The organism is Sphingopyxis panaciterrae (assembly GCF_011762125.1).
Lineage (GTDB): Bacteria > Pseudomonadota > Alphaproteobacteria > Sphingomonadales > Sphingomonadaceae > Sphingopyxis > Sphingopyxis panaciterrae.
On the sequence record NZ_JAASQN010000003.1, the window covers coordinates 169,384 to 223,405 of the forward strand.

68 protein-coding genes and 1 tRNA gene (2 of these 69 running past the window's edge) are annotated in these 54,022 nt (G+C 64.9%); 49 read left to right on the plus strand and 20 right to left on the minus strand.

Annotated features, from left to right (window positions below; all coding sequences use genetic code 11):
• Window positions 1–330, plus strand: partial view of an NAD(+) diphosphatase gene (gene nudC / locus FHR22_RS12700; protein ID WP_166943190.1) — the 3' end only. It extends 540 nt beyond the left edge of the window; the window shows 330 of its 870 coding nt (coding positions 541–870); the start codon falls outside the window, past its left edge; it ends in the stop codon at window positions 328–330.
• A gap of 123 nt (window positions 331–453) precedes the next feature.
• On the opposite strand, the gene FHR22_RS12705 is transcribed toward nudC, so the two are convergent.
• The 3 genes from FHR22_RS12705 to FHR22_RS12715 all read right to left on the minus strand — a co-directional run bounded on the left by FHR22_RS12705 (window position 454) and on the right by FHR22_RS12715 (window position 3,124).
• Window positions 454–873: a DUF2497 domain-containing protein gene (locus tag FHR22_RS12705; RefSeq protein WP_166943192.1), complete on the minus strand. Its 420-nt coding sequence runs from the start codon at window positions 871–873 to the stop codon at window positions 454–456.
• 75 nt (window positions 874–948) lie between these two features.
• Window positions 949–2,427, minus strand: a complete 1,479-nt coding sequence (locus FHR22_RS12710; RefSeq protein WP_166943194.1) for a TolC family outer membrane protein — start codon at window positions 2,425–2,427, stop codon at window positions 949–951.
• A 34-nt stretch (window positions 2,428–2,461) separates the two neighbouring features.
• Window positions 2,462–3,124, minus strand: a complete 663-nt coding sequence (locus FHR22_RS12715; protein WP_166943197.1) for a protein-L-isoaspartate O-methyltransferase family protein — start codon at window positions 3,122–3,124, stop codon at window positions 2,462–2,464.
• 253 nt (window positions 3,125–3,377) lie between these two features.
• On the opposite strand from FHR22_RS12715, the gene FHR22_RS12720 reads away from it, so the two are divergent.
• Window positions 3,378–3,451, plus strand: a tRNA-Cys gene (locus tag FHR22_RS12720).
• 74 nt (window positions 3,452–3,525) lie between these two features.
• Here FHR22_RS12720 and FHR22_RS12725 read toward each other — a convergent pair.
• The 11 genes from FHR22_RS12725 to FHR22_RS12775 are packed head-to-tail and all read right to left on the minus strand — an operon-like array spanning window position 3,526 to window position 10,512.
• Window positions 3,526–4,704 carry a tyrosine-type recombinase/integrase gene (locus FHR22_RS12725; RefSeq protein ID WP_243853715.1) on the minus strand — a complete coding sequence of 393 codons (1,179 nt, stop codon included), beginning with the start codon at window positions 4,702–4,704 and terminating at the stop codon, window positions 3,526–3,528.
• On the minus strand, window positions 4,682–4,885 hold the full coding sequence (locus tag FHR22_RS12730; protein WP_166942759.1) for a hypothetical protein: 204 nt from the start codon (window positions 4,883–4,885) through the stop codon (window positions 4,682–4,684). Before FHR22_RS12730 ends, FHR22_RS12725 begins: the two co-directional genes overlap by 23 nt.
• Window positions 4,882–7,377 (minus strand): DNA cytosine methyltransferase, encoded by a 2,496-nt coding sequence (locus tag FHR22_RS12735; RefSeq protein WP_166943200.1) that lies wholly within the window; start codon window positions 7,375–7,377, stop codon window positions 4,882–4,884. Before FHR22_RS12735 ends, FHR22_RS12730 begins: the two co-directional genes overlap by 4 nt.
• The gene (locus FHR22_RS12740; protein WP_166943203.1) at window positions 7,374–7,799 is read right to left on the minus strand and encodes a hypothetical protein; all 426 of its coding nucleotides are present in this window, start codon (window positions 7,797–7,799) and stop codon (window positions 7,374–7,376) included. Before FHR22_RS12740 ends, FHR22_RS12735 begins: the two co-directional genes overlap by 4 nt.
• Entirely contained in the window at window positions 7,796–8,056 is a 261-nt protein-coding gene (locus tag FHR22_RS12745; RefSeq protein ID WP_166943206.1) for a hypothetical protein, read from the minus strand. Before FHR22_RS12745 ends, FHR22_RS12740 begins: the two co-directional genes overlap by 4 nt.
• Window positions 8,053–8,220 (minus strand): hypothetical protein, encoded by a 168-nt coding sequence (locus FHR22_RS12750; RefSeq protein WP_166943210.1) that lies wholly within the window; start codon window positions 8,218–8,220, stop codon window positions 8,053–8,055. Before FHR22_RS12750 ends, FHR22_RS12745 begins: the two co-directional genes overlap by 4 nt.
• Window positions 8,217–8,732 carry a hypothetical protein gene (locus tag FHR22_RS12755; RefSeq protein ID WP_166943213.1) on the minus strand — a complete coding sequence of 172 codons (516 nt, stop codon included), beginning with the start codon at window positions 8,730–8,732 and terminating at the stop codon, window positions 8,217–8,219. The genes FHR22_RS12750 and FHR22_RS12755 overlap by 4 nt, the downstream gene beginning before the upstream one ends.
• Entirely contained in the window at window positions 8,725–9,312 is a 588-nt protein-coding gene (locus FHR22_RS12760; protein ID WP_166943216.1) for a hypothetical protein, read from the minus strand. Before FHR22_RS12760 ends, FHR22_RS12755 begins: the two co-directional genes overlap by 8 nt.
• Complete coding sequence (locus FHR22_RS12765) at window positions 9,309–10,199, minus strand: hypothetical protein (RefSeq protein ID WP_166943219.1); 891 nt, start codon at window positions 10,197–10,199, stop codon at window positions 9,309–9,311. Before FHR22_RS12765 ends, FHR22_RS12760 begins: the two co-directional genes overlap by 4 nt.
• Window positions 10,196–10,333: a hypothetical protein gene (locus FHR22_RS12770; protein ID WP_166943222.1), complete on the minus strand. Its 138-nt coding sequence runs from the start codon at window positions 10,331–10,333 to the stop codon at window positions 10,196–10,198. Before FHR22_RS12770 ends, FHR22_RS12765 begins: the two co-directional genes overlap by 4 nt.
• Window positions 10,330–10,512, minus strand: a complete 183-nt coding sequence (locus tag FHR22_RS12775) for a hypothetical protein (protein WP_166943225.1) — start codon at window positions 10,510–10,512, stop codon at window positions 10,330–10,332. Before FHR22_RS12775 ends, FHR22_RS12770 begins: the two co-directional genes overlap by 4 nt.
• Before the next feature lie 139 nt (window positions 10,513–10,651).
• On the opposite strand from FHR22_RS12775, the gene FHR22_RS12780 reads away from it, so the two are divergent.
• A complete protein-coding gene (locus tag FHR22_RS12780) occupies window positions 10,652–11,011 on the plus strand; it encodes an HIRAN domain-containing protein (protein WP_166943228.1) in 360 nt (119 codons plus the stop codon).
• A 17-nt stretch (window positions 11,012–11,028) separates the two neighbouring features.
• Here the strand turns inward: FHR22_RS12780 and FHR22_RS12785 are convergent, their stop codons facing one another.
• The gene (locus tag FHR22_RS12785; protein WP_166943231.1) at window positions 11,029–11,808 is read right to left on the minus strand and encodes an XRE family transcriptional regulator; all 780 of its coding nucleotides are present in this window, start codon (window positions 11,806–11,808) and stop codon (window positions 11,029–11,031) included.
• Between the two features lie 109 nt (window positions 11,809–11,917).
• On the opposite strand from FHR22_RS12785, the gene FHR22_RS12790 reads away from it, so the two are divergent.
• From FHR22_RS12790 to FHR22_RS12925, 28 genes are all read left to right on the plus strand, one after another.
• Entirely contained in the window at window positions 11,918–12,229 is a 312-nt protein-coding gene (locus tag FHR22_RS12790) for a hypothetical protein (RefSeq protein ID WP_166943235.1), read from the plus strand.
• Window positions 12,226–12,699, plus strand: coding sequence for a phage regulatory CII family protein (locus FHR22_RS12795; RefSeq protein WP_166943238.1), 474 nt, complete (start codon window positions 12,226–12,228; stop codon window positions 12,697–12,699). The genes FHR22_RS12790 and FHR22_RS12795 overlap by 4 nt, the downstream gene beginning before the upstream one ends.
• Window positions 12,699–13,247, plus strand: a complete 549-nt coding sequence (locus tag FHR22_RS12800) for a hypothetical protein (protein ID WP_208417684.1) — start codon at window positions 12,699–12,701, stop codon at window positions 13,245–13,247. Before FHR22_RS12795 ends, FHR22_RS12800 begins: the two co-directional genes overlap by 1 nt.
• Window positions 13,244–13,765 carry a hypothetical protein gene (locus FHR22_RS12805; RefSeq protein ID WP_166943244.1) on the plus strand — a complete coding sequence of 174 codons (522 nt, stop codon included), beginning with the start codon at window positions 13,244–13,246 and terminating at the stop codon, window positions 13,763–13,765. The genes FHR22_RS12800 and FHR22_RS12805 overlap by 4 nt, the downstream gene beginning before the upstream one ends.
• Window positions 13,762–14,334, plus strand: a complete 573-nt coding sequence (locus FHR22_RS12810) for a hypothetical protein (protein ID WP_166943246.1) — start codon at window positions 13,762–13,764, stop codon at window positions 14,332–14,334. Before FHR22_RS12805 ends, FHR22_RS12810 begins: the two co-directional genes overlap by 4 nt.
• Window positions 14,331–14,873, plus strand: a complete 543-nt coding sequence (locus FHR22_RS12815) for a hypothetical protein (RefSeq protein ID WP_166943249.1) — start codon at window positions 14,331–14,333, stop codon at window positions 14,871–14,873. Before FHR22_RS12810 ends, FHR22_RS12815 begins: the two co-directional genes overlap by 4 nt.
• A gap of 182 nt (window positions 14,874–15,055) precedes the next feature.
• Window positions 15,056–16,246: a helicase-related protein gene (locus FHR22_RS12820; RefSeq protein ID WP_166943252.1), complete on the plus strand. Its 1,191-nt coding sequence runs from the start codon at window positions 15,056–15,058 to the stop codon at window positions 16,244–16,246.
• Entirely contained in the window at window positions 16,237–17,211 is a 975-nt protein-coding gene (locus FHR22_RS12825) for a DNA-methyltransferase (RefSeq protein WP_166943255.1), read from the plus strand. The genes FHR22_RS12820 and FHR22_RS12825 overlap by 10 nt, the downstream gene beginning before the upstream one ends.
• Complete coding sequence (locus FHR22_RS12830; protein WP_166943258.1) at window positions 17,208–17,414, plus strand: hypothetical protein; 207 nt, start codon at window positions 17,208–17,210, stop codon at window positions 17,412–17,414. Before FHR22_RS12825 ends, FHR22_RS12830 begins: the two co-directional genes overlap by 4 nt.
• A 2-nt stretch (window positions 17,415–17,416) precedes the next feature.
• Window positions 17,417–18,559, plus strand: coding sequence for a DNA polymerase III subunit beta (gene dnaN / locus FHR22_RS12835; protein ID WP_166943263.1), 1,143 nt, complete (start codon window positions 17,417–17,419; stop codon window positions 18,557–18,559).
• 13 nt (window positions 18,560–18,572) lie between these two features.
• Window positions 18,573–18,953: a hypothetical protein gene (locus FHR22_RS12840; protein WP_166943266.1), complete on the plus strand. Its 381-nt coding sequence runs from the start codon at window positions 18,573–18,575 to the stop codon at window positions 18,951–18,953.
• Between the two features lie 8 nt (window positions 18,954–18,961).
• Window positions 18,962–20,815, plus strand: coding sequence for a DNA primase (gene dnaG / locus FHR22_RS12845; protein ID WP_166943269.1), 1,854 nt, complete (start codon window positions 18,962–18,964; stop codon window positions 20,813–20,815).
• 392 nt (window positions 20,816–21,207) lie between these two features.
• Window positions 21,208–22,812, plus strand: a complete 1,605-nt coding sequence (locus FHR22_RS12850) for a DNA primase family protein (RefSeq protein ID WP_341786618.1) — start codon at window positions 21,208–21,210, stop codon at window positions 22,810–22,812.
• Window positions 22,813–23,161: 349 nt separating this feature from the next.
• The gene (locus FHR22_RS12855; RefSeq protein ID WP_166943272.1) at window positions 23,162–23,701 is read left to right on the plus strand and encodes a hypothetical protein; all 540 of its coding nucleotides are present in this window, start codon (window positions 23,162–23,164) and stop codon (window positions 23,699–23,701) included.
• Window positions 23,702–23,977: 276 nt separating this feature from the next.
• Complete coding sequence (locus FHR22_RS12860) at window positions 23,978–24,283, plus strand: HNH endonuclease (protein ID WP_166943275.1); 306 nt, start codon at window positions 23,978–23,980, stop codon at window positions 24,281–24,283.
• Window positions 24,284–24,403: 120 nt separating this feature from the next.
• A complete protein-coding gene (locus FHR22_RS12865) occupies window positions 24,404–24,880 on the plus strand; it encodes a hypothetical protein (RefSeq protein WP_166943278.1) in 477 nt (158 codons plus the stop codon).
• Between the two features lie 6 nt (window positions 24,881–24,886).
• Window positions 24,887–26,626: a terminase large subunit gene (locus FHR22_RS12870; RefSeq protein WP_166943281.1), complete on the plus strand. Its 1,740-nt coding sequence runs from the start codon at window positions 24,887–24,889 to the stop codon at window positions 26,624–26,626.
• Window positions 26,627–26,798: 172 nt separating this feature from the next.
• Complete coding sequence (locus tag FHR22_RS12875) at window positions 26,799–27,905, plus strand: phage portal protein (RefSeq protein ID WP_208417685.1); 1,107 nt, start codon at window positions 26,799–26,801, stop codon at window positions 27,903–27,905.
• Entirely contained in the window at window positions 27,892–28,743 is an 852-nt protein-coding gene (locus FHR22_RS12880) for a head maturation protease, ClpP-related (RefSeq protein ID WP_166943284.1), read from the plus strand. Before FHR22_RS12875 ends, FHR22_RS12880 begins: the two co-directional genes overlap by 14 nt.
• A 64-nt stretch (window positions 28,744–28,807) precedes the next feature.
• Window positions 28,808–30,043 (plus strand): phage major capsid protein, encoded by a 1,236-nt coding sequence (locus FHR22_RS12885; protein WP_208417686.1) that lies wholly within the window; start codon window positions 28,808–28,810, stop codon window positions 30,041–30,043.
• A gap of 62 nt (window positions 30,044–30,105) precedes the next feature.
• Window positions 30,106–30,546: a hypothetical protein gene (locus FHR22_RS12890; protein ID WP_166943927.1), complete on the plus strand. Its 441-nt coding sequence runs from the start codon at window positions 30,106–30,108 to the stop codon at window positions 30,544–30,546.
• A 76-nt stretch (window positions 30,547–30,622) separates the two neighbouring features.
• Window positions 30,623–31,204: a head-tail connector protein gene (locus tag FHR22_RS12895; protein ID WP_166943290.1), complete on the plus strand. Its 582-nt coding sequence runs from the start codon at window positions 30,623–30,625 to the stop codon at window positions 31,202–31,204.
• Entirely contained in the window at window positions 31,204–31,560 is a 357-nt protein-coding gene (locus FHR22_RS12900) for a phage head completion protein (protein WP_166943293.1), read from the plus strand. Before FHR22_RS12895 ends, FHR22_RS12900 begins: the two co-directional genes overlap by 1 nt.
• A gap of 13 nt (window positions 31,561–31,573) precedes the next feature.
• Window positions 31,574–32,080: a hypothetical protein gene (locus tag FHR22_RS12905; RefSeq protein WP_166943296.1), complete on the plus strand. Its 507-nt coding sequence runs from the start codon at window positions 31,574–31,576 to the stop codon at window positions 32,078–32,080.
• A gap of 1 nt (window position 32,081) precedes the next feature.
• Window positions 32,082–32,480: a hypothetical protein gene (locus FHR22_RS12910; RefSeq protein ID WP_166943299.1), complete on the plus strand. Its 399-nt coding sequence runs from the start codon at window positions 32,082–32,084 to the stop codon at window positions 32,478–32,480.
• 16 nt (window positions 32,481–32,496) lie between these two features.
• The gene (locus tag FHR22_RS12915) at window positions 32,497–32,949 is read left to right on the plus strand and encodes a hypothetical protein (protein WP_166943302.1); all 453 of its coding nucleotides are present in this window, start codon (window positions 32,497–32,499) and stop codon (window positions 32,947–32,949) included.
• 5 nt (window positions 32,950–32,954) lie between these two features.
• The gene (locus FHR22_RS12920) at window positions 32,955–33,359 is read left to right on the plus strand and encodes a hypothetical protein (protein WP_166943305.1); all 405 of its coding nucleotides are present in this window, start codon (window positions 32,955–32,957) and stop codon (window positions 33,357–33,359) included.
• A gap of 38 nt (window positions 33,360–33,397) precedes the next feature.
• On the plus strand, window positions 33,398–33,613 hold the full coding sequence (locus tag FHR22_RS12925; protein WP_166943309.1) for a hypothetical protein: 216 nt from the start codon (window positions 33,398–33,400) through the stop codon (window positions 33,611–33,613).
• Here FHR22_RS12925 and FHR22_RS12930 read toward each other — a convergent pair.
• Window positions 33,610–33,933 (minus strand): hypothetical protein, encoded by a 324-nt coding sequence (locus FHR22_RS12930; protein ID WP_166943312.1) that lies wholly within the window; start codon window positions 33,931–33,933, stop codon window positions 33,610–33,612. The genes FHR22_RS12925 and FHR22_RS12930 overlap by 4 nt on opposite strands.
• Window positions 33,934–34,041: 108 nt before the next feature.
• Here FHR22_RS12930 and FHR22_RS12935 point away from each other — a divergent pair, with 108 nt between their 5' ends.
• The 11 genes from FHR22_RS12935 to lysC are packed head-to-tail and all read left to right on the plus strand — an operon-like array spanning window position 34,042 to window position 43,603.
• Entirely contained in the window at window positions 34,042–36,141 is a 2,100-nt protein-coding gene (locus tag FHR22_RS12935) for a phage tail tape measure protein (RefSeq protein ID WP_166943315.1), read from the plus strand.
• A gap of 10 nt (window positions 36,142–36,151) precedes the next feature.
• Window positions 36,152–36,739 carry a hypothetical protein gene (locus tag FHR22_RS12940; protein ID WP_166943318.1) on the plus strand — a complete coding sequence of 196 codons (588 nt, stop codon included), beginning with the start codon at window positions 36,152–36,154 and terminating at the stop codon, window positions 36,737–36,739.
• Window positions 36,739–37,347, plus strand: coding sequence for a hypothetical protein (locus tag FHR22_RS12945; protein ID WP_166943321.1), 609 nt, complete (start codon window positions 36,739–36,741; stop codon window positions 37,345–37,347). Before FHR22_RS12940 ends, FHR22_RS12945 begins: the two co-directional genes overlap by 1 nt.
• Window positions 37,344–37,808, plus strand: coding sequence for a DUF6950 family protein (locus FHR22_RS12950; RefSeq protein ID WP_166943324.1), 465 nt, complete (start codon window positions 37,344–37,346; stop codon window positions 37,806–37,808). The genes FHR22_RS12945 and FHR22_RS12950 overlap by 4 nt, the downstream gene beginning before the upstream one ends.
• The gene (locus tag FHR22_RS12955) at window positions 37,805–39,712 is read left to right on the plus strand and encodes a phage tail protein (protein ID WP_166943327.1); all 1,908 of its coding nucleotides are present in this window, start codon (window positions 37,805–37,807) and stop codon (window positions 39,710–39,712) included. The genes FHR22_RS12950 and FHR22_RS12955 overlap by 4 nt, the downstream gene beginning before the upstream one ends.
• Before the next feature lie 14 nt (window positions 39,713–39,726).
• Window positions 39,727–40,116 carry a hypothetical protein gene (locus tag FHR22_RS12960; protein ID WP_166943330.1) on the plus strand — a complete coding sequence of 130 codons (390 nt, stop codon included), beginning with the start codon at window positions 39,727–39,729 and terminating at the stop codon, window positions 40,114–40,116.
• Window positions 40,113–42,005 carry a hypothetical protein gene (locus tag FHR22_RS12965; RefSeq protein ID WP_166943333.1) on the plus strand — a complete coding sequence of 631 codons (1,893 nt, stop codon included), beginning with the start codon at window positions 40,113–40,115 and terminating at the stop codon, window positions 42,003–42,005. Before FHR22_RS12960 ends, FHR22_RS12965 begins: the two co-directional genes overlap by 4 nt.
• 52 nt (window positions 42,006–42,057) lie before the next feature.
• Window positions 42,058–42,600 (plus strand): glycoside hydrolase family 108 protein, encoded by a 543-nt coding sequence (locus FHR22_RS12970; protein ID WP_166943336.1) that lies wholly within the window; start codon window positions 42,058–42,060, stop codon window positions 42,598–42,600.
• A 34-nt stretch (window positions 42,601–42,634) separates the two neighbouring features.
• The gene (locus tag FHR22_RS12975) at window positions 42,635–43,015 is read left to right on the plus strand and encodes a phage holin family protein (protein WP_166943339.1); all 381 of its coding nucleotides are present in this window, start codon (window positions 42,635–42,637) and stop codon (window positions 43,013–43,015) included.
• The gene (locus FHR22_RS12980; RefSeq protein WP_166943342.1) at window positions 43,012–43,404 is read left to right on the plus strand and encodes a hypothetical protein; all 393 of its coding nucleotides are present in this window, start codon (window positions 43,012–43,014) and stop codon (window positions 43,402–43,404) included. Before FHR22_RS12975 ends, FHR22_RS12980 begins: the two co-directional genes overlap by 4 nt.
• A gap of 4 nt (window positions 43,405–43,408) precedes the next feature.
• Complete coding sequence (gene lysC / locus FHR22_RS12985; RefSeq protein ID WP_166943345.1) at window positions 43,409–43,603, plus strand: Rz1-like lysis system protein LysC; 195 nt, start codon at window positions 43,409–43,411, stop codon at window positions 43,601–43,603.
• Here lysC and FHR22_RS12990 read toward each other — a convergent pair.
• The 4 genes from FHR22_RS12990 to FHR22_RS13005 are packed head-to-tail and all read right to left on the minus strand — an operon-like array spanning window position 43,596 to window position 45,330.
• Window positions 43,596–44,261 (minus strand): SOS response-associated peptidase, encoded by a 666-nt coding sequence (locus tag FHR22_RS12990; protein ID WP_166943348.1) that lies wholly within the window; start codon window positions 44,259–44,261, stop codon window positions 43,596–43,598. The genes lysC and FHR22_RS12990 overlap by 8 nt on opposite strands.
• 19 nt (window positions 44,262–44,280) lie before the next feature.
• Window positions 44,281–44,790: an SOS response-associated peptidase family protein gene (locus FHR22_RS12995; RefSeq protein WP_166943351.1), complete on the minus strand. Its 510-nt coding sequence runs from the start codon at window positions 44,788–44,790 to the stop codon at window positions 44,281–44,283.
• An 11-nt stretch (window positions 44,791–44,801) separates the two neighbouring features.
• Window positions 44,802–45,131 carry a hypothetical protein gene (locus FHR22_RS13000; RefSeq protein WP_166943354.1) on the minus strand — a complete coding sequence of 110 codons (330 nt, stop codon included), beginning with the start codon at window positions 45,129–45,131 and terminating at the stop codon, window positions 44,802–44,804.
• 1 nt (window position 45,132) lies between these two features.
• Entirely contained in the window at window positions 45,133–45,330 is a 198-nt protein-coding gene (locus tag FHR22_RS13005; RefSeq protein WP_243853717.1) for a DUF6771 family protein, read from the minus strand.
• Window positions 45,331–45,602: 272 nt separating this feature from the next.
• Between FHR22_RS13005 and FHR22_RS13010 the strand changes: the two genes are divergently transcribed.
• The 7 genes from FHR22_RS13010 to FHR22_RS13040 form a co-directional block, all read left to right on the plus strand.
• A complete protein-coding gene (locus tag FHR22_RS13010; protein WP_166943357.1) occupies window positions 45,603–46,571 on the plus strand; it encodes a cation diffusion facilitator family transporter in 969 nt (322 codons plus the stop codon).
• 181 nt (window positions 46,572–46,752) lie between these two features.
• The gene (locus tag FHR22_RS13015; protein WP_166943360.1) at window positions 46,753–47,508 is read left to right on the plus strand and encodes a helix-turn-helix domain-containing protein; all 756 of its coding nucleotides are present in this window, start codon (window positions 46,753–46,755) and stop codon (window positions 47,506–47,508) included.
• 24 nt (window positions 47,509–47,532) lie between these two features.
• A complete protein-coding gene (locus tag FHR22_RS13020) occupies window positions 47,533–47,913 on the plus strand; it encodes an OsmC family protein (RefSeq protein ID WP_166943363.1) in 381 nt (126 codons plus the stop codon).
• An 84-nt stretch (window positions 47,914–47,997) separates the two neighbouring features.
• Complete coding sequence (locus FHR22_RS13025; protein ID WP_166943366.1) at window positions 47,998–48,609, plus strand: TetR/AcrR family transcriptional regulator; 612 nt, start codon at window positions 47,998–48,000, stop codon at window positions 48,607–48,609.
• A gap of 406 nt (window positions 48,610–49,015) precedes the next feature.
• On the plus strand, window positions 49,016–50,284 hold the full coding sequence (locus FHR22_RS13030; RefSeq protein ID WP_166943369.1) for an efflux RND transporter periplasmic adaptor subunit: 1,269 nt from the start codon (window positions 49,016–49,018) through the stop codon (window positions 50,282–50,284).
• 117 nt (window positions 50,285–50,401) lie between these two features.
• Window positions 50,402–53,590, plus strand: a complete 3,189-nt coding sequence (locus tag FHR22_RS13035) for an efflux RND transporter permease subunit (protein WP_166943373.1) — start codon at window positions 50,402–50,404, stop codon at window positions 53,588–53,590.
• Window positions 53,591–53,725: 135 nt separating this feature from the next.
• Window positions 53,726–54,022 carry the beginning of an efflux transporter outer membrane subunit gene (locus FHR22_RS13040; protein WP_166943376.1) on the plus strand. Its footprint extends 1,113 nt past the window's final position, so only the first 297 of its 1,410 coding nucleotides appear in the window; its start codon is at window positions 53,726–53,728; its stop codon lies beyond the right edge, outside the window.

The window sequence follows — 54,022 nt, forward strand, 5'->3', positions numbered from 1 at the left end:
TTCTTCTCGGCGCTGGCGGGCTTCGTCGAACCGGGCGAATCGCTCGAGGAAGCGGTCGCGCGCGAATTGTTCGAGGAAGCGGGCATCCGCGTTTCCGGCGTGACCTATGTGGCGAGCCAGCCCTGGCCTTTCCCCTCGTCGCTGATGATCGGCTGCCGCGCGGTGGCAAAGGATCCCGCGCTGACGCTCGATACGACCGAGATCGAAGCGGCGATGTGGGTCGACCGCGCCGAAGTGCGCGCGGCGCTGGCCGGCGACATGGGCGCGCCGTTCATGGCGCCGCCGTCGCTGGCGATCGCGCGGCATTTGCTGGAGGATTGGGCGGGGTAATTTGGCCGCGTTGATAAGCTGTGTGCTCCCGCGAAGGCGGGAGCCCATCTCCGGTGGGTGCTAACTCCAACCGGCAGGAGATGGATCCCCGCCTTCGCGGGGATACGGGCCTTTTTCGTCGAGCTAAAGTTTGCGTCCGGTAATCCGGCTGATTTCCTTCGCCACCATCGCTTCGACGAGCGGCGGAAGATTGGTGTCGAGCCATTCCTTGAGCATCGGGCGCAGCGCGTCGAGGACGACATCTTCCATCGTGCGCGCGGCGGGTGCCGCGTCGGCGGGTGCCGCCGCGGCCGCCGGTGCCGGCGCGATCGCCGCGCTCAGCGCTTCGAGCGACTGGCGCGCGGCGTCGGCGCTCCTCGCCGATACCAGTTCATCGGGTACCGGCGTCGCGGTATCGCGCAAATCTTCGTCGTGGAGGTCGAGGATATCGTCATGCGGGACGGCCGAGTCGCGGGCATTGCCGGGCGCCTCGTCGCGTGCGATCACGCGCCGAATCGACGACAAAATATCCTCCATCGACGGCTCTCGCGACATGTCGCCCATCAAATCCCTCTTCGGTGCGCCCGGCAAGGGCGATTAACCACGTTTATACCGGGGAGCAGGCGGGCTTGCCAAGCCCTATTGTCCGGGCAGCGGATCGCCGGCGGGCACCGCGGCATTGGCCGCCGGAATGCTCCGCGTATCGGTCGCCTGCTGCTGCGGCTTCGGATCGTCGTCCCAGTCGAAGATCTTGCCGCGCACGCGTTCGTAATTGACCGCCGGATCGTAAAGCGGGCCGCCCTCGATGCCCAGATCGCGCGCCTCGGCCTTGCCCATCGCGGCGAGCACCGAAAAAGCGGCGACATAGGAGTTGCGCCGGGCCGAAACGAGCTGGACCTGGGTGTTCAGATATTCCTGTTCGGCGTTCAATATGTCGAGGATCGAACGCGTACCGACGCTGTTTTCGGCGCGCACGCCTTCGAGCGACAGCGCGTTGGCGCCGACCGCCTGCTGGGTTGCCGCGATGATGCGCTCGTTCGCCTGCCACGCGGCATAGGCGCCGCGCGTCTGCGCGATCACATTGCGTTCGGTCTCGACATAATTTTCGATGGCCTGGCTGGACCGTGACTGCGCCTGGCGCACCAGCGCGGCGGGGCGTCCGCCCTGGAAGAGCGGGATCGTCAACGACAGGGTCGCCGATGCGCTGTTCGTGATATTTTCGGACGTGGTGTCGGTCACCGAATTGAGATTATTATTGTAACCAGCGCTGGTCGTCGCCTTCAATTTGGGCAACCGGTCGGCGCGCGCGACGCCGATGTCGGCGCGGCTGGCGTTGACGAGCTGATTCGCGGCGTCGATGTCGGGATTGCTGTTCAGCGCGATCGCCACCGCTTCCTCGGCGGTCCCTGGCATGCCCGGAAGTTGCGGCGGCTGCTCCAGATCGGTCGGCACGTCGCCGACGAGCCGGATGTAGGATTCGCGGCTGGCAATCAGATTCGATTCGGCGGTGCGCAAATCGCCTTCGGCCAGCGCGAGCCGGGCTTCGGACTGGGCAACGTCGGTGCGCGTCAGGTCGCCGATCTCGAAACGGTCGCTCGTCGCCTGCAAATTGGTCCGCAGGACCGAGACATTCTTCTGGTTGAGCTGAACGATCGCCTGGTCGCGGATGACGTCCATATAGGCGCCGACGGTCTGCGAGAAAATGCTCGCCTCGGTCGCGCGCAGATCGGCCTGCCCCGCCTCGACGCGATATTTTGCGGCCTTCACCGCGTTGCGCACCGCGCCGCCCTGATAAATGGGTACCGACACCTGCCCGCCGACAGTCAGCGTGCGTTTCGGTGAGAAAAAGGCGTTGCCGGGAAGGACGAGATTTTCGGTATAATCGACCCCGGCGCCGGCGTTGGGCAAGCCTGCCGCTTTCTGGATCGGCACATTTTCGTCGTTCGCGCGCTGTCCGGCGCGCGCCGCGGTCAGCGTCGGATTATTCTCATACGCCTTGGCGAGTGCGCCCTGCAGCGTTTCGGCCTGCGCCTGCGATGCCAGGATCAGCGCACCGAGCGCCAACCCGCCGAACAGGCGCGCACGGCGGACGGGCAGTCTGGTCTGATTATCGTGCATCGTCATGTCAGCCTGAAACAAGAGGAAGGGTTTTTCAGAAGCGGAATCCCGCCGGCGCCGCAAAGCCCGGCAGCGGCGCGGCATCCATGTCGGCAAAGCTGCGCAGCGCGATCGTGCCGCCGGTCTTGACGCCCTGGACCAGCCGGGTCACCGCACCCTCGCGCCGCGCCGCGACCAGCCGCCCACCTTCGGCGAGCTGTACGACGAGGGCTTCGGGCAGCGCCTCGATCGCGCCTTCGATGATGATGCGATCGAACGGCGCGGCATCGGGGGCACCGGCGTTCAGCGGGCCTTCGACCCAGCGGATCGCGTCGTCGGTCGCGCGGGCGCGGGCCGTCGCCATCAGCTCGGCCTGTTCCTCGACCGCGTGAACTTCGGCATCCATCAGCGCGAGCAGGGCCGCGGTATATCCCGTCGCGCTGCCGATCAGCAGCACGCGCACGCCCGGGCGGATCGCCGCGGCGACGAGCAGGCGGCCGGTAACGAGCGGCGGATTGAGTGCGCGGCCGTGATCGAGCGCGATCGCGCGGTCCATATAGGCCACTCCGGCGAGCGCGGCGGGCACATAGGCCTCGCGCGGCGCTTCGGCCATCGCGCCGACCACGACGGGGTCGATGACGTCGTTGGTGCGCAACTGGCTGTCGATCATCGCTGCGCGCATATCCGCGGCGCTAATTTCGCTAAACTTGGTCGCCATCAGCCTGTTTCCGATTCCTAAGGGTCTGAACCTTTGCGGGGAAGCTCTAGCCGAAGCGATGCTGTATTGCAATGACAATACAGCTGCATCCCCGCGCTGTCGCCGCATAGCTGGCAATGGGGGTGCCGCCAAGTCCCATCGCCCTTCGCGCGCGTTGCTCCGGCGAATCCTTGACAAGGCGGTGAAACCCCCTCACTAGCACCGCCGTCCAACACCCGGCCGTCCGCATCAGCGGTTGCGGCTTTCGGCGCGAGGCCCGATGGCGGAGTGGTGACGCAGCGGACTGCAAATCCGCGCACGCCGGTTCGATTCCGGCTCGGGCCTCCAGCCGAACCATATTAACTAGTAAATTCAATGGATTGCGCTGGTTTTGTGTCTAACCTTGGGGCCAAGGTTAGACATTAGACGGCCTTTAATTGTCCGCGCTGCCGCGTTTTCTCTGCCGCAAGGAAGCGCTTTTCCCATGCCGAAAGGCGCTTAATCGCAGCCGTGGCCATGCGCTTCTGATTTGCCTCGGCAGTGTACAGCGCGACTTCGTTATCCTTTGTGTGACCGGACACCGACTTCATCGTCTGGTTGCCTAATTGCAGTTCGGCCATGCGGCGCATCGTGGCTTTACGCAGGCCGTGCGCCGTACAATGGTGCAACCCCGCGCCGTCGCATTTCTCCCTGAACCAGTTGCCGAATGCGGCATTGGTGAAGGGCATGCCGGCGTCGTTCAGCAGGAAACACATCGGGCTGGTCGCTTCGTCGCCCATCGCCTCGATTGCTTCGATCCATTGCACGGCGACCGGGAGCCAGAGAAGCTTGCCGCCCTTCGACTGGGTCACCTTGATGAAGCCGTCGACAATATGCTGACGGCCGAGGTGAATGGCGTCTCCGCGGCGCTGATCGGTCCACAGAATCTGTTCCAGCGCCAGGCGGGCGTTCGTGCCGAGGGGGTATTGGGCGCGGTATTGCGCAATCTCTTCTTCGGTCCATGTGTGAAAGCCCTTCGACCGCTCACCGGCGGGCACCTTGACCCGTTCTGAATCGTCGGCTGGATTGTCGGTGATCAGCTTCAGCTTTTTGGCAAAGGCGAAAAAGCGAACCAACTCCTTGCGCAGCTTTCGTGCGGCCTCGACGCCACCGACCACGCGGTTGCCCTGTTGCCGCTTGACCTGTTTCTTGGCGATGATCGCGTCGATATGGATAAATTCGATATCGGCGACCAAGCGATCCTCACGCCCGTCGCAGAAGTCGTTGATAATCCGCGCAACCTTTTTCTGAGTTGTCTCGCTAGGGCCCAGCCTGGTGATGGGTTTGAAATATTGGCTGCGCAGGTCGCCGATCGAGCCCTTAGCGTAAGGGGATGGCCGGGGCGGCGGTGTCTGGCTGCCGCCGCCGTTGGCAGCGATATATTCCGCGTCGAATTCTTTGGTGCCGTAGGGGTGCTGAAAACTGTGGGGCTCATAACCCTTGCGCCGAAATTTCAGGCGCAGCTTGCCGTGGCGGTCACGAAAGCTGGTGACATATTTGGGCAGCAGTTCGTTAGCGGCAATCCGACGTTTGGATTTCTTACTGGTGCGGTGCGTCGGCAAGTTCTTCGTCCCAAGGGTTTGCTGATTTCGGCGTGGCATCGTCGCGATTCTCGCCGAGGAAGATGTCAATCGTTTGGTGGGCGAGGTCAAGCCGGATGCGCGCGCGTTCGACACCTGCCTTTTGGCAGGCGCTGACAGCGCGGTCATAGTCGGCCTGACTGATGGCCGCGGGGCGGGTCACGCTGCCTCCTGTTCCCGCTCGGCGATCGCGGCGGGCAGGTTGGCGCGGACCAGTGCTTCGGCGAGCGGCGGGCAGACGCTGTTGCCGCATTTGGCGACCTGCGCGGTCTTGGTGATCGGTTTGCCGTCGGCGTCGCGATCGATGATGTAATCGGGCGGGAAGCCCTGGGCGTTGAACAGTTCGCGCGGAGTGAGCATGCGCATGCCGATATCGACGATGACAAATTCCTCGCCGTCGATGGTGACGGTGGCGAGGCCGAAGCGGGCCTGATGCGTGATCGTGTGCAGCGGTGCCGTCGCTTCCTGGCCGTGCTGCGCGGCGCTATAATATTTCAGCAGGAAGGCCCGGACCTCTGCCATGTGCAGCCCTTGCGCGCTGACGGTGTTCAGCGGCTGGTCGACCGGTTCGGCACTGGCGGCGATATGCGCCTCGCTGGTACCGCGGAGTTTCATCAGGTGCGACGTCACCGTCGCCTGCAGCGGTCCGCGCTGGACGATCGTCGACAGGGGATCGGCGAAGCTGTGGCCGGGGTTGAGCTTGCGGCCTTCGCGCGTCTCGCTGAACTGCGCAAGGTGCGCGGCGACAAGGGCATGACGCGGATCGCAAGTCTGCGTCCGCAGGGGCTCGTCGGCGGCGTTGCTGGCCCGAACCTTCCCGCCGGCCTTCTCGCCATAGAAGGGCGCGAGGAAGGCGTTGACGAGCGCGCTTTTGCCGCCTCCGCCCGCTGTCGTCGTCGGCAGGGGGTCGATTATCGCTGCACCCTCGCTCTTCCCGAACTGACGCTCGAGGAATGTCACGACGAGTTGCTGATGCGACCCGCTGGTGGTGATGGTGCTGACCGGCGCGTCGGCTGCGCGGCCCGGCTTAACCCCGGTCCGCTCCTTGTTCATTTGCGCGAGATGCGCGACCGCAATGCAGGCGTCGGCCTTTGCCGTCGTCGTGGGATAAGGCTGTTCGGGCCCGACCGGTGCCGACTGGCCACGCCTTCCGCCGCACCCGACGATGACAGGCGACAGCACGGCCGAGACGATGCAATTCTGATCCTTTTTGGAGGCGCAGATGGTGTGCAACGGATCCTCGGCCGCGCGGTTGGCGCCGCCCTGCTGCGCATAAGTGACGAAGGGGGCGAGGTGTGCGGTGGCGATGGCATATTCGGCCTGCGCGGTCTGGGTGCGCACGGGCTCGCCCGGCGCGAAGGCGCGGGCGGCGCGGGTATTCTTGAACGCTGTGCCGATGACGAACGGCGCCAGCGATGCCTGAACCAGTCCGAGCGGCGCGGAGCCGCCGGGGCGCTTGACGAAGCTGTTCGCGGTGACGGTGTGCAGCGGATCGCCCACGGCATGTCCGATCGTTCCGGCGCGGAACTTTGTGATGTGGGGCGATATCAGGGCCATTTCGCCGCGATTGGCGCCGGTGACGGTATGAAGCGGCGCCTCGAGGCCGTATGACCTGCTCGCGCTTCCCGCATGGGTCAGCGGCGCAACGAAGGGCTCTGCCAGCCACAGCCGGTTGCTGGCCGTGATGGTCGAAAGCGGGTCATCGACGGGCTTGGCGGTGTTGTTCGTCATCGCCGGCACGATGAACGGCGCCGGATTGTTGACGACGAACTTCATGATGCCGTGCGCGATGCGGCGCAGGGTCTTGTCGGCCAGCGGCTTTTTGCGGTCGAAGATCGACGGGCACGGAATCGACCAGTCGATAATCTCGGCGGCGGTGCGCCATGGCTTCAGCTTCGCGGGATCGATCTTGAACCCCGCCTTTTTCTGGCGCGCGATCCACAGCTTGCGTTCCTCGGGATCGGCGGGCGCATGGGTCGGGGTCGGCCAGGTGATCGGCGATCCGTCGAATTTGATGATGATGACGAGCCGCTTGCGGATTGTAGGCGTACCGTAATCGCAGGCGCGCAGCTCTTTCCATTCGATCCTGCCGCCCGCCTTGCGGATTTCGGCGCACCATTGGTCGAAGGTCGTCCCGGCCAGTTCCTTGATCGGGTAGCCGTGATCGTCGAGCGGGCCCCACGTCCGGAATTCCTCGACATTTTCGATGAAGATCGCCTTGATAATCTGGCGCCAATTCGGGTCGCCGCGGCGTTTCGCCTCGGCCTGCAGCCGCTTGATCCAGTGGACGACGACCCATGCCAGGTCGCGGATCGACTTTTCGCGCGGCTTGCCGCCCTTTGCCTTGCTGAAATGCTTGCAATCGGGGCTGAACCAGATGAGGCCGACGCGGCGGCCCTTGGTCACGTCGAGCGGATCGACGCGCCAGATATTGTTGCGGATATGCAGCGTGCCGGGGTGGTTGGCCGCGTGCATGCGGATCGCTTCGTCATCGTGATTGATCGCGGCATCGAGGGCGCGGCCCAGTGCCGCTTCGATCCCGGTCGACGCGCCGCCGCCGCCGGCGAAATTGTCGATGTTGAGATCGTCCAGATCGTCGGCGTGAACATAGCTGGGCAGGGTGCCGAAGTCGGCAAAATGGCTGGCTATGTTCATGCGGCGATCCTTTCGGGCTGGGAAAAGGGGAAGATGATGTTGCCGTCGGCATCGACGCTGGGGGTCGGGTGGCCGAGATAGGTGGCGAAGCGGACCGCGAGCTTGAGCAGCAGGAAGGCGCGCGCCTCAGCCTCGCCGGGCTGACGGCCTTCGGCATGCCATTTGCGGAGCGCGGCAGCGGCGGTGCGTAGCGTGACGGCGGCCAAATGCTCGCATTCGTCGAGGCCGGAGCCGGGCCAGGCGCCCTGACGGTCGCCGTCCCACCAGCGGCACCATTCGACGATCGCGGCCCATTCGGCGCGGTCGGACCGGCGTTGTTCGGCGGTGATGCCCTGCGCGGTGCGGGCGGCGTGCGCGCGGCGGTCGGCCTCTGCCAGTGCGATCAATGGGTAATTGTTCGGGGCGATGGCGGCGAAGGTCATTCTTCGATCCTCCGCCAACCGACGACGGGATCGCTCGCCAGCCCTTCGCTGTTGCTTTCCCAGCAGGCGCCACCGCACCAGTCGCGCGGATGCTTCTCGCCGTCTTCGGCCTGCCACTGATCGCACGGCTTTTCGTCCTCGGTCATCGAGGCGTCGCGCTTCAATTGAGCGCGAAAACGCTTGCCGCCGTAGACTCGGACTTCGACGGCCTCGTCATAGGGTGCGTGATCGGGGTGGTTCCAAGGACGCCGGCTCACAGCGTCCACTCCCGCCGATCGACAGGAAGCCGGTGATCGCGCCTACGAGAGGCCCGATAGTGCCGATCCCGCTTGTACGGGACATGCTGACCATCGCTGGTGACGAAGAACAGGTTGCCGCAGCCATCGAGTTCGACGGTGCCGGGCTTATGGGCGCGGCTCATTCCTCCCTCCCTATCTGAGATACAGGATGGTCGGGGTTGGGGTTGGTGAGGACGGCTAGGAATCGTTGCGCAATGTCGCGCACGTCCGCGCAGGCTCCTTCGTCGGAGACCTCGAAGAGCCGGTCTATCGCATAGGCCGTTTCCTGCGTGTCACTCGCGTCCGCGAAATCTACGTCTCGCCAGTAGGCAATCTCTTCATCGAGACCGTAATCTGTCAGCCAATAATGCAGCGTGCAGCCGCACCGGTCGCACCGCTTCGTGCCGTCCTCTATGGCGGAATACCAATCGCCGCCGTCAATGCCTGCGAAAAAGGCTTCCTGCCAATCGTTTCGGCTATACCATGGGCTGATCGTCAGCAGAGGGCCGAGTTCAAATTCGCGGCCTCGCGCGACGACGGCGCAATCCCAGCAATAGCTGGTGCCAGCATCGCTTTCGAGCCAATGCTGCGACGGCGGATTCCGTTCGAATGAGTGTCGGCAGACCGACCTGCGGAGATCGTGCATCTCACCCACGGTTCACCTCCCCCTCATCTTGGGGACGGTCGGACAGGGCTTCGCGGGCATCATCTGATCGGTCGAAGGTGCGCGAGCGTGTCTCGAAGAGGGAGACGAACTCGCTGCCCTCGATCCGGTTCCTGAAGAAGGTCAGCGCGACATCGAAGCTCTCGAAGGCTTGCCGACCAGTCATAGGCTTCGGATGGACACGCCTTCCGTCCGGCAGTTCTGCACTCGGCGGGGCGATCCACGTCAGATCGAAGCACTGCTTCTCGGAGCGCAGTCGGTCGGTTTCATCAACGGTCGGGGCGGGGGTGGCGCAACTCGCGCATCGGATCGCGCGCTTATCGCAGCTATCGACCACCTGCTGGCAGTCCACACACCGGATCGAGTAGTTGCCCGGCGCGTACCCGGCGCGGCGTGCAATGACGGCTTCGTGCGCCTCGATGATACGACAGGACAGCCACGAGAGCGAAGAATCGCCCATGTTCGCCTCAAGCCAGAGCGCGATATGGTCGGCGTTCGTTATGTCGAGTTCGCGTTGAAGGCGTTCCGTCTCTGCGGATGCGGCCGCTACCTGTTCGGGGCTAAACATCATCCCTCCTCCTGTGCGGGTGGGGTGGCGGAGAGGGCGGAGCGGGCGAACATCTCACAGGATCGGTTCAGGGCGGCAGCCAGCGCATATGCGTCGGCGCGATCATTGCCGGGGATGGTAACGCCCGCCGCTGGATCGCGCGCACTGAACCATTGCTTTTCGCCGTTGCTCGACCGCGAAACGTGAAATGGACCCTCCAGCGCATCCCCGTCATATTCCTGACCAAGAGGATGTAGATCGGAGAGGGTCGAAGGGGTGAGGGCGGCGAGGACGCCGGGAACTTCGCGCATAATCCTGTCGGCGGCTTCGTAAGCGCCCTGTTCTGTAAGCTCATCTTCCATGAAAGGGGGAACAGCGCCGTGGCTTTTCATGCAAGCTCGCAACTCCAGCGCATCTTTGGCCATGCTAAGCCAATTGCGCCGCGCGAAGATTGCGGCGATCTCTTTTGCCAGAGCCTCCCGCATCCCGTCTCCGGGCCATGGCGAAGAGGGTTCAGCCGTGGGGGTGGATAGAGAGGCGAGCAGGAGTTCGCAGGCGGTTACGACGTGGTCGACGTCAAACTTGTCGAAACGAGAATGCGTGACCGTGCCTTTCGTCCTCGGTTCGGCCCGGATGCTCGCGATCGCGTCTTCAACGCTGGCCCGCGTGAAAATCCGGCCTGCGAATGGGTCCACCCCCACCGAGGCAGCATTACTGCTCTGGCTGTGGCCTGATTGCGACGTGATGCGCTGCGTGATCGCCGTGCAACGCCGTGCTTCAGCGTCCCTGTGGCGGGCGAAGGCTTCTGGCAGTCGAAGATCGGGGAACAGGCGCATGTATTCTGCGGCCGCGTCCCGATCCGCCTGCGTGACTTCAACCGGCTCAAGCGCCTGCGTAGGGGTGGGGGTCATCGGTCGATCCCCGCCGCGACTTCGCGGGCCATGCCAAGCGAGGGGCAGACGCGGATCAGCGTTGCGCCGTGATATACGTAGAAATCGCTGCCGTAGAGTTCGGCGACTTCAACGATACGGATCGGGGCGCTCACAGTGCGGCCCTCACCGCGATGCAAGCGCCAGCGACAGCGCAGGCGAGCGTGACGACGCTGGCGGCGATGATGACCGCAGTCCAGCGTTGGTCCGGGTCCGCAAAATGCGAAACGATGGTCGCCGCGTGCCGGTCAAGGTCGGCGCGGTCGATGGGGAACAGGGCCAGCCAGTGGCGCATGAGGTTCACTCCCTGCCCGGGGATCGGGTGCGGGGCAAAATATATGGGCAATTGCCCATGTCAAGAGTGAATATGGGCAATTGCCCATAGCGTTGTCATAGCAAGGCGGCGCTGGCAATGTGCGCGGGGGTGAATTGCTATGGCTTTTCCAAAAATCTATCGCGCGGCGATCGTTGCTGAGCAGCATTATGACGGCGCGGAGCAATGCGTGATCGGCGAGCGCTTATGGCTTCGCTTCGAGCCCGACAATCCGCACGACCCGGACGCGATCGAAGTGATCAGGCGGAACGGCGCAAAGGTCGGCTATTTGCCCCGGGATAGCTGGTTGAGGCGCCCGATTTTGGAGGATGGCGACGGGGCGCTATGCACCGTCGTTCGGATCGAGGAAAATGAAGGTATCACGCATGTCGTGATGGCCGTTACGATTAGGCCACCCGATCATTTTGCCAATTGCGTGCTGGAAGCTGGGGAATGCCCGCCGCCGGCGCTGCCCGACTGAGTGGGCGCTGGGGCGTATCAGCGATCGAGCAGGTCGCCGGGATCCTCGACCAAGTGAATCGCCTTGATCATGTGGCGCGGCACCCGGAATTCGCGCGGCGGATTATGCTGGCGCAGAACGACAAAGTCGGCCGTGCGGCGGACCAGCGTCTTGATGAGCACCGCCACCACTTCCTCCCCATGATCGCCGTCGTCGATCGGGGCGCGGAGCTGCACAATCACGTCGTCCTCTATCTGCGGCGGCTTGCTGGGCTGGGCAAAACGCAGATTTCCCGGCTTGTGCGCGGGCCACATCGAATCGCCCTGGATGCGAAACGCATAGGCCGACTGATCACCGAAGAGCGCGGGCGGGCGCAGCGCGAAGCCGATGCGGTCGGTCGGTTCGAACAAAGTCACCTCGATATCGGCGGCGCCGTTCTCGTCGAACGACATATTGTGCCCGAACGCCGTGCCGTAGATCGGCAAATCCTGCGGGAAATGCCGGAACATGCGGCCGACGTCGCCGACATTGGCGGGGGCCGCATCGCGGGCCGACAGGATCGAGGGGGCCGGCGATGGATCATCGGTGCGACCCATCAGCCAGTCGATGCTCACGCCCAATAGCTCGGCCATCTTGCCGAGTTTGTCCGTCGACGGGATCGACCCGCGCCCGCGCAAGTCGCGCATGATGTAGCGATTGCCGCCAGCCACAGAAATCTCGTTGTCGGTGGCGCCGAGCAGTTCGCGGCGCTCATCGATACGCGCGATCAGCAACTGGCGCCGCGCCTCTTTTTCGTCTGAAATGCGTGCGTTAGGCATGTGGGCATATTCCCATATGCTGCCCGCGTCAGCAATTTGGGCATTTGCCCCTTGACGATGTGGGCAATTGCCCATTATCAGCGTGTCGACCATTTCGGGAGACGCGTTAGTGCGGCTGGAAGAATATCTGATCGGCATCGGCGAAATCTGGTGCACCGAAAGCGACCTGAAAGAGACAACGCTGGGCGCGCGGCTGGCCAATGACGGCAAACTGTTCGAACGGCTGCGCGGCGGCGGCGGCGTGACGACGGGGCGGTTGCAAGATTTTCTCCGTTTCTTTCGCGACGGCGCGAATTGGCCGACCGGGCAGGTGCCGCAGGGCGCCGCCGATCTGCTGAACAATTTCGGCACTATCGCGGTCGCTGTGTCAGCGTCCACGGGACAGAATGACGACGTGTCCCGTCAGGCGGTGCGGGTATGACGCGCGGGACCCCGATGCACGGGCGGATGAAGTTTGCCGCCGCGACGGCGGTCGAGCAGGCGGGCGGGGTCGATGGCGCGGCGGCGACGACGAGCCGTGGCCGGTCGACCGCGGGGCGCTGGCTGAACGTCAACGATCCCGACCTGCCGACGATCGATGCGGCGGTGGCGCTGGACAAGGCGGCGATCGCCGAGGGCAAGGCGCCCGCGATTGCGGCCGCGATGGCGCGCGACCTGGGGCGGGTGCTGATCACCCTGCCCGACGTGCGCGCCGAATGCGGCGACTGGCACGCCAAGGCGGTGACGCTGACGCAGGAGCATGGCGACCTGCTCACCGGCCTGCTGCGCGACCTGTCCGATCATAAAATCAGCAAGGCCGAGGCGACGAAGCGGCGGCGCGATGTCGCCGACCTGATCGCGATCGCGGTCGAAATCGACCTGGAACTGGCTGCAATCGAGGAGGGTGAGTGATGGTTGTCGCGAACGGTTTCGATCCGCAGGCCTTGCCGCAGTTTACGGCACATTGGTCGAACCAGAACGGCGGCGAATTGCTGCTCATCGCGGGTTCGCTGCGCGCGACGGTGTCGGCGGCGATGGCGCAGGCGGTGGTCGACACGCTGTCGAGGGCGCTGGAGGTTCCGCTCCGCGCGGCCGAGATGGCAGCCAGCGTGCCCGAGTATGAGCGGGTGGCGGACGCCGCGGCCTCGATCAACCTGTCGTTCACGATCCGGCGGGCCGCGCTGCGTAGTCGAGTGCAGCATCGAGAAACGCGCATGTCTGCCATCCGCGAGGCGAGCGGGGTGTGTGCGAATGAAGGCTGTGATGCGGCCCATATAACGGGCATCGCCTTTACAGCCGACGAGCTGGCGGACATGTGGCGCCGCGAAGCGGGCCTGCCTGATCCCATCGCCGCTGACGATGCGCCGATGACCAAGTGCATCGACGACGAAAGCGATCCCGGCAGTTGGGAACGCCACCTGCGCCATATGGCGCCGATGCGGAAGGCGCGCGGGTCGTGAGCGGATGCGGGGGGCCTTTGGCGAACGCGATCGCGGCGGATGCTGAGCTGTTGCAATTGAGCGAGCGGGCGGCGTGGACGGGTGTCCTTCATGCGGTGCGGATCGCGCGTTTCGCAACGGGTGGGACCGGCGATTTGTCCCCGCTCGAACTGGCGGCGGTCAGCGACTGTTTGCGGGCGCTGAAAATTTCCCATCCCAAGCCGGGCCGCGCCACATTTGCGCAGCGCGAGGCGTGCGGCGAATGCGGGCAGGTGCTGCCGATCGAACAGCAGCATGTATTGGGCGCAGACGGGTTGCCCGACCGCTTGTCGTCGCAGCGCAGCTATGGCTGGCCCGCCGGGCATTTGGGGCCGGGCTTTACTATTCGGGTCGATGGCGATCCGGTGACGCGGTGCATCGCCTATGATCGGACGCTGGGCTTTGTCGTGTTGCGGGACGACAGCGACGGGCAGGTGCGCGTCGATGGCGCTGTGACGATCGAGCGGACCGACCCGGTCGCCGATTGGAAGCGGCTGTGAACGCCGCCGAATCCTTTGTCCTGCCGCCGATGGCGCGGGTGGCCGAGCCGGGGGCGCTGGAGGCGTGGCTGGGCGATCCCGACGGCGAAGCGCGCATCCTGGTGGCCGAGGGGCGGGTGGCGCCGAAGACGGCGCTGGCGTGGGTGCTGGTGCATCAGTGGAAAGCGGCGGGGTTCGTCGATGTCGTCAGCGAGCCCGTCGGGGCAGGCGAATGGCGGTGGATCGCGGTGCGCCAGCTGTGCGCGATGCCCGCGGCGCCGGGCGCGCGCGGGGCGAAGGGCGGGCGCAGCGCCGAGCCGCTGGCGGCCGACGGCACGCCGGTCAGCGATCATATTTTCCGCGCGATCAAGCGGGCGGCGAACATGGGCCTGCCCGCGCCGTCGCTGGCGACGCTGGCAAAGGGCGCGGGGATGAAGGCGCCGGCGAACGCCAAATATTATGTCGACCGGTTGAAGGTCGCCGGCAAGATCGGGGTGGAGACGAAGGTATTCGCGGGCGGCGAGCGGCGGCGGTACCGGATACTCGACACCCATGGCGTGACGGTGAAGCAATCGGGGTGGAGCCGGTGACGGCGTCCCGCGCCTATGCCGACCGCTGGCATGCGCCGTTGTTGGCGGCGCTGACGGTGCTGGACGGGCAGGCGTGCCCGTCGAACCAGATATTGGCGGGGCTGCTGGGGATCACGGCGGGCCAGATGGATTTTGCGCTGGCGCGGGCGATCCGCGCCGGGCGGCTGCGGCGCGAGGAACGGCACCGGTCACGGCGGCTGATCGTCGTCGGCGAAGATGGCCGTGACCTGGCGGCGACGAGCTGGTCGCGGGCGGGCGGCAGCATGATCGAACATCGGATGCGCGATGCGGCGGTGGTCGCGGCGCTGGCGGCGGTCGACGACGGCGCATGGCCGCGCGCGGCGGTGATCGAGGATCGCGCGGCGGATGAAGCAGCGATCGAGGCGCGGCGCGTGGTGCGGACCCGGTGCCCCTTTTGCAACATGCCGCCGGCGCACGCCGATTGCCGCCATGGCTGGGATGGGTTGACGACGGCGGCGGCGCGGCGTGCGATTGCGGCAGAAGCGGGGATTGCCATCGCCGTCGGGGGTGCAGGCTGATGGGCATTACCCCGGACTACGGAAATTTTCTCGATGGCAAGCGTCAGCTCGACGGCAAGTTCGGTTTCGCGCCGCGGTATATGCCCGGTGACGCGTTCGATTTTCAGCGAGCGCTCATTGAGCACGCCGTCCAGCAGGGACGTTCCGCCATTTTCGCGGACTGTGGTCTTGGTAAGACGCTCATGGAGCTCGCGTGGGCCGAGAATGTCGCGCGCGAGACGGGCGGCAACGTCCTCATCCTGACCTGTCTCGCCGTCGCGCAGCAAATGGTCGAGGAAGCGGAGAAGTTCGGCATCGGTGCGACGCGATCCATCGACGGCACCGCGCACCGCATCACGATCACCAACTACGAACGGCTGCACCATTTCAACCCATCCGACTTTGCGGGCGTCGTCTGCGATGAAAGCTCGATCCTCAAGAATTTCGCCGGCGCTCGCAAAACCGAGATAACGGCCTTCCTGCGCAAGCGGCCGTATCGTCTGCTGGCGACCGCGACTGCGGCGCCGAACGACTTCATCGAACTCGGCACGTCCTCCGAAGCCCTCGGCCATCTCGGCTATATGGACATGCTCAACCGCTTCTTCAAAAACGACCTGAACAACAGCGCCTCGGGCCGGATGCGCGGCGAGGTCATTAAATGGCGGCTCAAGGGTCATGCCGAACGGCCATTCTGGCGCTGGGTCTGCTCGTGGGCTCGGGCCTGCCGGAAGCCGTCCGACCTTGGCTTTTCTAATGAGCGCTTCGAACTACCGCCGCTGATCGAGCGCGAGCATATCGTTGAGGCGCGCACGCTCGCCGATGGCGCATTGTTCGCGCTCCCGGCGCAGGGCCTCGCCGAACAGCGCGAAGAGCGCCGCCGCACGATCGCGGAACGGTGTGAGCAAGCGGCCTATATTGCGAACCAGACGACTGAGCCCGTCATGCTATGGTGCCACCTGAATGACGAAGGCGACCTGCTGGAAAGCATGATCCCCGACGCGGTTCAGGTGTCGGGCGGCGATAGCGACGAACGGAAAGAGGACAGGCTGCTCGGCTTTGCTAAGGGCAAGTATCGGGTCATCATCACGAAGCCGAAGATCGGTGCGTGGGGGCTGAACTACCAGCACTGCAGCCGGGTCGTATATTTCCCGTCACACAGCTTCGAGCAATATTACCAATCGATCCGCCGTTGCTGGCGTTTCGGGCAAAAGCGCGAGGTCGAAGTCGATGTTATCGCCTCCGAAGGCGAACTCGGCGTGCTCGCCAATCTTCAGCGCAAAGCCGCGCAGGCCGACGAGATGTTCGCAAACCTCGTCGCCGAAATGAACGACGCGCTCGCGATCGAGCGCGGCAAATTCTTCCCGCACAAAATGGAGCTCCCGGCATGGCTGTGAAGCATCAGGAAATTGGCGAGAGCTTCGCCCTGTATAACGGTGATTGCGTCGAAGTGATGCAGTCGATGCCGGACGCTTCGGTTCACCTGTCGGTCTATTCGCCGCCGTTCGGCGGGCTCTACCATTATTCGAGCGACGAGCGCGACCTTTCGAATTGCGACGATTACGACCAGTTCTTCGAGCACTATGCCTTCGTCGTACGCGAGATGGCACGCGTTACGATGCCGGGTCGTATGACCTGTGTTCACGCAATGGACGTGCCGAAATCGAATAGCGGCACCGACTGCTACCACGACTTCCCCGGCGACATTATTCGCCTGCATCAGCGCGAAGGCTGGCGATACGCCGGGCGCCATATGATATGGAAGGAGCCGTTGGAGGTCCGGCTGCGCACGATGCAGAAGAACCTCGCGCACGCCTCGCTCGTCGCCGACAGCCTCGACTGCGGCATTGCATCGGGCGACTATCTGCTCCTTTTTCGCCGCGACGGTGAAAATCCGATCCCGGTCAAGCATCCTGTCGGCTTGCTCGAATATTCAGGCGAACGGGCGATCCCGTCCGACGTGCTCGGCTATCGCGGCTGGACGGGCAAGCAGACTGAGAACCGCTACTCTCATTGGATATGGCGTCAATATGCCGACTGCATGTGGGACGATATCCGGTTTCAGCGCGTGCTGCCGTTCCAGTCGTGCCGCGAAGAGGACGATGAAAAGCACGTCCACCCGCTGCAACTCGACGTTATTGATCGCTGCGTCGTGCTTCGTAGCAATCCCGGCGAGACGGTTTTTACCCCGTTCATGGGCGTTGGCAGCGAGGTGTATAGCCCGATCCTGCTCGGCCGCCGCGGCATCGGCGCCGAACTCAAGGAAAGCTATTTCCGGCAGGCGGTGAAGAATGTTCAGGCGGCCGTTGACGGTCACCGCTTCGATCGAACCAGCTTCGAAATTCCTTTCGAAGTCGCATGAGCGCCTTGTCCGATCTTGGCCCCGTGCTGCCATCGGCCGGTGACCTGCGCTTTGCGGCGATCGAGGCGCGGCAGCTGGCGAATTTGATTGTCGAACTGACTGCCGACGGCCCGCACCGCGATGTGCCGCGCGCGGCGCGGGCGATGGAAAAATTGCGCGCGGTGGTCGGGCCGCCCGCCGAGGCATCCGAAAAGGGAGAATGACGATGGTGAAAGCGAAAGAAGCGCCAAACGGCGCGGCGATGTTGGTCGCCGATCGCGCGGAATTGCTGCGGGCGGCGACGGTGGCGAGCATCGTGCAGACGAAAGAAACGATACCGGTGCTGGCCAATATGGTGATCGAAGGCACGGCCGACGAGATTGCGATGTCGGCGACCGACCTGGACATATTGGTGCGGGTGACGGTGCCCGGGCGGTGCGCGGGGGCGCCGTTCGCGACGACGATCGCCGCGAAGCGGTTCGCCGCGCTGATCGGTTCGGCGGACGAGGGCTGTCAGGTCAGCCTGAAGATGGACGCCGGCGGGCGCGACGTGGAGCTGAACGCGCCGCGGATGCGGTGCAAGATGCCGATGCTGCCGGTCGAGGATTTTCCGATGATCGCGTTCAACGGCGGGCAGATGTCCTTTACCCTGCCCGCGAAATTGCTGGCGGCGGTGCTGGCGCGCACGGCAGATGCCGAAAGCAGCGAACAGACGCGATATTATTTGTGCGGGACATTGCTGGCGGTAGCCGACGGCCGACTGCTGGCGGTGGCGACCAATGGCCATATGGCGGCCGAAATCGACCTGGGCGAAGCACCCGGCGAATGGCCGAATTGCATCGTGCCGTCGAAGCTGACCGGGCTGTTGGCCCGGTTGCTGAAGGACGGAGACGGCGATGTTGACATCACGCTGGACGAGAAGGGCCAGCGCATCCGGTTCGAATGGGATGCTTGGACGATCACCGGCAAGCTGATCGAGGGAGCATTCCCCGATTGGCGGCGGGTGATCCCGCCGGCGAAACCCGAGCGGCGACTGGTGATCGACAGCGGCGGCCTGTCGCGGGCGATTGCGCGCGTATCGCAGATGTCGGGCGAAAAAACGCGGTCGGTGCTGGTCGAACTGGGCGCGGAGGGCGTGACGGTGAGTTGTTCATCGCCCGAATATGGGGCGGCAGAGGAAGATGTGCCCGCGAGCTGGAGCGGCGAGCCGTTCCGCATCCGGGTGAACGCCACCTATTTGCGCAGCATTGCGAACGCCGCCAGCGCCGACAGCGTGGCGTTCGATTTTGGCGGCGAGCGGGATCCGGTGCGGATCGAACCGCAGGCCGGCGCCGGTTTCGTCGGTGTCCTGATGCCGATGGCACTTTGACGGGAGAGAGACAATGAGCAAGTTCGAATCGACGATCGAGGATTTGCGCGACGCCGTAGATTGGGCTGACGAACTCAGCGCGGAAAACCGGCGACAGATCGGCGTCGAAATTGATGCGATCGAAGGGATTTATAACCGCATGGAAGCGGAGCGCGACGAGGCTTGGGATGCTGTCGATGCGCGGCCGAGCGAGGATGAGGTCAACGCGGTTGTCCGACGTGATCTTGCGGACGATCTGGAGCCGATTTTCGGCGCAGTCTTTCGGGGTGACATCGACGATGCGGCACGGCGGGTACGGCAGCTGTCGGACATGTTGAGTGGGACCGATCCGATCCTTGTCGCGATCCAGCGCGCCAAGGCGCGACCGCACCTTTTCCTCGCGCCGGCGGCCTGAGCTGACGGATGCGCTTCACACCCGCCTGGCTGGACGAATTGCGTGCGCGGGTGACGCTGTCGACGCTGATCGGCGCCGATATCAAGCTGGACCGGGCGGGGCGCGAATATAAGGCGTGCTGCCCGTTCCACGGCGAGAAGACGCCGAGCTTTACGGTCAACGACGACAAGGGCTTTGCCCATTGTTTCGGTTGTGCGTGGCATGGCGATGCCATCCGGTGGATGACCGACCATCGCGGACTTGGCTTTGTCGAGGCGGTCGAGGCGCTGGCGGCAGAGGCTGGGATGGCGGTTCCGGCGCCATCGGCCGAGGCGCGGCGGCATGCCGAGCGGATCGAGGGGCAGCGGCCTACTCTGGAGGAAGCGGAGCGCATTTTTCGCGATCTGTTGCGCGATGATGGCCCGGGGCGCGCGTGGATGGTCGATCGCGGCATCGACCTGACGACCGAGGTCGAGTTCGGGCTGGGCTTTGCGCCCGAAAATGGCGCGCTGCGCGATCGCGGGTTCATCCGGGCCGACCTGATCGCCGTCGGGCTGGTCGGGGCGAGCGAGGGGCGCGACGGCGGCACATTCTATTACCCGCGGTTCCGGTCGCGCATCATGATCCCGATCCACGATGCGCGCGGGCGCATCGTCGGGTTCGGCGGGCGGACGTTGCCGGGCGCGAAGGAAGGCGCCGCCAAATATATCAATTCACCCGACAGCGCGATCTTCGACAAGGGCGGGTTGCTGTTCAACCTGCACCGGGCGCGCCCTCGACTGCGCTCGGGCCAATCGGGGGGTGGTTTTAGCGGTGCGCGGCGGTTGATCATCGTCGAGGGATATTTCGACGTGGTCGCGCTGCACCGGCTGGGCGCGGCCGCGGTGGCGCCGATGGGGACGGCATTGACCGAGCGGCAGCTGGAACGCGCGTGGCGGGTCGATCATTGCCCGCTGCTGCTGTTCGACGGCGACGCGGCGGGGATGAAGGCGGCGGTGCGCGCGGCGGAAACGGCGTTGCCGATGATCGGCCCGGGGCGGTCGTTGACGATCGGGGCGCTGCCGCCCGGCCTGGACCCCGATGACCTGGTGCGCGCCAGCATCGCCGCCGGCGAGGATCCGGCGCAGACGCTGGCGGCGTGGCTGATGTTCAACCGACCCATGTCGGCGCAGGAATGCCTGCTGAACCATGCGCTCGAACAAGTCGACAGCGATAGCCCCGAGGCTTGGTCGGCGGCGTGGAAGCGGCTGCAGGACTGGGCGGCGACGATCGTCGACGACGATACGCGAGCGCTGACGGTGATGCACTGGCGGCGGCGGTGGGAGGTCGCGGCCGAGCTGATCGCCGATATACCGGTGACGGTGCGCCTGTCGGCCGATCCCGTCGACGACGACTGGGCTTGCGACGAATGCGGGCTGGCGACCGATCCCCAGTCCGGGTGTCTGAAAGCCGGATATTGCCCGCATCGCGACGGGATCGACGCGACTATCTATGGCGGCATGCTCGCCGATGGGGACGATGCCCGGGTGCAGGCGATGGTGATGTGGCTGGTCGGCACGTACGACGACATCGCCGACATTCAGGCCGACCAGAAGTTTCGCCTAAGCATGGCCAAGGAAATGGGGTTCGACCCGCCGATGCTGCGCAAGATGGCGAAGGCAGTGATCCAGGACCGCGACAAGCCGGACACCCGCGTCCTGAAGGAGGCGCGCGAGGTGGCCTATCGCCGCGCCATCGGCCTGAAAGGGCCGCTCAACGAAGAATTTCTGCCACCGCCGTTCGCCACGGGCGCCGCGGCGGTCGAGGGGAAGCGCGCGCCGGCGCTACCGCCGCCGACAAGGCGGATCGAGGCGATGATGGATATGATCGAGGGGAGAGGGTGATGGGGCTTCCGAAGAGGGAATTTTCGCGGGCGGAAGCGCTGATCCTTGGCGAGATTGGCGATCCCGCCGACTGTAAATGCCTGAGTTTTCGTCACCTAGCCGAGCGAACAGGCTTACCCCGCGATGAGGTCATAGATGCGTGCAGGACGTTAAAGGCCGACGGCTTCGCGGATTGCTACACTGGTTTGTGGACTGATGACGGCGAGCCCTATGGTTCGGGGTACGGATTGAGCCGTGCATATCTCGCGGAAATGCAGAGCGAATAGCCCGTGGCGTCCGCAGCAAATGACCCCCCGCCCCCCGATGTGGGGCAGGCTTTGCCTCCTTCCGCCATGGAAGGGGCGGCTGCGTCATTCCCCGGGGGTGCGGGGGGTGCGTCGGCGCGCATACGCGTGCTGCCCGATCCCGAGCGCGATCGACTGTGCGCGACGTTCCCGCAGACCGATCTTGGCAATGCCGAGCGGTTTCGCGCCCGGTTCGGCCACCTGTTCCGATTTTGCCCCGATATCGGCTGGCTGAAGTGGGACGGCCGGCGCTGGGCGCTGTTGACGCAGGAAAAAGACGAACTGCCCGGCGAGGTCATGCAGGCGATCTATGTCACCGTGCGCGCGATCGGCAACGAGGCGGCGGCGGTCGCGGAATCGGGGCGCATCGACGAGGTCGAGCCCGAGCTGGCGCGCGAGGAAAGCCGGATGGACTTCGTCGTCCGTTACAAGTCGAATATCGCGATCCTGTTCAGCGACACGCTGCGCGACCATGCCAAGGCGAGCGAGAGCCAGGCGCGGCTGGGCGCTATCCCCTCGCTGGCCCGCAATTTCGCGACGACGCTGGTCCGCGCCGCCGATCTGGACGTCGACCGGATGGCGATCAACGTGCTCAACGGCACGCTGCGGCTGGAAAACAACGGCAATATGCTGTGTGTCCGGTTGCACGACCATAATCCCGACGACCTGATCACCAAGGTCGCGAACGTCGTTTACGACCCCGACGCGACCTGCGCCGATTATGACGGGTTCTTTGAACGGGTGATGCCCGATCCCGACGACAGGCGTTTTCTGCACCAATGGGCAGGCCTGTCGGCGACCGGCGACGTGTCGTATCACAAGATGGCGTTTTTCTGGGGCAAGGGGCGCAACGGCAAATCAACCTGGGTCGAAGCCGTCGCCTCGCTGCTCGGCGAATATGCGCAGGTGATCAAGTTCGACACCTTCCTCGAGCAGGCAGCCAAGCGCAAGGGGGCCGATGCGACGCCCGACCTTGCCCGCCTGCCCGGCATCCGATTTCTGCGCACAAGCGAGCCCGAAAAGGGCGCGAAGCTTGCCGAGGCGCTGATCAAGGAAGTGACTGGCGGCGAACCGATGTCGGCGCGGCACCTGAACAAGGGCTTTTTCGATTTCCTGCCGTCGTTCAAGCTGACGGCGCAGGGCAATTATCGGCCGAAAATCACCGGCCATGACGACGGTATCTGGGGGCGCGTGCGCCTGGTGCCGTGGACGGTGCGCATCCCCGACAAGGAGATCGACACCGAGTTGCCCGCCAAGCTGAAGCGCGAGGCATCGGGCATATTGAACCGGATGCTCGACGGGCTGCTCGACCTGAAGATGAACGGGCTGGCCGAGAGCGACAATATCCGCGCGGCGACGGCCAAGTATCGCGACCAGAGCGACCAGCTCGGCCGCTTCCTCCACGATTGCACAGCCGACAAGGCGGGCGAGAAGGTCCGATCCGGCGCGCTGTTCGACCTGTTCAAGGCATGGGCGGCGGTGACCGGCGCCGGCGAGTGGCAGCCGCAGGGCTTCGCCAAGGCGATGGAGGATCGCGGCTATGAGCGCAAGACGTCGAACGGCGTCTGGTGGCTCGACCTGATCACGACGGTCACCGAAGAGGACGTCAAGGACGGTCGGTTCGGCAGCGTAGCGGGCGGTGACGACGCGGCGCCCGCGACCTATGCGCCGCCGCCGTTGGACGATGATGACGCTTATGATCCATTCGGATGAGCGCGCGCCTGATCCCCCTGCACCCCCGTTTCAGCGGGGTCGAATGGAAGGAGAAGTCCTTCCACGGAAGGAGCCCGTTCGGCCAGTGGAAGGAGGCGCGGCGCCAGCATTTCTGCGGGTTTGGAGGGAGTGGAGGGAGGTTTCGCCCCGGTCCCCATATGCGGGCGCGGGCGCGCGGGCATGCGCGAACAGGTCTATATGTCCTTCCACTCCTTCCATTTCATCCAATCAGGGTGATCAGGGGTTTGAATTTCATGGGGAAATTAATGCCGTCAGCGACGGCTCACCGTCCTTCCATCGTGGTTGTGACGGAAGGAGGCGGGGTTCCGCCGCAAATGGGAGTATGGAAATGGTGAGTATCAGGCGTTCGGGCATGGCGGCGCTGGCGGTGCGGATCGATGCGGCGCCGGTCGCGCTCGACGTGCCGCGCGGGCGCGAGGCGTTGGAGGCGGCGATGGCCGAGGCGGTGCGGCTGTCGTGGTTGTTGACCGATCGTACGGGATCGTCGCCGTTCGCCAGCGACGGGCCCTGGCATCTGATGACGCGCGACCTGCGCGCGGGCGACTATGATGCGCGTGGCGGTGACATGGACGACGCGCCGGCACCGCGCGAGACGCTGGGCGTCGTGGACATGGCGTTGATCGAACGACTTGGCGGATGGCTGACGCTGCTGGCGCGGCGGCACCGGCGCGGGAGCGAGCGGGCGGGTGCGGTGTCCGATGGCGCGGTGGTCGCCGCGGTGATGCGGCAATATGCGACGGGGCGGTCGCAGGTGGACTGGGGCCGGGTGATGAAGGCGGTCGGGCTGGATCGCGGCAAGGGTGCGCTGCGTCATCGCTATGACAGAGCAATGGACTGGTTGGCCGCCGAGGTAGCGAAGGGGCGCTGACGCGTCTTGCCGCTGCATGCGTCGATGTACGACGAAATGACTAAGCCAATGATATCCAGCCTTAAACATCGTCAAGGCCTAAAGATGTTTAGCCCCTGCAAATATCTTACGAGCGGATATGGGCATCAAATGCTACATCGGTCAGGCATCGTGGTGACGGTGCGCCCGGGCGACGGGGCGCTCTTCGATCGGCGATGCATCCTCTCCCTGACTGGCGGGCGCGGTGGCAGCAATGCTTCCGCGCCCGTCTGTTTATCGGGGAGCGTGAGGGACATCATGGGAAAGCTGACGGCATTGGGATCGAGGGTGGCGACGCTGCCGCCGCGCGTCGCAGTGCCAGCGAAGCGCGCCGATACGCTGTACACCTCGCCCGAATGGAGGGCGCTGGTCAGGGCGATCAAGGCGGCGCGCGGCCCATACTGCGAGCGCTGCGGGTCGAGCCATCGGGTGGCGGGCGATCACATCGTCGAGGTGAAGGATGGCGGGGCGCCGCTCGACGCTGCGAACGTCGAGCTGCTTTGTCAGTCCTGCCACAACCGCAAGACCGCGGCAGCACGGGCGAAGCGCGCCGGGCTGGCCTGACGCGCAGCGGCGGGGCGGTGAGAGGGGCGGGGTCGAAAGTTCGGAAGCCTCTAGGCCCCGGAAACCCCATGCCTCGCATCGACAGATTTTTTTTCGGATTGGTGATTTTTGGAGGGCGAATTGAGCGAGGACGGGGTCGATCTGTTCGGGAACCCTGTCTTGTTCGCGAAGCCGCGCGGGCGCGGGCGTCCGCAGCACGTTCCAACTATCGAAAATCACAACAGAATTTTGCTGTTGGCCGCGACTGGTCGCAGTGAAGAAGAATGCGCGGCGGCGATTGGCGTCAGTCCGCCGACGTTGCGGAAGCATTATTTTTCGGCCGTGCAGTCGTTCGACCGCGCCAAGCTGGTGCTGCAGGGTGAGCGCCTGTCGCTGCTTGCGGCCGAAGGCGCGAAGGGCAACGTCGCGGCGATCAAGGAGCTGGGCAAGGAGATCGAGCGGGGCGAGTTGCGCGCGCTGGGCGAGCGGGTCAAGGATCGCGGCAAGAGCGAACAGCTCACGAAAGCCAAGGGGTTGAAGGAGCAGCGGAAAGAGGCCGCGCAGGGCGTCAAGGGGCTGTTCGAGCCCCGCAAGCCGCCGTCGTCGCTGGCGCACTGATGTCATATGGCGGTGCCGCGATGGACGACGGCGTGCCCGGACTGGGCCGACCGGATCGTCGCGCGCGATTCGCTGGTGCCGGTCGGGGCGCTGTTCCCCGAGGTCGCGGCGCACGCGCTGGGCGTATTCAAGAGTCTGCAGGTCACCGACCTGCCGCAGAAAGGAGACGGTACTTACCCGACGCTGGGTGAGATTTGCGACGAGTTCGTTTTCGACCTGGTCGCGGCGCTGTTCGGAGCCGAAGATGGCGAAACCGGCGAACGGTTGATCAAGGAAGTCTTGCTGTTGATCAGCAAGAAGAACGGCAAATCGCTGATCGCGGCGGGCATCATGGTCACCGCGCTGATCATCAACTGGCGCCACCATAACGAACTGCTGATCCTCGCGCCGACGATCGAGGTCGCGGGGAACAGTTTCAATCCGGCGGCGGGCATGGTCCGCGCGGATCCGGAACTGGACGCGCTGATGCACGTCGTCGAGAATACACGGACGATCAAGCATCGCGTCACCGGCGCCGAGCTGAAAATCGTGGCGGCGGACAGCGGCGTCGTCGGCGGCAAGAAGGCCGGTTTCGTGCTGGTTGAGGAATTGTGGCTGTTCGGCAAGAACAGCAAGGCGGCGGCAATGCTGGCCGAGGCCACGGGCGGCCTTGCCACCAAGCCCGAAGGTTTCGTCGTGTTCATCACGACGCACAGCGACGAGCCGCCGGCAGGCGTGTTCAAGGAAAAGCTGGCCTATGCCCGCGACGTTCGCGACGGCAATATCGACGATCCGGCGTTTCTGCCGATCTTGTACGAGTGGCCGGAGGATATGCTGGAGGACGAGTCCTATTTGGACCCGGACTTCTTCTATGTGACCAACCCCAGCCTGGGGCGGTCGGTGACGATGGCGTTCCTTAAGCGCGAGCTGGGGAAAGCGCAATCGGGTGACGGCGACGAGACGATACAGGTCTTCCTTGCGAAGCATCTGAACGTCGAGATCGGCTTGCGGCTGCGGCGCGACCGCTGGTCGGCGGCGACGGTGTGGGAGGATGCGGCAGACGACGGCCTTGACCTCGACGCGCTACTGGCCCGGTGCGAGGTCGCGATCGTCGGGATTGACGGTGGCGGCAGTGATGACCTGTTCGGCCTGGCAGTTGTCGGTCGCGAGCGCGACACGGGAATTTGGCTGGCGTGGGCGCATGCATGGGTTCAGCGCATCGCGTTGACGCGCCGTCAGTCCATTGTGTCGCTACTGCACGGGTTCGAGGCCGATGGGGATTTGACGATCTGCGATAGCGGGATCGTCTTGCTCGACCAGATGGCGACGGTCGCGGCCAAGGTTCGGGCGACTGGCCTGATGCCAAAGGAAGGTGGGATTGCAATCGACCCGTGGAGCATGGGGCCGATTGTCGATGCGCTGGTCGAGGCCGGGTTCGACCCCGGCGACGAATCGGCAAAGCGCGCCGGGCATATGTTCGGGATCAAGCAGGGGGTCGCGCTGTCGAGCGCGATCCACACGGTTGAGTTCAAGCTGAACAACGACTTGCTGCGCCATGACGGGTCGGAAATGATGAACTGGTGCGTATCGAACGCGCTGGTCCAGCTGCGCGGGTCGAACCGATTCGTCAGCAAGGAATTGTCGGGGGCGGGCAAGATCGACCCGCTGATCGCCGTGCTGAACGCGGTGAAGGTCATGGAAACGGGCCCGGTGGCGGGCGGGTTGGATATTTCGCCGTACCGGAAGCGCGGGCTTTTGGTGGTTTGAAGGGATCGACGTGGGCTGGTTTCGGGATTTCGTATCGGCGGTGATGGCCTCCGATGCGCCGCAACCGGTGCGCCCGCGCGCGTCGTCGGACGGCGGCGTGATCATTTCGACCGCCGCCGATCTGGACGCCTGGGTGCGATCGCAGGATGGCGGCGGGTCGGTCAACGATGCGATGAAGGTCGCCGCGATTTTCGCGTGCGTCCGGATTATTTGCGGATCGGTCAGCACCTTGCCGTTTCAGGTCAAGCGACGGATCGACGAGAGGACCCGCGCGGATGCGGGCGACCACGGACTGAACGCGGTGATCAACCGCCGCCCCAATCGGTGGCAGAAGCCGGCGCAGTTCAAATCCATGATGCAGGCGCATGTCCTGCTCCGCGGCAATGCCTATGCGGCGATTACGCGCGGCGTCGGCGGTCGGGTCATCGCGCTGACGCCGCTTCACCCTGACCGGGTGCAGGTCAAACAACGCGAAGATTTGACGGTCGAGTATATCTGGACCCGCAAGAATGGCGGGCAGGTCACCTTCGCGCAGAGCGAGGTCATGCACCTGTTCGGGCTTACCCTCGACGGCGTCAAAGGCGTCTCGACGATCACATACGCGCGCGAGACGATCGAAGAAGCGCGCGCCATGGCTGGTCACGGCCGCGCGATGTTCAAAAACGGGGCCAGTGTCTCGGGGGCACTGCAGATGCCCAAAGGTTCGTCGCTTACCGAAGAGCAAGTCGAGCGGTTGCGCGCCAACATGGACGAATACCGTCAGGGCGGCGCACGCGAGGGCCGGGTCATCATTCTGGAGGATGGCCTAGAGTTCAAGCAGATGGCCCTGTCGTCCGAGGATGCGCAGTGGATCGACGGGCGAAAGTTCAGCCGCAGCGACATCGCGATGTTTTTCGGGATGCCGCCGCACATGATCGGTGACACCGAAAAGTCGACGAGCTGGGGCACAGGCATTGTCGAGCAAACGCAAGGTTATCGGGCGTTCACGCTCGAGCCGCATCTGGTGATGTGGGAAGAAGGGGTCAACGGCGATTGCCTCGATCCCGACCGCCGCCGCGACGATGTCGGCATTTACGTCCGGTTTAATCGCAATGCCATCGTGCGGAGTGACATCAACAAACGATGGGAAGCCTATCAGAAGGGCCTGCAGTGGGGTGTCTACAGCCCGAACAAGGTGCTGGAAATGGAAGACGAAAACCCGCGTCCCGATGGCGATATCTATTATCCGCCGCCGAACATGACGGCGGACAGCGAAGGGAAGAAAGATGTCTCTGCGTAAGCCGCCGCAGGCGAAGGCGCCCGCGCGCCCCAAGGGGTTTCAGTGGGACCCGCCGAGCGATGCGCTGTCGAAGTGGGCCGAGCGCCCCGTTGCGGTCGCGGGCGACGACGACACGGTGATCAACATCCTCGAACTGATCGGCGAGGATTGGTGGACCGGCGGCGGTTTCACGGCGCAGGATATGGCGGCGGCGCTGAAGCGCGCAAACGGGCGCGCGGTGACGGTCAACATCAATTCGCCGGGCGGCGATATGTTCGAAGGGATCGCGATCTATAACCAGCTCGCGCAATATTCGGGCGAGGTCACGGTGAACGTGCTTGCGCTGGCGGCGTCGGCGGCGTCGTTCATCGCGATGGCGGGCGACACGGTGCGGATGGCGCTGGGGTCGTTCCTGATGATACATAATTGCTGGGGGCTGGTGATCGGCAACCAAAAGGATCTGCGCGACGCGGCCGAGCTGTTCGCGACCTTCGACGGAGCGCTCGCCGAAATCTATGAGGGGCGCGCGAAAATCGACATCGCCGCGATCGCGGCGATGATGGACGCCGAAACATTCCTGTCGCCAACGAAGGCGATCGAGGCGGGCTTCGCCGACGAAACGATGGCCGACGAACCTAAGACGCAGGCGCGTGCGGATGCGAAGCCCGACAGCGCCCTGATCGCACGCCGCCAGATAGAGGCGGCGCTGGCAAAGAATGGAATTTCGCGCAGCGACCGGCGCCATCTGGTCGAGGCGCTGGGGACCCCGCGCGATGCAAGTCCCCGAACCGGCGCCCTGCGGGATGCAAGCGTCAGCGACGGGCTGAAAAGCCTGATTTCGACGATGTCGGGCAAGTGAGCCCGCAAACGGAGTAGCGACAATGAAGAATTTCAATCCCACCCGCGCTCGCGGGATCGCCCGCGTGCGGGCACAAGACGACGTCGCCGCGCTGATCGCGCAGGTGAAGACGTCGTTCGAAGCGTTCAAGGCCGAACAGACGGCGGCGATCTCCGATCTGAAAAAGGGTCAGGAGGATGTTGTGCGCGCCGAGAAGATCGGCCGCATCGAGACGTCGATCACTGACCTGACGACGGCGGTTGAAGATGCCAAGGCCGCGGTCGATGCGATGAAGATCGGCGGCGGTGCGGGCGATGCGCCGACCGCCGCGGTGCGCGAATATGCGAAGGCGTTCGACGCCTATGCCCGCCGCGGCAAGCGCGAGGACGAGTTGCCCGAACTGGCAGTGAGGGCGGCGTTGACGACCGACAGCGATCCCGACGGCGGCTATTTCGTGCCCGAGAATGTCGACAGCACCGTCACGCGCGTGCTGGGCGTCAATTCGGCAGTGCGATCGGTCGCGCGGGTCGTTTCGGTCGGCAGTGACAGCTTCAAGATGCTGGTCGGCCAGGGCGGCGCGGACGCGGGCTGGGTCGCCGAAAAGGACGCGCGTCCCGAAACCGGCACGCCGCGCATGGCGCAGCTCGATCTGGTGTTCGGCGAGCTTTATGCCAATCCGGCGGCGAGCCAGCGAACGCTCGATGATGCGATGTTCAAAGTCGAAAGCTGGCTGGCGGGCGAGATCGCGATTGCGTTCGCCGAGGCCGAGGGTGCGGCCTACATCAATGGTGACGGCAACAAGAAGCCGCGCGGACTGCTCTCCTATGATATGGTCGCGAATGCGAGCTACGCCTGGGGCAAGATCGGCTATATCGCGTCGGGCAAGGCAGACGGCTTCCTCGCCCCGACGACCTCGGCATCCCCCGCCGATGCGCTGGTCGATCTGTTCTATGCGCTGAAGGCCGGTTACCGGAACGGTGCATCGTTCCTGATGGGCGACGCGACGGTCGGCACGATCCGGAAGTTCAAGGACGGCGACGGCACCTGGCTGTGGCAACCGCCGACGGCCGAAGGGCCGGCGACGATCCTGGGCAAGCCGGTGATCACCGACGACAATATGCCGGGGGTTGCCGCCGGCGAATTCCCCATCCTGTTCGGGGATTTCGCGCGTGGCTATACCATCGCCGACGTCGTCGGGACGCGCGTGCTGCGCGATCCCTTCACCAACAAGCCCTTCGTCCATTTCTATACGACGAAGCGTGTTGGCGGCGGCGTGTCGAACTATGAGGCCGTCAAGGCGCTCAAGATCGCCACGAGCTGATCGGGCCGGGCGGGGCCGCTGGTCCCGCCCTTTGCTTATCCGTTTTTCGAAAGGATCGAATGATGAAAGACCTTCACAGCAATGTGGCGGCGCTGACGATGATCGGCGCCGCCGCCCTGTCCGCCGACAACACGCCGCTGGCGATCCATCTTCAGGGTTTCAACGCCGCCGAAATCCTGCTTGCCATCGGCACAGGCGGGATCACGTTCAGCGGCACGAACAAGATCGAGTTCAAGCTGACGCACAGCGATGACGGTTCGACCTATGAAGCCGTGACGATCGACGATGTGCTTGGCGTCGACGCGGTCGGGACTGGTGGAATCATCAAGGCTCTGATCGCTGCACACGCCGATCCGGCGACCTATCGTTTCGGCTATGTCGGCGGTCGCGCCTATCTCAAGTTGCTCGCCGACTTCAGCGGCACGCACGGGTCGGGCACACCGATCGCGGCGATCGCCCTGCTCGGCCATCCGCAACTCGCCCCGGTCGCGAACGCGGCCTGAGGCGGCGGGCGCGCGGCGGTTTCAACCCTTGCCCCCGCGCGCCCGTTTTCCTGTCTGATCGAAGCGAGGCCCGGCGATGATCTTCACGCTCGACCTTTCCGCGATGCCGGAAGACTATGGCGACGCGGTGGTGTCGCTCGAGGCGGCGAAGGCGCATTTGCGGGTGCTGGAGGATGACGAGGACGATCTGATCGCGGCGCTGCGCGATGCGGCGGTGCAGATGGTCGAGAATTATACGGGGCTGGTGTTGCAGCCGCGCGAGGGCGCGGCGGCGATGGTGTGGCGGGCCGAGGGTCTGCCGATCGGCGGCGGGCCGGTGTCGATGGGGTGCCGCCCGGTCCGTGAGGTGCTGTCGGTGACCTATCTGGATTTCGCCGGCGCCGAGCAGACGGTCGATGTCGATACGCTGCGGATCGTCGATCAGGGCAGCATTGCGGCGCCGCCGGGCGCGAACTGGCCTGCCGGGGTCGCGGGCGGTGTCGTGGTGACCTTTGCCGCCGGGCTGGACGATGTGCCGCCGGCGCTGGTCACGGCGGTGAAGATGTTCCTGGCGACGCTGTACGCCCAGCGCGAGACGATCGTGCTGCGCGGGGCGGGGGGCCAAGTCACGGCGGGTTTCAAGATGCTCTGCCACCCCTACCGGCGGTTGCGCGTCTGATGCTGGGCGCGGGCGATTATGACCGCAAGGTGTCGTTCCATGCATCTGCGGGCGCGGAGGATGGCATGGGGACGGTCGGCAACGGCTTTGCCGAGGCGGTGCATTGCCAGGCGTGGGCGAATGTCCGCTTCGGATCGTCGGCCGACCGGCGGGCGAGCGCCGAGGCGCGAGTGGCGGATGGCGTGGTGCCGTCGCAATCGGCGACGTTCCGGGTGCGGTCGACGGCGAAGCTGCGCGCGGTGACGCAGGGCTTTGCCGTCGCCTATGCCGGGTCGCTGTGGGGCATCGCCTCGATCGCCGAGATTGGGGGGGGCGCCGACGAGATCGAATTTACCGCGACGCGGGTCGGGGCGTGAGATGAAGTTCAAGATGGAAATGCAGGGCGGCGCCGATCTGTTGCGCGGGCTGAAAGCGATGGCGCGCGATGACGAGTTGGACATCGTGAAGATGGTCGCGCTGGAGGATGCAGGCGCGCCGATCCGAGACGCCGTGAAGCTGGAGGCGCCGTTCGACGAGGGTCGCCTGTTCACGGCGGTCGAGATGGAAAGCGATTTCAGTGCGCCGAAGAAGGTGAAAACGCGGACGGGTCTGGCGATCTGGGTCCGGCATACGAATGATTATCGTCCGCTGAAACGAGTGCCTGAGGGTAAGGCCAAGCGGAGCCGGTACGGTTACGTCAAGCGTGACTATCAGAAAGGGTCGGTGCCCGCCGTGTATGGTGCTTTCCTGAACTTCCTCGCCCGCTTTGGTGGTGCGGTCGGATGGATGGATCGCGGCTGGGACGCGGAGGGCGGCCAGCCCGCCATCGATCGCGCGAAACGCTCGCTGGCAAGCTCGCTCGTCATACTCGTCAAGCGGCGGTTTTCGGGCCGCTGAGATGGTGTGGACGTCGGACCTGCTGACGCGGGCGCGGGCGGCGCTGCCCGGAGCGGCGAACCGCATCGCCTGGTACGAGCGGCAGCGCGGGTGGGGTGATAAGCTGTCGGTTCTGTTGAACCTTGACGACGACGGGCGGCTTTACTCGCACGACGGGCCTAGTGGGCTGGACGACAAGGATATCACGGTCGACGTGTTCGGCGCGACAGGCGAACCGGTGGAGGTCGCGGTCGAGACGCTGCGGACGATGTTCGAGACGCGCGACGTGACGGTCGGCGGGACGATTTTCGGAATGGGTTTCGTGCGCACCGGACGCACGCTGGGGCCCGAGGATATGCCGGACGGGGCGCGGGTGTTCCGTCGCCGGATGCTGGTGCGATTTTCTGTAGAAGCTGCCTGATGAAAGGATTTGAGCCATGACGGCTAGCGCAAAGAAGACGTTTGGGGGCGAGCTGTGGGCCGCCGAAGTGGGCGACCCGTTGGTGAAGGTCGCGGAATCGCTGTCGATTGCCTTGCCGGTGATGACGCGCGCCGCGACGAACGTCACGACGCATGATGGCGGGCAGGCGCAGGAATTTTCGCCCGAGGGCACCTATGATCCCGGCGAACTGAACCTGACTGGCCATTATATCGCCGGGTCGACCGACGATGATCTTTTCATGCTGTCGGTGACGACCGGCGCGCTGCTGGAGTTCAAAGGCGTCGCCAAGGCCGCATCGGGGACCGAAGACCTGGAGGGTGTGGCCTTTGTCACCAGCTATGGTCCGAACGCGTTCGAAGTGAACGGGGTGCAGATGTTCAGCGTGACGCTGAAGGTCACCGGCGAAGTCGACCAGTCGCCGACCCCGACGCCCACGCCCACCCCGTAATCGCGATGGTGGAAACTGTCAGCGGCGAGGTCGCGGTGCCGTTCGGCGGCGCGACCTATCGCCTGATCTTTGATTTCGGCGCGATCGAACATTTCGAGATCGCGACCGACGTGTCGTTTGCCGAATTCCTGATCCAGATGACGCTGGCGCAGGCGGGCGCGGCGGCGTTGCCGAAGCTGTCGATGCTGGCGCGGTTCGTCCATGCGGGCCTGCAGCGCCATCATGACGACGTGCCGCTGGAGCAGGCGTTCGTCATGTGGAACGACGCGAAGGTGCAGGCTGCGCTGGGACAGGCATCGAACAAGGCGCTGCCGAAGGGGGAGCGGGGGCCCGCGGCGAAAAGCCGGTCGACGCGGGCGAAGCCAGGCGCGCCATCGCGGCGGCGTGGATCGAGGCCGGCGAAAGCCTGAGCGATTTCTGGCGCGCGACGCCGCGCCAGGTCGAATTGGTGATCGTGGCGGCGGCCGAGCGGCGCGACCATCTGGCGTGGCAAATCGCGCGCGGGGTGCGGGGGACGAATATCCGTACCTATGAAGAATTTTCCGGACGGTCGACCGAGGCCACCGGAAGCGTGTTGCCGAAGGAGCAAAGCGCCGATGAGGTGGCGCGGCGGTTCCGGCTGTGGCGGCAGGCGTTGAAGGCGAAGTTTCGGAAGAAGGATTAGAGGCAGGCCTTGACCTTATCCGAACCCGATCCGACGGGGAGGCTGGACCTCAGTTCCAGGCGGCTGCCGGTGTCAGTGCCGATGATGTCCCAGCGTATAACCGGTGCGCCGAACCCGTTCTTGCGTACGACCACATAGTGATTTTCGTCAGCGCGAATGGCGGGGTTGTCGCCTTGGAGGCTCAGGGCAATGCAGCCCGCCACGACGTCGGGCTTTTTCGGGCTGACCAAGGTCATGTCGATTTCGTCCTTGCCGAGGCCGGCGGGACTTGCGGCGCAACCGGTCAGGGCGAGAGCGGCGATTGCAACAGTTAAACGCATAGTTTCCCCCTCCGAATAGGCGGGCAACAATAGGCCGGATACATGTCCGGCGCGAGCTTTTTCAACATTCCGGCATCCAATTGGCCGGTTCAACGATGGGAGTAGACCGTGGCCGATAATGTCGTCGCGCGGCTGCGCATCCTGTTGGGGATGGACAGCGCGGAGGTGAATGCCAGCGCGCGGCAGACCGACAAGGAAGTGACGAAGATGTCGAAAGGCATCGCGTCGGCAGCCAAGATCGCGACGACGGCGCTGGGCGCGTTAGGGGCGGCGTTCACCGTCGATGCGGTGGTCCGGGTCACCAAGGAAGCGATCAAATATACGACGGCGATCAAGGACCAGGCGCGCGAAGCGGGCGTGACGACGAAGTCGCTGCAGGAATATCGCTATGCGGCGCTGATGGCCGGGGTGTCGAACGATCAGCTTGCCGACGGACTGAAGGAGCTGACGCTGAAAATCGGTGAGGCGGCAGACGGGAGCAAGTCGGCCGCGGCGATGTTCGGCGATTATGGCGTCAGCATCCGCGATGCCAATGGCCAGGTGCGCAACGCGGCCGATATCCTGCCCGAGCTGGCCGATGCCTATATGAGCCTGCAATCGCCCGCCGAACGGGCAACCTTCGCGGCGAAGCTGTTCGGCGAGGAAGCCGGGCCGAAGATGCAGGCGCTGCTGGAGCAGGGCAAGGCGGGGATGAACAATTATCGCGCGGCGGCCGAAGAGCTGGGCATGGTCATCAGCGACGTCAACATCAAGAAGGCCGAGGATGCCGAAAAGAAGATGGCGGCGCTCAGCCGGGTGTTGTCGGTCAATATCGCCACGTTCGTTGCCGAAAATGCCGATGCGATCGCCAATCTGACCGACAAGCTGCTGGAGCTGGCCGGAGCGGCGGTGCGGGCCATGAATGCGTGGAACAAGTGGCAGGGCGGTCCCGGCAGTCCGTCGGCGCAGGCCGAAAATCTGCGCATCATTCGTCAGAACCGGGGCGACGTGCAGACGGGGTCGTCGATGATCGGCGACACCTATGCGGTTGGCGATCGAGGCACGACACGGCGCACGGGCTACATCGATGCGTTCGGTAATCCCTACAAAAAGGATCGGCGCATCCGGTTGCCCAAGGGCGGGCGTGGCGGCGGCGGTGGTGCCAATGCCATCGGATCCTCGCTGTTCGGTGGCACAGACTTTGCGCAGTTCATGCCGGGGACAGCGGGGCCGGACTGGATCAAGGCGGCGGCGAACGATTATGTCGATATCGCCGCGTCGGCCGCCGAAATGGCACGGGAGAATGACAAGGCGCGGGCGACGCTGGCCGAAATGGCGAACGAGCATTCGCCGCGCCTGCTGAGCAACGTCAAGGCGCTGGTGCCCGAGATGGCCCGGCTGGACGCCGACCTGCAGCGAATATTGGATCGTCTGTATCCCGAAGAGGCACGGGCGCGCGAATATCGGGACGAGGTGGCGTTGCTCAACGAAGGGCTGAAGGCCGGGCGGATCAGTGCCGAGGATCATCGCCGCGCGATCGCCGACCTGCGCAACGAATATACGGGTCTGACCGAAGCGTTGCGCGAAACGCAGATTGCCGTCGTCGATGGCGGCAAGTCGCTGGACGATATTTCAGACGATATTTCCGACCGGCTGCCGAAGGCGCTGCGCAGTGTCGACGACGCCGCCGACGAGCTGCGCGTGCGGTTTGTCGGCAGCTTTGCGCAGATGACCGACGGGGCGCTGCGCGAGGTCAACCGGTTCGTGAACGGCATCAAATCGGGCAATTTCCTGGACATCATCGGCGGGCTGCTGGGTGCGATCGACGGGATCGCGGGTATCGTGACGGGCGGCAAGGGAACGAAGATTTTCGGCATGTCGTTCGGGGGTGGCGGACGCGTGCCAGGTGCGGCGACGGGGATCGATGGGACGCTGGGCGGATATTCGGGGATCGACCGCAATTTGTTGTCGATGAACGGCGAACCGATGTTGCGGGTGTCGCGCGGCGAAAAGCTGACGATCACGCCGGCGAACGACCGTGACGGCATGGGCGGCGGCGGCCAGGATGGCACCCTGACGGTGCGGTTGGAGAAGGACGGGTCGATGTCGGCGTATCTGGCGGGCATCGCCGGTCAGGTGGTCGACGCACGCACCCCGGCGATCGCCAAGGGGGCGGCGTCGGCGGCGGTGGCGAAGGTCGGCCGCATGCAGCAGAAAATGATTAGCTGAGCCAGACGAGATGATCGACCTTCCCGACACGCCGGGTCCGGCGGATTCCGAATGGCATCCGCTCGACTTTGGCTCGACGCGCGTCCCGCCGCTGGGCGGGGCGGTGCAGCGGATCAATCGCAACGGCAATCGTTATGCCATCCAGGTGCAGCTGCCGTCGCTATCATTGTCGGATGCCCTAAGGTGGCGGGCGCGGCTGACCAGTGCAGTTCGCGAGGGTGCGCGCTGGAAAATCCGGCAAGTGGGGCTACCGATTGCGTCATTCGGGGATGTGCGCGTCGCAGGCGCCGAGCAGACGGGAATGTTCCTGACCGTCGATGGCGGCACCGCAGGGGCGCCGTGGGCGCTTGGTCAATTCGTGAATCTGATCGTCGGCGGGCAGCGGTATTTGCATCAAATGGCCGAGCCTGGTGCGTTCGCCGCTGACGGAACCGCGACGTTGCCGTTGGTCGAGCCGCTGCGCGTGGTGCCCGGCGATAATGATGTCATCGACTGGGCGCCACGGATCGAAGGATTTGTGCCCCAAGAATCCGCGGTGATGCGGATTGGCAGCGATCGGCGCGGCTATGGCGGATTTTACATCGAGGAAATGGGCTGATGGCGCTGGGCGATCGCTTCATCGCGCTGGTCGGGCTGGCGCAGTTCGACTTTCCGGGGCGAACGGTGCGGCTGGCCGACGGCGGTGTCGCGAAAATGGACGGGGAGTTGTTTCACGCCAAAGATGAGGTGTTCGGCGCCTTGGCTGAGGCCGACCCGATCGACGAAGCGATGGGCGATGCACTGCCAGATGGCGGCATCACCCTGTTCATACCCCAGGAAACGGCGCTGTCGGTTGTCATGAACCCGGCACTGCAAGGTTGCCGCGTCCGGTTCTGGCACGGCGAACTGGACATGGCGACGGGGGTAGCGACGGGGGAGATGCTGCGCGACACGCTGGTCGACCAGGTGATGTGGGATCCGATCGAGCGAAAGCTGTCGCTGACGCTGATGGGGCGGACCGAGCGGCTGGCGGTGATCAACCGCGGCAATTACGCCTGCGCGGCGTTTCACAAGTCGGTGTATCCGGGCGAGCGCGGGTTCGACAATTGTACCGACGCGCAGTTTCAGAAGGCGTGGGGCACGGCGGGGGCGCCGCGCGGCGTGACGTCGGGGTCGGGTGGCGGCGGGGCGCGCAACGCAGCGGACCTGATGCGGGGGCTGCGATGAAGCGCCGCGCACGGGACCGCCAGACGGGGCGGTATGTGAAATCGCTGGCGGCGCGGGTCGAGCGGACCGAACGGACGCTGCGCGATTGGCGCGAGCGGCCGTTTCAGTGGTGCTGCGTCCATCTGGCGCGCGCGCATGCGCGTAACATGGGGCATCGCAAGTTGCCCGTCGTGCCCGATGTGGCGAGCGCGGCCGATGCGGTGCGGGCTCTGAAAGCGATGGGGTATCGGTCGATCGCCGAGATGATGGACGCGCATTTCGAGCGGCTGCAGGCGCCCGCCTTTGCACTGGTCGGCGATCTGTTGCTGTTGCCCGGCGAGGATGGCCGCGCGGACGTGCTGGGGGCAATCGGCATTGCCGACGGCGCGGGTAATATCTGGGCCTGGCACGATGCAGGTACGGGCAAGCTAGACGTGATCAAGCAGGCGCAGGCGGCGGCGGTAGCGGGGTGGCGGCTGTGAGCAAGGTTTTTCGCGCCGTCGGCGTAGTCGCGGGCGTGGTGTCTTCGGTCGCGGCCTTTGTCCCGGGCGGGCAGTTGGTGGCGGCTATTGCGGGCGCTGTGTCGGTTGCAGCCAGTATCGGTGCGCAGTTGACCGTGAAAAAGCCGCGCGTGACGGGGGCGATCAATAACCGGATGATCGGTGGCAGCAACCCGATGCCCTATCTGATGGGGCTGGCCTTTTCCGCCGGGGCGCAGGTGGTCGATGAGGGGTATGGCGGGCGGGTCGACAAGGTCGATAATCCGTACAGCTTTACCGGCGTCGTCCATAGCTGTTGCGGGCCGTGCGACGGGATCGACAGTTATCTGGTCGATTGGAACACCGTGTCGATCAGTGGCGGCGCGGCGAGCGGATATTATGCCGGGTTCCTGTTCGTCGGTAGCCAGTTGGGGCAGCGGCCCGAGCCGGGGGTATTGACGCCGCAATGGGGTGGATGCCCGAACTGGGGCAGCGCATACAAGCTGTCGTCGATGTTCGCGACCGGATGGTCGATGAAGTTCGACAAGAAGGGCAAGGTTTACGCGGGCGGACAGCCGCCGTTCGGGATCGTCGGGCGTGGGGTGCGGGTTTACGATCCGCGACTGGACAGCACGTTCCCAGGCGGGTCGGGCCCGCAGCGCGTCACCGACGAATCGACCTGGGCCTATTCGCGCAACCCGGCGCTGCACGCCGGCACCTATGCCTATGGCCGCTGGGTCAATGGCAAGCTGGTGTTCGGGATCGACCAGGGCGACGCGGTCGATTTCGGGGCGGTCGCGGCGTGGGCGAATGTGTGCGACGCGAACGGGTGGACGGTCAACGGGACGATTTACGAACCGGTCGAAAGCCGGTGGAACAATCTGAAGAAAATATGCCAGGCTGGCGGCGGCGAGCCCATCCCAGGGCCGGTAATTGGGTTTTCGTGGCGGGCGCCGCGCGTTGCGCTGGACACGATCCGCGCCGCCGATCTGGCGCCGGGGCCGTTGGGCACGACGGCGATGCAGGGGTGGGCGACACGGATCAACACGATGCGGCCGAAGTTCCGCAGCCCGGCGCATCAGTGGTCGGACACGCCCGCCGATGCGGTGAAGGTCGCGGCGTTCGTCACCGCCGACGGAGAGGAAAAGAGCGAAGAGAATGTGCTGGAGCTGGTCACCGACGTCGACCAGGGGGCCGAGCTGACGCTGTACGAGATATACGAGCGGCGCGAAGCGGGGCCTTTCACGGTGACGGTCGGGCCGCGGCTGCAGGCCTATGGCGTCGGCGACAGCCTGACGATCGCCGAGGATTGCGAGTTGTGGCCGGTGGAGATCGTCGGGACGGTCAAGAGCCGGTCTATCGACCCGGCGACGGGATATTCGACGCTGGAACTGATCGGGGAGACGCCGTCGAAGCATGCGGCGGTGCTGGGCGCAACGGGCGGCGTTTCCGACGCGCCGACCCCGCCGGCGCCGGGGACGTCCGACGGGGTGCTGGGGAACAACAGCGATCCGTTTGGCTATGTTTCGAACTTGATCGGGACCAGCTACGCCGTCGGGCTGACGGTGACGGCGACCGACAGCAGCATCACGATCAGCGACCATGACCGGTCTTATAGCGACCGCGAGGCGCTGACCCCGGTCGACGGCGTCGTGATATCGTCCGGCATCGATCCCGCAACGAATTATTACGGATATTATGACGACGGCGACCGGCTGGGCGGCGCGGTGTCGTGGCAGGTGACCGAGGATTATTTCGAGGCGCAGAACAGCGTCACGCACCCCGACCGGCATTTCGGATTCTACATCACGACCGATGTCGTTGGCGGCAGCGGCTCTTCGGGCGGCGGTTCGCTGCCGCCGGCGGGCGGTGGGTACAATCCGTATCGCCCGGTCGACGATTCATAACGAAGGAGGGCCGAGTGGCGGCGCAAAATAACTATCCGGCGCGGGTGCGAGCGGGCGGGGCGGCTTATATCCCGCTGACCGCCTTCAACAACCGTGATTATCCGTTGCTGATCGTCTTTCGCGGCGTCGACCTGACCACCGCGACTTTTCGCGGGCAGGTGCGGTCACGGCCCGACGCCGACGGCGCCCCGCAGGCAGAATTCAGCTTCACGTCGGAACTGGTCGACGGATCGACGGTGGTTACGGGGTCGATCGCCAAGGCCGACATCGTGGCGTTGCCAGTGGCGGCCGAGCCAGGCGCGGCGTCGCTGTCTTACTACGACATCAGCATCGAGATGGTCGGCGGCATCGAGGAAACCAAATTCGCGGGAGAATTTTACCGGGCAGGGAGTATCACGAAATGAGCACGCCGATCACGTTGGGCGGTACACCGATTGTCGTCGAATTCGGCGACAGCACGCTTTTGGCGCAGAAGGCGGCGGAGAATGCCGCAGCCGAGGTCGGCCTGGCGCAGGCAGAGAGGGTGCTGGCCGAAGCCGCGCGGGACAAGGCACGCGATTGGTCGCAGGGCACCACTCCCGACGGACCTGGTACGAAGAGCGCGAAAGAATGGTCCGAGGCCGCTTCCTCGATCGTCTCGGGCGTCGATGTTAAAGCGACCGACTCGCTCAAAGACACCTACAGTTCTGACCGTAATGCAGCCGCTCAACGCCAGATGTATTGGCCGGTAAAAGCGGTGTTCGAACAGGGCTATTTCAACGGCAGCGGCGTTGAGACGGCGAACACGACCTATCTGCGCACGGTCGATCGGATCCCGGTCAAGGCTGGCGATGTGTTCACGACATCGACCACGGGTCTTTGGGTGATGGCGGCGTATATTTTTGACGCTGCAGGCACTTTCATAGCCGCGACGACGGTGCAGGCCACCAAGGGCGGTGTGACGCTGATCCCGAACGACGGTTTTGCGCGGCTGATCATTCGGAAAAATCCAGCCGTCAACGTGACCCCTGCCGATGTGCTGAACCATGATCCTGGCATACGCATGGTGCCGAACCTGAAGCTTGCCCGCCCGCTCAATCCCGGATTGGGGCCGGAAAGCGTCCCCCGCGGCGCCCTCGCTTCGGCAACGAAAACGGTCACCAATTTGCCCATTCTGCTTGGCGGCTTTCTGGGTGATAACAGCCCTGCTGCCAACGCAACACGGGCATCGACGACCTTCCTGCATCTCGGCAAGGGCAGCGTCATCACCACGACGGACGGCTTCGAGTTTGCGCGATATATCTACAATTCCGCGCGCGAAAACATCGGCGGCGATTCGACGTGGAACACCAGCATCACGGTCGCCAACGACATGCTGGTTCGCCTGCACCTCCATAAGAGCGACAACAGCTCGCTTGTCGGCATCGACACGGCGCCATGGCTGACGATTGATTGGGTTCAGCCCGCCCTTGTGACCAAGGCCGGCGATATCGCGGACGGCGTTATCACTATCGATCATCTGTCATTCGACATTCCCGGAGCGCAGCCAGCGCCGGACTCCTTTCATCTGGTTTGGCTCTTGGGCGAAAGTCATGTTGCCGGGCGCGCGCCGACCATGCCTGATCCCGTCATAGCGGGAAGCGGGTATAAATATATCCGCTCTAGCACTTCGCTTGGCCAGCTTGCGGACCCCACCGGCAATGATTCGACAGCCTTGCTCGGCCGCGGCTCCTATGGCCCCGCAATCGGCAAATCCATGCTGTCGGCATCAGGCGGATCGACCGGCGCCATCATCGTCAACAGTGCGATGGGCGGATCCAAAATTAGCGAATGGGCCTCGGGACAGCCCAACTGGACTCAAGCCCTCGCCGACATCGCGGGGGCTATAGCTGCAATCAAGGCCGCTAAAATCGCGATATCGGGGTGCTCGATCGTGATCGGCCTCGGCAGCAATGATGCCGGGGTGCCTACACCCAAAGCGGACTTCAAGGCCGGCGAGCTAGACCTGATCGGGCGAGCGCGCACTGCGCTGAATGCGGGTGAAGTGCCTGCCGGGATCGTGCTGACCGCGCCGTTCGCGAATGGCACCTCTTATGCCGCCGCTGTCGCCTACATTCAGGAGGCTGAAGTCGAACTTGCCAATGAGGAGTCAGGCGTCTTCCTTCTGACCGACGTGACGCGCTACGCCATTTCGCGAGGCTGGTACATCGACACCGTCCATATGAACCAGACGGCCAATGACAACATCGGTCGGGCGGGTGGCCCCGCACTTTTCGTGCACGGCGCTGGCCGAGCACCGGCGGGCTTGGCGTGATGCCGGACAGCCACGGCAACACCGAACAATCCCCAGCAAAAGGAAATTCGATATGAGCATCGAAACGATGATCGACGCCACGATCGGCAAGGAAGGCGGCTACAGCAATCACCCCGCCGACAAGGGCGGCCCGACCCGCTGGGGAATGACCGAACGGGTGGCGCGCGCGAACGGCTATCAGGGCGATATGCGGACGCTGCCGCGCGAAACGGCGGTGGCGATTTATCGCCTGGTCTATGCGATCCGCCCGGGCTTTGCCGCGGTGGCCGAGATCGACAGTGCAGTCGGCGAGGAATTGTTCGACACGGGCGTCAACATGGGGCCGTCGGTGCCAGCGCTGTGGTTCCAGCAGGCGCTGAATGCGCTGAACGATGGCGGCAAGCTGTACGCCGACATCAAGGAAGATGGCGACATCGGCCCGGCGACGCTGGGGGCGTTCAGGGCGTATCTACGCGCGCGTGGCAGCGAGGCCAGCAAAGTCATGCTGCGGGCACTGAATGCGATGCAGGGGGCGCGCTATATCGAACTGTCGCGGATGCGGGTCGCGAACGAAGCCTTTACCTATGGGTGGCTGCGCACGCGCGTCGCGGTGTGAACCACGAAAACCAACGATAATCAGGGGCGCGCCCATGGAAAATTTCTCCCTATCCGACTGGATCACGGCGGCGGGCTACACGTTGCTGGCGTCGGTCGCGGGGCTGCTGGGGCATGTGATGCGCGAGCATGACAAGGGCAATCCGCTGTCGTGGTGGCGTGCCGCGGCCGAGACATTCTCTTCGGGGCTCGTCGGCTTCCTCGTCATGCTGCTTTGCCGCGCGATGGATATCGACCCTTTGTGGTCGGGGTTCATCGTCGGCATCTTCGGTTGGCTGGGTGCGAATGCGTCGATCCGGCTGCTCGAGCGGCTGGTCTATGAAAAACTGGGGCTGAAGCTGCGCGCCAACACCGACAAGCGGGTTAAGGCGGCGCGGAGCGGGGGAGACAGGGCAACCGAAGGAGAGCAGCCATGACCTGGCTCAGCAAATTCATCACGCCCGGCATCCGATCGCATCTGCTGGGCGCGATCGGCGTCGTCGCGGTGTGCGGGATCGTCATGAGCACGATCGCGGGTTTCTATATCCGGCAGCAGAATCAGACGATCCGCGCCAAGGATGCGGTGATCGCGCACAAGGAAGCGCAGGTCGACGGGCTGGCGAAGTCCGTCGCGTCGATGGCGGCGCTGCGCGAGCTGGAGCATCGGAATGCCCGGCTGTTGCAGGAGAAGTTGACGCTGATCGAGACGCAATCAGTCGAAATGTCGGATCAACTCAGAAAGCTGGAGGCGTCGAATGCCGAGGTCAAAGAATATATGTCTCGCCCTATTCCTGCCGATCTGCGCCGCCTGCTCGAACAAAAGTGAACTGGTGCGGGTGCCGGTCTATGCCGGATTGCCCGCCGAGATGCTGGCGCCGTGCGTCGTCCAGGACGTGCAGCTGGTGACGACCGGCGACATCGTGGTCAGCCGCAATCGATATGTCGAGGCGTTTCAGAAGTGCGCGGCAAAGGTCGATGCGATCCGCAAGCATGATGCGGAGGCGCGGGTAGCGCCCGCTAAATAAGGCCCGGTTGGACGCTTGGCTTCGGCGGTCGCGGGGCGGTCCATGGTTCGGCGGTACGATCGACCAGCAGGCGGTCGGCGGGATATTGGGTCGCCAGCTCCATCGCTTCGTCGGCGGGCGCGGACAGCCAGGCATCGTAATCGTCGGGGTGCAGGATGACGGGCATGCGATCATGAATGGCGAGCATGCGTTCGTCGGTCGCGTCGACCATCACCATCGAATGGCAATTGCCGAATTCGTCGGTCGGGCGCCATATTCCGGCGCAAGCCGCGATCGGTTGATCGGCGATGCTGATCCATGCGCGCGTCATATGCCTCTTTTCTCCCACGGCTTCGCAAAAGGCGGTGATCGGAATCAGACAGCGGTGCGCCGGATCCAGAAACCATGGCCGCCATAGCCCCTTTGGCGCCAGCAGCTTGTCGTCGCGGGCGTTGTTGACCGCCAGCGGCTTGCTGGTCGGCTTCATGCCGGCGGGGCGAAAGGGAAAGCCCCAGTGCATCGCCTCCAACACCCGCTCGCCGGCGTCGTCGCGCACGACGAAACCCATGCCGCCCTTCCACACCTCGCCCGGCCCGGCGTTAGTCGGCTTTTTCCGCCTTGCCTTGAAATGGGCGGCGACCACGTCGACCGCGACGTCGCTGCGGATCAGGTTGCACATCGGCGGCTCCCGGTTCGGGCTATAGCGCCAGGCTGGATTGCACCGGCGGGCCCTTCACGATGAAGCTATTCTTGGGGAAGGGGCGCAAGATGTCCAGCGGGTCGCGGGTCTGGTCCATCCAGTCGTCCCAGTCGTCGGGGTGGACGACCGCGACATGGCGATCCTTATAGGGCGCGAGATCGGGATAGGCGGGCACCGTCAGCGCGGCGAAGCTGTCGGGCCAGTCGCGATGGCCGCCGCGGGGGCGCCAGACGCCGGCAATGCAAAAGAAAGGTTCGTCGGTGATCAGTCGGGCGCGGTAATGTGCGCCACCGCCCTCGCGCTGCATGCCGAATTCGGTGGCGATGATCAGGCACGGCCGATCGATGCGCGCGCGTTCGGATTGCAGCAACGCGATTTTTTTGATGCCGGGATCGTTCGACGGCAGGCCCCAATACATCGAAATCGGTTCATCGATCGCGGCGTGCATCACCATATGCCGGCGGCCCGGGCCATCCAGCGAGGGATCGAGGTCAATGGCGTCGTTCATGACGTTCACTCCTATGATCGGAAGCGACGAAGCGCGTTTTTCCACACCCTCTCTTCGGGTTCCGGTAGCCGAATATCGGCGGTGCTTTCCGCGACCAGCACGATGCGCACCGGCGTGACGCGGCGCCCGATCCGCCCGGCGCAGGCGCGGCACCAAAAGCGTCGCCGCGCATCGCGCAGATGATCGTTCCACCCCCGCTTTTCGAAATGCCACCACAGCCCGTGCGGGCTGAAGGTCGCGCTATGGCCGCAGCGACAGACCGGCTTGACGGCATAATGCCATGCCGCGGCCTCGAATATATGCGTCGCGCGGCGCAGGCCGTCCCTGGTGTTGACGGACACGTCACAGAGACAAAGCCAGCTGCGCCGGATCGGCGGGCTGGCCCTTTCCTTCAAGATGGTCGGCGATCGATTGCGCCAGCTCGCGCAGCGACTGGCGGCGCTGATGTTCGGCGGGCGAAGTCAGGCCGACGCGTGCCCAGCCGGGCGCGTCGAGAATCGCATTTTCGATAATCTGGGGGTCGAGTCGTTCCATGCGCATATGAGAACGCAAGGAGAACAAAATTGCAAGTGGGGTTAGACATTGAATGTGGGACGCCGCAGGAAAGCGTGGGTGAAGCTGAGGCGGTTAGACGCTGAAGACGCGCAGGAAAACGTAATTATGGGAGCCCGGCTCGGGCCTCCAGCTTTCCCGAATCCTTGAGATGCCGACGGCGAACGCTGCTGTCGGCTTTATATGCTGCCCGCGAAAGGGAACTCCCGCTCCCGTCGGCGCTTCTCTCCATGAAGCCATGTTCGACCAACGGAAGTGCCATGCCGCAAGCCTCCGTCCTTCGCCACGTCAAGGCGAACATCGTGCTGTACGGCGCGCTGTTCGCGAACCTTGGCATCGCGATCGCCAAATTCTTCGCGGCGGCGGTCAGCGGCTCGTCGTCGATGCTCACCGAAGGCGTGCATTCGCTCGTCGATAGCGGCAACCAGTTGCTGCTGCTCTATGGGCAGGCGCGCGCGCGGCGGCCGGCCGATCGCTTCCACCCCTTTGGATATGGCCGTGAGCTCTATTTCTGGGCGTTCGTCGTCGCGATCCTGATCTTCGCGGTCGGCGCGGGCGTCTCGCTTTACGAGGGATGGCGCCATCTCGCCGATCCCGAACCGCTGCGCGATCCGACGATAAACTATGTCGTGCTCGGCATCGCGGCGCTGCTCGAGGGCACATCGTGGGGAATCGCGGTGCGCGAATTCAACGGCGCGCGCGGCGGGCTCGGCTGGTGGACGGCGGTCAAGCGTTCGAAGGATCCCGCGGGTTTCATCGTCCTGTTCGAAGATAGTGCCGCGCTGCTTGGTCTGGCCATCGCCGGCACCGGTATCTGGGTGAGCCATTGGACCGGCGATCCGCGCTTCGACGGTTATGCGTCGCTGGCGATCGGGGGCATATTGGCCGCGGTCGCGGTGCTGCTCGCGCGCGAGGCGAAGGGCTTGCTCATCGGCGAAAGCGCCGACCCCGAGCTGGTTTGCGCAATCTGGGACCTGCTGGAACAGCGCCCCCAAATCACCGCCGTCAACCATGTCCGGACGATCCACACCGCACCCGAGGCGGTGTTCGTCGCCGTCAGCGCCGATTTCGACGACGATCTTTTGATGGGCGATGCCGAAAGCCTCATCGAAATCATGGAAGCGGAACTGAAGGCGGCCGACAGCCGGATCACCTCAATCTATATCCGGCCGGAAAAGCAGGCCGACGCGGTGGTTTATTCCAGGCCGCGGCGCCGCACCGTCCTTTGATGCGCGCAAAGCGGCTGGATAAGCACTTCTCCCGCTTCTCTCCCGCCGACCGCCATGGTGAATTCGGACCAAAAGCTAGCGGGTCGTTGCCGTCGATTGATCTGATCGCGAGATTCCGGCATTCATGCAGAGTCGCATTCTTTTCCGGCGGCGCGACAGCCGGGACCTGTGAACCATCGCCATGAACAGCAAGCTTTCCGTCGTCATCTCCCCCGCCTTCACGAGTTTCGTCGGGCGGGGCCCCTGCGACCCGGGCAAGCTGCCGCCCGAGGCCGTGATCATGGGTTTCGGGGATATCGGCGAACCGGCGGTCATGATGCTCGCCCCCGCCGATCTGGGAGAGGGCGCCAAGGACCATCTGATCGTCTTCGCGATCAGCGAAAGCGAATGCCAGCGCCTGTTCGGCCTGCTGCCCAAGGATGGCGGCCGCTGGTACCTGCCCGCCAATCTGCGCGGACTGGGGCGCGCCGTCGTTGCGGTCGAGGGCGGCGGCGCAGTTCCCGAGATGCTGCGCGTCGCAAGGAGCATGGAACTGCTGTGTCAGCTCTTCGCCGCGCTCCAGGCGAACGATATGGTCGAAGTTGGCGGCGTCACGACGCTCAGCGAGCAGGACATCACGCGCATCGCGGCGGCGCATCAGATGGTGAACGAGCGCTGGCAGGAAAAGCTGACCGTCGGCAACGTCGCGCGCCGGTGCGGCCTCAGCAAGGCCAAGCTGACCTATGGTTTTCGCGAACTCTACCAATGCACCGTGCCCGAGGCGGTCAGCGAACGCCGGCTGGAGCATGCCAAGCGGCTGCTGGCGCAAAGCGACCTGCCGATTTCGAGTATCGGTTATCGCTGCGGCTATATGAGCAATGCCAGCTTCACGCGCGCCTTCGCGCGGCGCTTTGGTATGGCTCCGACCGAGATGCGGCGGCTCGAAACCACGGCGTAACACCTACCCGGAAAGGAGACGGACATGGCCCAGGGCACCGCGCGGATCGGCAACGACCATTATCGCACCGAAATCAGCGTTGGCGGTCACGCCATCACCGCCGATGAACCCGCTGCGCTCGGCGGGCGGGGAGCGGGGCCCGCGCCCTATGACCTGCTGCTCGCCAGTCTTGGCGCCTGCACTGCGATCACGCTGCGCATGTATGCCGACCGCAAGGGCTGGCCGATGGAATCGGTCGAGGTCGCCCTGCGCCTGCACGGCAAGGACGAACGGCGGATCGACCGGGTGCTGACGATCGCCGGCCTCGACGACGAGCAGATGGCCCGGATGGCCGACATTGCCGAGCGCACGCCGGTGACGCTGACGCTGAAGAACGGCCTGCCCATCGACACGCGGCTGGCCTGATCCTCCCTATCGCGCAGCGACGGCGCGGATCGAAGAAGCGCACCACTGGACAAAGTGTCCCAGGCTACATATATACCGTCCGTTATGGAACTCGATTCCCTCCCCGCCGTCAAAGGGCGCCCGCGTGAATTCTGCGTCGATGCCGCGCTCGCGGCGGCGCTTCGCGTGTTCTGGAGCAAGGGGTATGAGGGCGCGTCGATGGCCGACCTCACCGACGCGATGGGGATCACCAAGCCCAGCCTCTACGCCGCTTTCGGCAACAAGGAGGCGCTCTTCAACAAGGCGCTCGACCTCTATGAGCGCGAAAAGGCCGATTATATGCACGCGGCGCTCGACGCGCCGACCGCGCGCGGCGTCGCCGAACGGCTGATGTACGGCGCGCTCGACATGTATGCTTGTCCCGAGAATCCGAACGGGTGCCTGGGCGTGATCAGTTCGGTCGCCTGCGGCGCCGAGGCCGAATGCATTCGCGAAGCCGTCGTTGCGCGCGGTGCGGCGGCGAAACGCGCGATGCTCGAACGCTTCGCGCGTGCGGCGGAAGAGGGCGATTTTCCCGAGGGCACCGATCCCCAGGGGCTCGCGTCCTTCCTGACCGCGGTGAACCAGGGGATGGCCGTACAGGCCGGCGCAGGTGCGACGCGCGCCGAACTTGAACGGCTGGTCGAAACCAGCCTGAAGCTGTGGCCGGGGCGCTGATAGAAATATTTTACTGCCCGGTACAATATGGTCTTGACGCAGCGCAACATTGATTATATACCAATCAGTACATAAAAATAGGAATAGATGACCGGCATCGGGGGGCGTTTCTGTAGCGCTCATCCGGACAAGCAAGGTCGCGTTCGAAAGGAAACAGTCTCTCCCCGACCGGCCGCCGCACCCCGTCCGTGCGGCGGCCGGGAAGAATAGCTCCGCCTACCCCACCGGGGGCGGTTTCAGATCCGACAGAAAATCAACAACCGGCAGCCGCGATGAAGCGGCTGTCCAGGGAGGGCGGCGCTTTGCCGCTTCTCGACAAGGGATGACCCGATCCGGCCCGGAAGATGTGCTTCCGGGATCGGGTGCGTGTGCCCGATCGACCGAACAAAAAAGAAGAGGCCCAGCGATGACCGTTCACACCCCGATCGAAAAATTCGATCCCGCCGATGCCAAGGTCCGCCGCGACCTGAAAGAATTGCTCCACCCCGGACGCGGGCGCCGCGCCGCGTGGATCGGCGCGCTGCTTGTCCTGATCGCGGGCGCCTGGTGGCTGCTCGGCGACCGGACCCCGCAAGCCGCGGCGGCGCCTGCGCCGGTGCTGACCGTCGCCGCGCCGCTGTCGCGCCAGATCACCGAATGGGACGATTATATCGGCCGCTTCGAGGCGAGCAAATCGGTCGAGGTGCGCCCGCGCGTCTCGGGCGCGATCACCGCGATCCACTTCACCGACGGCCAGATCGTTCGCCAGGGCCAGGCGCTGTTCACCATCGATCCGCGCCCCTATCGCGCTGCGCTCGCCGAAGCGCGGGCGTCGGCGGCAAGCGCGCGCAGCGACCTTGCGCTCGCGCAGCTCGAACTCGAACGCGCCGGCCGGCTCGTCGATATCGAGGCGGTGTCGCAGAGCGAGATCGATCGGCTGCGGGCGCGCGTCCGCGCCGCCAACGCCGCGCTCGCCGGCGCCGATGCCCGCATCGCTGCGCGCGCGCTCGACGTCGAATTCACCACCGTCCGCGCACCGCTCAGCGGCCGTATTTCGGACCGGCAGATCGACGCGGGCAACCTCGTCTCGGCGGGCGACGCCGGCGGGACCCTGCTGACCACGATCAACGCGCTCGATCCGATCTATTTCAGCTTCCAGGGCTCCGAAGCCCTGTTCCTGAAGGCCAAGCGCGCGGCCGCCGAAAAGGGCTCGACGGTCGAGGTGCGGTTGCAGGACGAAGGCGATTATCGCTGGAAAGGCCAGCTCGATTTCACCGATAACGGGCTCGACCCGCGCTCGGGGACGATCCGCGCCCGCGCCCGCTTCGCCAACCCCGACATGTTCCTGACCCCCGGCCTGTTCGGCAACATGCGGCTGTCGACCGGCGCGACGGTGCAGGCGCTGCTCGTCCCCGCCGCCGCGGTGCAGACCGATCAGGCGCGCAAGATCGTCTATGTCGTCGGCAAGGACGGCATGGTTGCCGCCAAGCCGGTCGAGCTTGGCCCCGAAGTCGACGGCCTGCGCGTCATCCGCGCCGGGCTCGCCGCGACCGACCGCGTCGTGATCACCGGTTATCAGTTCGCGCGGCCCGGCGAGAAGGCGGCAACCAAGCCCGGCCGGATCGCGGCCACGGCGGAGAAGAAAGCCGCATCGGCCAGCGAACCGCTGTCGGCGCAGGCGACCTTCGCGAAGTGAGTTGAAACAGCCCCTCGCCTGCGGGTGAGGGGCCGGGGTGGGGGCCTGCGGCTACCCGCAAAGGCCAGCGGCCCCCGCCCCATAAATTCGAAATCATCTTAGAACAGGGGCTCTCCCATGCGCCTATCGCGTTTCTTCATCGACCGGCCGATCTTCGCGGCGGTTCTCGCGGTGATCATCACCATCGTCGGGGCGGTCGCCTATATCGGGCTTCCCGTCTCGCAATATCCCGACATCGTCCCGCCGACGGTGACGGTCACCGCCAGCTACCCCGGCGCGTCGGCCGAAACCGTCGCCGACACGGTGGCGGCGCCGATCGAACAGGAAATCAACGGCGTCGACAACATGCTTTATATGAGCAGCCAGTCGACCGGCGACGGCGCGGTGACGATCACCGTGACCTTCAAGATCGGCACCGACCTCGATGCCGCGCAGGTGCTGGTGCAGAACCGCGTCGCGATCGCGACCCCGCGCCTGCCCGAAACGGTGCAGCGGCTGGGCGTCGTGACGCGCAAGACGTCGCCCGACTTCCTGCTGATCGTCAACCTCGTCTCGCCCGACAAGTCGCTCGATCGCGCCTATATCTCCAACTATGCGCTGACCCAGCTGCGCGACCGGCTGTCGCGTATCGACGGCGTCGGCGACGTGCGGCTGTTCGGCAGCCGCGACTATGCGATGCGTGTGTGGATCGACCCCGGCCGCGCCGCGGCGCTCGATCTGACCGCGGGCGAGATCGTCGCCGCGCTGCGCCGCGAAAATGTCCAGGTCGCCGCCGGCTCGCTCGGCCAGCCGCCCTATGCCAATGGCAGCAGCTTTCAGTTGAACGTCGAAACGCAGGGCCGCCTGGCCGATCCCAAGGATTTTGCCAATATCGTCATCCGCAGCGACGCCGAGGGCCGGCAGGTCCGGGTGTCCGACGTCGCGCGCGTCGAACTCGGCGCGTCGGACTATAATTCGAACACCTATTTGTCGGGCGATCCGACGGTGATCCTTGCCACCTTCCAGCGCCCGGGATCGAATGCGCTCGCCGCCGCGCAGGCGGTCGAGGCCGAAATGCAGGCAGCGTCGAAAAGCTTCCCCAAGGGACTCGAATATCGCGTCATCTACAATCCCACCGAATTCATCGCCCAGTCGATCGATGCGGTGATGGACACCTTGTTCGAAGCCGTCGTGCTCGTCGTCATCGTCATCCTCGTTTTCCTCCAGAAATGGCGCGCGGCGGTCATCCCCGTGCTCGCGATCCCGGTGTCCCTGATCGGGACCTTCGCGGTCCTCGCCGGGCTTGGCTACAGCCTCAACAACCTGTCGCTGTTCGGCATGGTGCTGGCGATCGGGATCGTCGTCGATGACGCCATCGTCGTCGTCGAGAATGTCGAGCGCAATCTCGAAAAGGGGATGAGCGCATTGGAAGCGGCGCGCACGTCGATGGACGAAGTGTCGGGGGCCTTGGTTGCGATCGTCCTCGTGCTGTGCGCGGTGTTCGTGCCGACCTTGTTCCTCACCGGCCTGTCGGGCGCCTTCTACCAGCAGTTCGCGGTCACCATCTCGACCGCGACGATCATCTCGCTCGTCCTGTCGCTCACCCTGTCGCCCGCGCTGGCGGCGATCCTGCTCCGGCCGCATGCGGCACCGGCAGGCGAAGGCCGCGGCATGCAGTTCGTCCGCCGCGCCGGCGATGCGTTCAACCGCGCTTTCGATCGCATGGGCGACGCCTATGCGGCGCTCACCGCGCGGCTGGTGCGCGCGCCGAAGAAGGTGATGGCAACCTATGTCGGGCTGATCGCGGCCACCGTTGCCTTGTTCTGGGCGACCCCGACCGGCTTCATTCCGGCGCAGGACCAGGGCTATTTCCTCGTCGTCGCCAAGCTGCCCTCGGGCGCCTCGGTCGAACGCACCGATGCGGTGCTCCAAAAGGTCGCCCAGCGCGTGCTGCCGGTCGACGGTGTGCTCGGTTCGGTGATGCTCGCGGGCTTCGACGGCCCGTCGCAGACGCTCGCGCCCAATTCGGCGGCCGCCTATTTCCCGCTCAAGAGCTTTGCCGAACGCAAGAAACTGGGTGTCACCTTGCAGGACATCATGGGGGAAGCGCAAAAGCGCACCGCCGACATCACCGAGGCGCAGATCGTCATCATCCCGCCGCCGCTGATCCAGGGGATCGGCACCGCGGGCGGCTACCGGATGATCGTGCAGGACCGCGGCGGCCACGGTTATGCCGAACTGGCGAAGGAAGTGAACGGCCTGATCGGCAAGGCGAACCAGACGCCGGGCCTTGCCAATGTCTTCACCTTCTTCGACCCCAGCAACCCGCGCATCTATGCCGATATCGACCGCGCCAAGGCGAACGCGCTCGGCGTCCCCGCCGACCGGGTGTTCGAAGCCTTGCAGGTCTATCTGGGATCGGCGTTCGTCAACGACTTCAACCTGCTCGGCCGCACCTACCGCGTCACCGCGCAGGCCGATGCGCCCTATCGCCAGACGGTCGCCGATATCGCGAACCTCAGAACCCGGTCGAATTCGGGCGCGATGGTGCCGATCGGGTCGGTCGCCAATTTCGAGGACCGCACCGGGCCGTATCGCGTCACGCGCTATAACCTGTTCCCCGCGGTCGAGGTCGATGGCGACACCGCCCCCGGGTCATCGTCCGGCGCATCGCTGACGACGATGGAGAAGGTGGCCACTGAAACGCTGCCCGCCGGCTATGGCACCGAATGGACCGGCATCGCGTTCCAGCAGAAGGCGGCGGCGAACACCGCGGGTATCGTCTTTGCGCTCGCGGTATTGTTCGTCTTCCTCGTGTTGGCCGCACAATATGAAAGCCTGACCTTGCCGCTGGCGATCATCTTGATCGTGCCGATGTGCCTGCTTGCGGCGATGGCGGGGGTCAATCTGCGCGGCATGGACAATAATGTCCTGACGCAGATCGGGCTGGTCGTGCTCATCGCGCTCGCGGCGAAGAATGCGATCCTGATCGTCGAATTCGCCAAGCAGGCGGAGGAACAGGACGGGCTGTCGCCGGTCGAGGCGGCGGTGCGCGCGGCGCGCGACCGCTTGCGCCCGATCCTGATGACCAGCTTTGCCTTCATCCTCGGCGCGGTGCCGCTGCTGATCGCGAGCGGGGCGGGGGCGGAACTGCGCCAGGCGCTCGGCACCGCCGTCTTCTTCGGCATGCTCGGCGTGACGGCGTTCGGCCTCATCTTCACCCCGACCTTCTACGTCGTCTGCCGCGCGCTCGGCGAATGGTTCGCCGCACGGCGGCGGGGTGGATCCGACGACCATGGCGCGGCGCTGCCCGTGCCGGCGGAGTGATGAGTGAACCACATCATTTCCGTGTACCCCCGCGAAGGCGGGGGTCCATCTCCGGAAGGTGCAAAATTGCACCGGTGGGAGATGGGTCCCCGCCTTCGCGGGGACACGGGGCCTTTTGAATTCAGGAGAAACCTCATGACCCTCCGCAACATCCTCGCCGCCGCATCGGCGCTCGCGCTCGCCGCTTGTGCCGTCGGCCCCGACTATAAGGCGCCGCAGTCCGCGTCGGCGCCTGCCGCGACCGGTCCGTTCCTCTCGGCAAGCAGTCCCGCCGTGAGCCTCGATCCGGTCGCGGCCGACTGGTGGCGGCTGTACAACGACCCCGTGCTCGACGGGCTTGTCGCCGACGCGCTGTCCGCGAACACCGACGTCCGCGTCGCGGTTGCCAATATCGCGAAGGCGCGCGCCTCCTTGCGCGGCGCGCGCGCCGAC

What these genes read in the sequence shown, in the direction of transcription:
- FHR22_RS12785 (WP_166943231.1), bottom strand. Translation starts at nt 11,808, where the DNA reads ATGCCTAACGCACGCATTTCAGACGAAAAAGAGGCGCGGCGCCAGTTG.
- dnaG (WP_166943269.1), top strand. Translation starts at nt 18,962, where the DNA reads ATGCGCTTCACACCCGCCTGGCTGGACGAATTGCGTGCGCGGGTGACG.
- FHR22_RS13015 (WP_166943360.1), top strand. Translation starts at nt 46,753, where the DNA reads ATGAACAGCAAGCTTTCCGTCGTCATCTCCCCCGCCTTCACGAGTTTC.
- FHR22_RS12795 (WP_166943238.1), top strand. Translation starts at nt 12,226, where the DNA reads ATGACGCGCGGGACCCCGATGCACGGGCGGATGAAGTTTGCCGCCGCG.
- FHR22_RS12860 (WP_166943275.1), top strand. Translation starts at nt 23,978, where the DNA reads ATGGGAAAGCTGACGGCATTGGGATCGAGGGTGGCGACGCTGCCGCCG.
- FHR22_RS12910 (WP_166943299.1), top strand. Translation starts at nt 32,082, where the DNA reads ATGGTGTGGACGTCGGACCTGCTGACGCGGGCGCGGGCGGCGCTGCCC.
- FHR22_RS13005 (WP_243853717.1), bottom strand. Translation starts at nt 45,330, where the DNA reads ATGCGCATGGAACGACTCGACCCCCAGATTATCGAAAATGCGATTCTC.
- FHR22_RS12875 (WP_208417685.1), top strand. Translation starts at nt 26,799, where the DNA reads ATGAAGGTCGCCGCGATTTTCGCGTGCGTCCGGATTATTTGCGGATCG.
- FHR22_RS12930 (WP_166943312.1), bottom strand. Translation starts at nt 33,933, where the DNA reads ATGCGTTTAACTGTTGCAATCGCCGCTCTCGCCCTGACCGGTTGCGCC.
- FHR22_RS12740 (WP_166943203.1), bottom strand. Translation starts at nt 7,799, where the DNA reads ATGACCTTCGCCGCCATCGCCCCGAACAATTACCCATTGATCGCACTG.
- FHR22_RS12750 (WP_166943210.1), bottom strand. Translation starts at nt 8,220, where the DNA reads ATGAGCCGCGCCCATAAGCCCGGCACCGTCGAACTCGATGGCTGCGGC.
- FHR22_RS12825 (WP_166943255.1), top strand. Translation starts at nt 16,237, where the DNA reads ATGGCTGTGAAGCATCAGGAAATTGGCGAGAGCTTCGCCCTGTATAAC.
- FHR22_RS12870 (WP_166943281.1), top strand. Translation starts at nt 24,887, where the DNA reads ATGGCGGTGCCGCGATGGACGACGGCGTGCCCGGACTGGGCCGACCGG.
- FHR22_RS12940 (WP_166943318.1), top strand. Translation starts at nt 36,152, where the DNA reads ATGATCGACCTTCCCGACACGCCGGGTCCGGCGGATTCCGAATGGCAT.
- FHR22_RS12975 (WP_166943339.1), top strand. Translation starts at nt 42,635, where the DNA reads ATGGAAAATTTCTCCCTATCCGACTGGATCACGGCGGCGGGCTACACG.
- FHR22_RS12920 (WP_166943305.1), top strand. Translation starts at nt 32,955, where the DNA reads ATGGTGGAAACTGTCAGCGGCGAGGTCGCGGTGCCGTTCGGCGGCGCG.
- FHR22_RS12840 (WP_166943266.1), top strand. Translation starts at nt 18,573, where the DNA reads ATGAGCAAGTTCGAATCGACGATCGAGGATTTGCGCGACGCCGTAGAT.
- FHR22_RS12995 (WP_166943351.1), bottom strand. Translation starts at nt 44,790, where the DNA reads ATGAACGACGCCATTGACCTCGATCCCTCGCTGGATGGCCCGGGCCGC.
- FHR22_RS12890 (WP_166943927.1), top strand. Translation starts at nt 30,106, where the DNA reads ATGAAAGACCTTCACAGCAATGTGGCGGCGCTGACGATGATCGGCGCC.
- FHR22_RS12915 (WP_166943302.1), top strand. Translation starts at nt 32,497, where the DNA reads ATGACGGCTAGCGCAAAGAAGACGTTTGGGGGCGAGCTGTGGGCCGCC.
- FHR22_RS12905 (WP_166943296.1), top strand. Translation starts at nt 31,574, where the DNA reads ATGGAAATGCAGGGCGGCGCCGATCTGTTGCGCGGGCTGAAAGCGATG.
- FHR22_RS13035 (WP_166943373.1), top strand. Translation starts at nt 50,402, where the DNA reads ATGCGCCTATCGCGTTTCTTCATCGACCGGCCGATCTTCGCGGCGGTT.
- FHR22_RS12820 (WP_166943252.1), top strand. Translation starts at nt 15,056, where the DNA reads ATGGAGCTCGCGTGGGCCGAGAATGTCGCGCGCGAGACGGGCGGCAAC.
- FHR22_RS12715 (WP_166943197.1), bottom strand. Translation starts at nt 3,124, where the DNA reads ATGGCGACCAAGTTTAGCGAAATTAGCGCCGCGGATATGCGCGCAGCG.
- FHR22_RS12950 (WP_166943324.1), top strand. Translation starts at nt 37,344, where the DNA reads ATGAAGCGCCGCGCACGGGACCGCCAGACGGGGCGGTATGTGAAATCG.
- FHR22_RS12990 (WP_166943348.1), bottom strand. Translation starts at nt 44,261, where the DNA reads ATGTGCAACCTGATCCGCAGCGACGTCGCGGTCGACGTGGTCGCCGCC.
- FHR22_RS12780 (WP_166943228.1), top strand. Translation starts at nt 10,652, where the DNA reads ATGGCTTTTCCAAAAATCTATCGCGCGGCGATCGTTGCTGAGCAGCAT.
- FHR22_RS13030 (WP_166943369.1), top strand. Translation starts at nt 49,016, where the DNA reads ATGACCGTTCACACCCCGATCGAAAAATTCGATCCCGCCGATGCCAAG.
- FHR22_RS12775 (WP_166943225.1), bottom strand. Translation starts at nt 10,512, where the DNA reads ATGCGCCACTGGCTGGCCCTGTTCCCCATCGACCGCGCCGACCTTGAC.
- FHR22_RS12705 (WP_166943192.1), bottom strand. Translation starts at nt 873, where the DNA reads ATGGGCGACATGTCGCGAGAGCCGTCGATGGAGGATATTTTGTCGTCG.
- FHR22_RS12895 (WP_166943290.1), top strand. Translation starts at nt 30,623, where the DNA reads ATGATCTTCACGCTCGACCTTTCCGCGATGCCGGAAGACTATGGCGAC.
- FHR22_RS12830 (WP_166943258.1), top strand. Translation starts at nt 17,208, where the DNA reads ATGAGCGCCTTGTCCGATCTTGGCCCCGTGCTGCCATCGGCCGGTGAC.
- FHR22_RS12900 (WP_166943293.1), top strand. Translation starts at nt 31,204, where the DNA reads ATGCTGGGCGCGGGCGATTATGACCGCAAGGTGTCGTTCCATGCATCT.
- FHR22_RS12880 (WP_166943284.1), top strand. Translation starts at nt 27,892, where the DNA reads ATGTCTCTGCGTAAGCCGCCGCAGGCGAAGGCGCCCGCGCGCCCCAAG.
- FHR22_RS13010 (WP_166943357.1), top strand. Translation starts at nt 45,603, where the DNA reads ATGCCGCAAGCCTCCGTCCTTCGCCACGTCAAGGCGAACATCGTGCTG.
- FHR22_RS12965 (WP_166943333.1), top strand. Translation starts at nt 40,113, where the DNA reads ATGAGCACGCCGATCACGTTGGGCGGTACACCGATTGTCGTCGAATTC.
- FHR22_RS12765 (WP_166943219.1), bottom strand. Translation starts at nt 10,199, where the DNA reads ATGACCCCCACCCCTACGCAGGCGCTTGAGCCGGTTGAAGTCACGCAG.
- FHR22_RS12980 (WP_166943342.1), top strand. Translation starts at nt 43,012, where the DNA reads ATGACCTGGCTCAGCAAATTCATCACGCCCGGCATCCGATCGCATCTG.
- dnaN (WP_166943263.1), top strand. Translation starts at nt 17,417, where the DNA reads ATGGTGAAAGCGAAAGAAGCGCCAAACGGCGCGGCGATGTTGGTCGCC.
- FHR22_RS13025 (WP_166943366.1), top strand. Translation starts at nt 47,998, where the DNA reads ATGGAACTCGATTCCCTCCCCGCCGTCAAAGGGCGCCCGCGTGAATTC.
- FHR22_RS12970 (WP_166943336.1), top strand. Translation starts at nt 42,058, where the DNA reads ATGAGCATCGAAACGATGATCGACGCCACGATCGGCAAGGAAGGCGGC.
- FHR22_RS12710 (WP_166943194.1), bottom strand. Translation starts at nt 2,427, where the DNA reads ATGCACGATAATCAGACCAGACTGCCCGTCCGCCGTGCGCGCCTGTTC.
- FHR22_RS13020 (WP_166943363.1), top strand. Translation starts at nt 47,533, where the DNA reads ATGGCCCAGGGCACCGCGCGGATCGGCAACGACCATTATCGCACCGAA.
- FHR22_RS12735 (WP_166943200.1), bottom strand. Translation starts at nt 7,377, where the DNA reads ATGAACATAGCCAGCCATTTTGCCGACTTCGGCACCCTGCCCAGCTAT.
- FHR22_RS12800 (WP_208417684.1), top strand. Translation starts at nt 12,699, where the DNA reads ATGGTTGTCGCGAACGGTTTCGATCCGCAGGCCTTGCCGCAGTTTACG.
- FHR22_RS12945 (WP_166943321.1), top strand. Translation starts at nt 36,739, where the DNA reads ATGGCGCTGGGCGATCGCTTCATCGCGCTGGTCGGGCTGGCGCAGTTC.
- FHR22_RS12855 (WP_166943272.1), top strand. Translation starts at nt 23,162, where the DNA reads ATGGTGAGTATCAGGCGTTCGGGCATGGCGGCGCTGGCGGTGCGGATC.
- FHR22_RS12760 (WP_166943216.1), bottom strand. Translation starts at nt 9,312, where the DNA reads ATGATGTTTAGCCCCGAACAGGTAGCGGCCGCATCCGCAGAGACGGAA.